This window comes from Streptomyces sp. P6-2-1 (genome assembly GCF_050613165.1).
Lineage (GTDB): Bacteria > Actinomycetota > Actinomycetes > Streptomycetales > Streptomycetaceae > Streptomyces.
The window spans coordinates 3846227-3903057 of record NZ_CP192513.1 but is presented as its reverse complement, the minus strand read 5'-3'; the positions used below and the strand labels follow the sequence as shown (position 1 = coordinate 3903057).

General features: G+C 70.9%; 50 protein-coding genes and 1 tRNA gene (1 of these 51 cut by a window edge). 23 read left to right on the top strand and 28 right to left on the bottom strand.

Features of this window, described 5'->3' with window-relative positions; translation table 11 throughout:
• Positions 1-238: 238 nt before the first annotated feature.
• The 3 genes from ACQYWQ_RS16835 to nth all read right to left on the bottom strand — a co-directional run bounded on the left by ACQYWQ_RS16835 (position 239) and on the right by nth (position 3743).
• Positions 239-1438, bottom strand: a complete 1200-nt coding sequence (locus ACQYWQ_RS16835; protein WP_431035560.1) for a MarP family serine protease — start codon at positions 1436-1438, stop codon at positions 239-241.
• Between the two features lie 12 nt (positions 1439-1450).
• On the bottom strand, positions 1451-2110 hold the full coding sequence (locus tag ACQYWQ_RS16830; RefSeq protein ID WP_431039221.1) for an NUDIX hydrolase: 660 nt from the start codon (positions 2108-2110) through the stop codon (positions 1451-1453).
• Positions 2111-2690: 580 nt separating this feature from the next.
• Positions 2691-3743, bottom strand: a complete 1053-nt coding sequence (nth, locus tag ACQYWQ_RS16825) for an endonuclease III (protein ID WP_431035559.1) — start codon at positions 3741-3743, stop codon at positions 2691-2693.
• A 382-nt stretch (positions 3744-4125) separates the two neighbouring features.
• Here nth and ACQYWQ_RS16820 point away from each other — a divergent pair, with 382 nt between their 5' ends.
• Positions 4126-4800 carry a Crp/Fnr family transcriptional regulator gene (locus ACQYWQ_RS16820; protein ID WP_007823925.1) on the top strand — a complete coding sequence of 225 codons (675 nt, stop codon included), beginning with the start codon at positions 4126-4128 and terminating at the stop codon, positions 4798-4800.
• 611 nt (positions 4801-5411) lie between these two features.
• On the opposite strand, the gene ACQYWQ_RS16815 is transcribed toward ACQYWQ_RS16820, so the two are convergent.
• The 4 genes from ACQYWQ_RS16815 to ACQYWQ_RS16800 all read right to left on the bottom strand — a co-directional run bounded on the left by ACQYWQ_RS16815 (position 5412) and on the right by ACQYWQ_RS16800 (position 8113).
• On the bottom strand, positions 5412-6242 hold the full coding sequence (locus ACQYWQ_RS16815; RefSeq protein ID WP_431035558.1) for an MBL fold metallo-hydrolase: 831 nt from the start codon (positions 6240-6242) through the stop codon (positions 5412-5414).
• On the bottom strand, positions 6239-7297 hold the full coding sequence (locus tag ACQYWQ_RS16810) for an NUDIX hydrolase (protein ID WP_431035557.1): 1059 nt from the start codon (positions 7295-7297) through the stop codon (positions 6239-6241). Before ACQYWQ_RS16810 ends, ACQYWQ_RS16815 begins: the two co-directional genes overlap by 4 nt.
• A gap of 193 nt (positions 7298-7490) precedes the next feature.
• Complete coding sequence (locus ACQYWQ_RS16805) at positions 7491-7955, bottom strand: RidA family protein (protein WP_431035556.1); 465 nt, start codon at positions 7953-7955, stop codon at positions 7491-7493.
• Entirely contained in the window at positions 7952-8113 is a 162-nt protein-coding gene (locus tag ACQYWQ_RS16800) for a hypothetical protein (RefSeq protein WP_431035554.1), read from the bottom strand. Before ACQYWQ_RS16800 ends, ACQYWQ_RS16805 begins: the two co-directional genes overlap by 4 nt.
• A 306-nt stretch (positions 8114-8419) precedes the next feature.
• Here ACQYWQ_RS16800 and ACQYWQ_RS16795 point away from each other — a divergent pair, with 306 nt between their 5' ends.
• Positions 8420-9502 carry an ArsA-related P-loop ATPase gene (locus ACQYWQ_RS16795; protein ID WP_431035552.1) on the top strand — a complete coding sequence of 361 codons (1083 nt, stop codon included), beginning with the start codon at positions 8420-8422 and terminating at the stop codon, positions 9500-9502.
• On the top strand, positions 9499-10815 hold the full coding sequence (locus ACQYWQ_RS16790; protein ID WP_431035551.1) for an ArsA family ATPase: 1317 nt from the start codon (positions 9499-9501) through the stop codon (positions 10813-10815). The genes ACQYWQ_RS16795 and ACQYWQ_RS16790 overlap by 4 nt, the downstream gene beginning before the upstream one ends.
• 508 nt (positions 10816-11323) lie before the next feature.
• Here ACQYWQ_RS16790 and ACQYWQ_RS16785 read toward each other — a convergent pair.
• Entirely contained in the window at positions 11324-11716 is a 393-nt protein-coding gene (locus ACQYWQ_RS16785) for a WhiB family transcriptional regulator (protein ID WP_431035550.1), read from the bottom strand.
• 388 nt (positions 11717-12104) lie between these two features.
• Here ACQYWQ_RS16785 and ACQYWQ_RS16780 point away from each other — a divergent pair, with 388 nt between their 5' ends.
• Positions 12105-14381, top strand: a complete 2277-nt coding sequence (locus tag ACQYWQ_RS16780; RefSeq protein ID WP_431035549.1) for a transglycosylase domain-containing protein — start codon at positions 12105-12107, stop codon at positions 14379-14381.
• A 226-nt stretch (positions 14382-14607) separates the two neighbouring features.
• Here the strand turns inward: ACQYWQ_RS16780 and ACQYWQ_RS16775 are convergent, their stop codons facing one another.
• A complete protein-coding gene (locus ACQYWQ_RS16775) occupies positions 14608-15075 on the bottom strand; it encodes a GatB/YqeY domain-containing protein (RefSeq protein WP_431035548.1) in 468 nt (155 codons plus the stop codon).
• A 75-nt stretch (positions 15076-15150) separates the two neighbouring features.
• On the opposite strand from ACQYWQ_RS16775, the gene ACQYWQ_RS16770 reads away from it, so the two are divergent.
• The 4 genes from ACQYWQ_RS16770 (at position 15151) to ACQYWQ_RS16755 (ending at position 18111) form a co-directional block, all read left to right on the top strand.
• Positions 15151-16089: a metallophosphoesterase gene (locus tag ACQYWQ_RS16770; RefSeq protein WP_431035546.1), complete on the top strand. Its 939-nt coding sequence runs from the start codon at positions 15151-15153 to the stop codon at positions 16087-16089.
• 91 nt (positions 16090-16180) lie between these two features.
• A tRNA-Pro gene (locus ACQYWQ_RS16765) sits at positions 16181-16254 on the top strand.
• A 245-nt stretch (positions 16255-16499) separates the two neighbouring features.
• Positions 16500-17189: a DUF488 family protein, N3 subclade gene (locus tag ACQYWQ_RS16760; protein ID WP_431035544.1), complete on the top strand. Its 690-nt coding sequence runs from the start codon at positions 16500-16502 to the stop codon at positions 17187-17189.
• A gap of 88 nt (positions 17190-17277) precedes the next feature.
• Entirely contained in the window at positions 17278-18111 is an 834-nt protein-coding gene (locus tag ACQYWQ_RS16755; RefSeq protein ID WP_431035543.1) for a hypothetical protein, read from the top strand.
• 22 nt (positions 18112-18133) lie between these two features.
• On the opposite strand, the gene ACQYWQ_RS16750 is transcribed toward ACQYWQ_RS16755, so the two are convergent.
• The 4 genes from ACQYWQ_RS16750 to ACQYWQ_RS16735 all read right to left on the bottom strand — a co-directional run bounded on the left by ACQYWQ_RS16750 (position 18134) and on the right by ACQYWQ_RS16735 (position 21983).
• Positions 18134-19249 (bottom strand): DUF3644 domain-containing protein, encoded by a 1116-nt coding sequence (locus tag ACQYWQ_RS16750; RefSeq protein WP_431035541.1) that lies wholly within the window; start codon positions 19247-19249, stop codon positions 18134-18136.
• A 167-nt stretch (positions 19250-19416) separates the two neighbouring features.
• Complete coding sequence (locus ACQYWQ_RS16745) at positions 19417-20934, bottom strand: LacI family DNA-binding transcriptional regulator (protein WP_431035540.1); 1518 nt, start codon at positions 20932-20934, stop codon at positions 19417-19419.
• Positions 20935-20966: 32 nt separating this feature from the next.
• A complete protein-coding gene (locus ACQYWQ_RS16740) occupies positions 20967-21344 on the bottom strand; it encodes a DNA-binding protein (protein ID WP_431035539.1) in 378 nt (125 codons plus the stop codon).
• A 126-nt stretch (positions 21345-21470) separates the two neighbouring features.
• A complete protein-coding gene (locus ACQYWQ_RS16735; protein ID WP_431035538.1) occupies positions 21471-21983 on the bottom strand; it encodes a helix-turn-helix domain-containing protein in 513 nt (170 codons plus the stop codon).
• 293 nt (positions 21984-22276) lie between these two features.
• Here ACQYWQ_RS16735 and ACQYWQ_RS16730 point away from each other — a divergent pair, with 293 nt between their 5' ends.
• From ACQYWQ_RS16730 to ACQYWQ_RS16715, 4 genes are all read left to right on the top strand, one after another.
• Positions 22277-23554 carry a DUF3631 domain-containing protein gene (locus tag ACQYWQ_RS16730; RefSeq protein ID WP_431035536.1) on the top strand — a complete coding sequence of 426 codons (1278 nt, stop codon included), beginning with the start codon at positions 22277-22279 and terminating at the stop codon, positions 23552-23554.
• Positions 23555-23766: 212 nt separating this feature from the next.
• Positions 23767-24837, top strand: a complete 1071-nt coding sequence (locus tag ACQYWQ_RS16725) for a DUF2637 domain-containing protein (protein ID WP_431035535.1) — start codon at positions 23767-23769, stop codon at positions 24835-24837.
• Positions 24838-24937: 100 nt separating this feature from the next.
• The gene (mobC, locus tag ACQYWQ_RS16720) at positions 24938-25603 is read left to right on the top strand and encodes a plasmid mobilization relaxosome protein MobC (RefSeq protein ID WP_431035533.1); all 666 of its coding nucleotides are present in this window, start codon (positions 24938-24940) and stop codon (positions 25601-25603) included.
• Positions 25600-27288: a relaxase/mobilization nuclease domain-containing protein gene (locus ACQYWQ_RS16715; RefSeq protein WP_431035531.1), complete on the top strand. Its 1689-nt coding sequence runs from the start codon at positions 25600-25602 to the stop codon at positions 27286-27288. The genes mobC and ACQYWQ_RS16715 overlap by 4 nt, the downstream gene beginning before the upstream one ends.
• 30 nt (positions 27289-27318) lie before the next feature.
• Here ACQYWQ_RS16715 and ACQYWQ_RS16710 read toward each other — a convergent pair whose 3' ends face one another.
• From ACQYWQ_RS16710 to ACQYWQ_RS16700, 3 genes are read right to left on the bottom strand one after another with little or no spacing between them, the layout of a single operon-like run.
• Positions 27319-28008: a WbqC family protein gene (locus ACQYWQ_RS16710; protein ID WP_431035530.1), complete on the bottom strand. Its 690-nt coding sequence runs from the start codon at positions 28006-28008 to the stop codon at positions 27319-27321.
• A gap of 46 nt (positions 28009-28054) precedes the next feature.
• The gene (locus ACQYWQ_RS16705; protein WP_043255186.1) at positions 28055-28723 is read right to left on the bottom strand and encodes a YdcF family protein; all 669 of its coding nucleotides are present in this window, start codon (positions 28721-28723) and stop codon (positions 28055-28057) included.
• Entirely contained in the window at positions 28720-29844 is a 1125-nt protein-coding gene (locus tag ACQYWQ_RS16700; protein ID WP_043255187.1) for a helix-turn-helix domain-containing protein, read from the bottom strand. Before ACQYWQ_RS16700 ends, ACQYWQ_RS16705 begins: the two co-directional genes overlap by 4 nt.
• Positions 29845-29998: 154 nt before the next feature.
• Here ACQYWQ_RS16700 and ACQYWQ_RS16695 point away from each other — a divergent pair, with 154 nt between their 5' ends.
• The 5 genes from ACQYWQ_RS16695 to ACQYWQ_RS16675 all read left to right on the top strand — a co-directional run bounded on the left by ACQYWQ_RS16695 (position 29999) and on the right by ACQYWQ_RS16675 (position 33169).
• Complete coding sequence (locus ACQYWQ_RS16695; protein WP_007823984.1) at positions 29999-30427, top strand: hypothetical protein; 429 nt, start codon at positions 29999-30001, stop codon at positions 30425-30427.
• 8 nt (positions 30428-30435) lie between these two features.
• Complete coding sequence (locus tag ACQYWQ_RS16690) at positions 30436-30888, top strand: ATP-binding protein (protein WP_244451820.1); 453 nt, start codon at positions 30436-30438, stop codon at positions 30886-30888.
• A 53-nt stretch (positions 30889-30941) separates the two neighbouring features.
• A complete protein-coding gene (locus tag ACQYWQ_RS16685) occupies positions 30942-32045 on the top strand; it encodes a radical SAM protein (protein ID WP_431039220.1) in 1104 nt (367 codons plus the stop codon).
• On the top strand, positions 32042-32254 hold the full coding sequence (locus tag ACQYWQ_RS16680) for a hypothetical protein (RefSeq protein WP_244451822.1): 213 nt from the start codon (positions 32042-32044) through the stop codon (positions 32252-32254). Before ACQYWQ_RS16685 ends, ACQYWQ_RS16680 begins: the two co-directional genes overlap by 4 nt.
• Positions 32255-32374: 120 nt before the next feature.
• Complete coding sequence (locus tag ACQYWQ_RS16675) at positions 32375-33169, top strand: hypothetical protein (protein WP_007823991.1); 795 nt, start codon at positions 32375-32377, stop codon at positions 33167-33169.
• Between the two features lie 424 nt (positions 33170-33593).
• Here the strand turns inward: ACQYWQ_RS16675 and ACQYWQ_RS16670 are convergent, their stop codons facing one another.
• The 5 genes from ACQYWQ_RS16670 to ACQYWQ_RS16650 all read right to left on the bottom strand — a co-directional run bounded on the left by ACQYWQ_RS16670 (position 33594) and on the right by ACQYWQ_RS16650 (position 38757).
• On the bottom strand, positions 33594-34826 hold the full coding sequence (locus ACQYWQ_RS16670) for a hypothetical protein (protein ID WP_431035528.1): 1233 nt from the start codon (positions 34824-34826) through the stop codon (positions 33594-33596).
• A gap of 148 nt (positions 34827-34974) precedes the next feature.
• A complete protein-coding gene (locus ACQYWQ_RS16665; RefSeq protein ID WP_007823995.1) occupies positions 34975-35376 on the bottom strand; it encodes a hypothetical protein in 402 nt (133 codons plus the stop codon).
• A gap of 11 nt (positions 35377-35387) precedes the next feature.
• The gene (locus ACQYWQ_RS16660; RefSeq protein ID WP_431035526.1) at positions 35388-36515 is read right to left on the bottom strand and encodes a hypothetical protein; all 1128 of its coding nucleotides are present in this window, start codon (positions 36513-36515) and stop codon (positions 35388-35390) included.
• Positions 36516-37518: 1003 nt separating this feature from the next.
• Positions 37519-37857 carry a helix-turn-helix domain-containing protein gene (locus ACQYWQ_RS16655; protein ID WP_431035524.1) on the bottom strand — a complete coding sequence of 113 codons (339 nt, stop codon included), beginning with the start codon at positions 37855-37857 and terminating at the stop codon, positions 37519-37521.
• A 123-nt stretch (positions 37858-37980) separates the two neighbouring features.
• The gene (locus ACQYWQ_RS16650) at positions 37981-38757 is read right to left on the bottom strand and encodes a hypothetical protein (protein ID WP_158678793.1); all 777 of its coding nucleotides are present in this window, start codon (positions 38755-38757) and stop codon (positions 37981-37983) included.
• A 1687-nt stretch (positions 38758-40444) separates the two neighbouring features.
• On the opposite strand from ACQYWQ_RS16650, the gene ACQYWQ_RS16645 reads away from it, so the two are divergent.
• The 5 genes from ACQYWQ_RS16645 (at position 40445) to ACQYWQ_RS16625 (ending at position 46202) form a co-directional block, all read left to right on the top strand.
• On the top strand, positions 40445-43201 hold the full coding sequence (locus ACQYWQ_RS16645; RefSeq protein ID WP_431035523.1) for an AAA family ATPase: 2757 nt from the start codon (positions 40445-40447) through the stop codon (positions 43199-43201).
• 60 nt (positions 43202-43261) lie between these two features.
• Positions 43262-43651, top strand: coding sequence for a 6-pyruvoyl trahydropterin synthase family protein (locus ACQYWQ_RS16640; RefSeq protein WP_431039219.1), 390 nt, complete (start codon positions 43262-43264; stop codon positions 43649-43651).
• 222 nt (positions 43652-43873) lie between these two features.
• Positions 43874-44584, top strand: coding sequence for a class I SAM-dependent methyltransferase (locus ACQYWQ_RS16635; protein ID WP_431035522.1), 711 nt, complete (start codon positions 43874-43876; stop codon positions 44582-44584).
• 17 nt (positions 44585-44601) lie between these two features.
• Complete coding sequence (locus ACQYWQ_RS16630) at positions 44602-45138, top strand: O-acetyl-ADP-ribose deacetylase (protein WP_431035520.1); 537 nt, start codon at positions 44602-44604, stop codon at positions 45136-45138.
• 98 nt (positions 45139-45236) lie between these two features.
• Positions 45237-46202 (top strand): ChbG/HpnK family deacetylase, encoded by a 966-nt coding sequence (locus ACQYWQ_RS16625; RefSeq protein ID WP_431035519.1) that lies wholly within the window; start codon positions 45237-45239, stop codon positions 46200-46202.
• Here the strand turns inward: ACQYWQ_RS16625 and ACQYWQ_RS16620 are convergent.
• From ACQYWQ_RS16620 to ACQYWQ_RS16595, 6 genes are all read right to left on the bottom strand, one after another.
• On the bottom strand, positions 46186-48165 hold the full coding sequence (locus ACQYWQ_RS16620) for a HelD family protein (RefSeq protein ID WP_431035517.1): 1980 nt from the start codon (positions 48163-48165) through the stop codon (positions 46186-46188). The genes ACQYWQ_RS16625 and ACQYWQ_RS16620 overlap by 17 nt on opposite strands.
• Positions 48166-49096: 931 nt before the next feature.
• Positions 49097-49855: a TetR family transcriptional regulator gene (locus tag ACQYWQ_RS16615; RefSeq protein ID WP_431035515.1), complete on the bottom strand. Its 759-nt coding sequence runs from the start codon at positions 49853-49855 to the stop codon at positions 49097-49099.
• An 80-nt stretch (positions 49856-49935) separates the two neighbouring features.
• Complete coding sequence (locus ACQYWQ_RS16610; RefSeq protein WP_431035514.1) at positions 49936-51333, bottom strand: aminoglycoside phosphotransferase family protein; 1398 nt, start codon at positions 51331-51333, stop codon at positions 49936-49938.
• Between the two features lie 651 nt (positions 51334-51984).
• Positions 51985-52908, bottom strand: a complete 924-nt coding sequence (locus tag ACQYWQ_RS16605) for an HAD family hydrolase (RefSeq protein WP_431035513.1) — start codon at positions 52906-52908, stop codon at positions 51985-51987.
• Complete coding sequence (locus ACQYWQ_RS16600; protein WP_431035511.1) at positions 52905-53957, bottom strand: GntR family transcriptional regulator; 1053 nt, start codon at positions 53955-53957, stop codon at positions 52905-52907. The genes ACQYWQ_RS16605 and ACQYWQ_RS16600 overlap by 4 nt, the downstream gene beginning before the upstream one ends.
• A gap of 277 nt (positions 53958-54234) precedes the next feature.
• Positions 54235-55137, bottom strand: coding sequence for a winged helix-turn-helix domain-containing protein (locus ACQYWQ_RS16595; RefSeq protein ID WP_431039218.1), 903 nt, complete (start codon positions 55135-55137; stop codon positions 54235-54237).
• Between the two features lie 443 nt (positions 55138-55580).
• Here ACQYWQ_RS16595 and mshD point away from each other — a divergent pair, with 443 nt between their 5' ends.
• Complete coding sequence (mshD, locus tag ACQYWQ_RS16590) at positions 55581-56549, top strand: mycothiol synthase (protein ID WP_431035509.1); 969 nt, start codon at positions 55581-55583, stop codon at positions 56547-56549.
• A gap of 210 nt (positions 56550-56759) precedes the next feature.
• On the opposite strand, the gene ACQYWQ_RS16585 is transcribed toward mshD, so the two are convergent.
• Positions 56760-56831, bottom strand: partial view of a zinc-binding dehydrogenase gene (locus ACQYWQ_RS16585; RefSeq protein WP_431035508.1) — the 3' portion only. The gene runs 978 nt beyond the window's last position; 72 of the gene's 1050 nt are visible here — the last part of the coding sequence; its start codon lies beyond the right edge, outside the window — the gene reads right to left on this strand; its stop codon occupies positions 56760-56762.

The following is a 56831-nucleotide window of genomic DNA, read 5'->3' as shown; positions in this document are numbered from 1 at the left end:
GTGTGGGCCTGGCGGCGAGGTCGGCTTGCGGTACGCGCCCGGCTGCCGCCTCCTGCCGGGTGGTGCTGTTCTGCCGCGCTGCCGTTCCACTGCCGACTTACTGCCACCTCGCTGCCACCGGGCACTGCCGCCTCGCTGCCGCCTCGCTGCCGACTTACTGACGACGTACTGCCATGCGGAACCTCTGCGCTCGCCGGGACGACGCTCGCCGGGGCCTGTGCGTGCCGCCTCGGCGTGGTCAGAGCGCGCAGCTCTCCGTGTCGACGCGCTGGGTCGCGGTGCGGCCCTGGTCGATGTCGTCGCGGACCTCGTCGGCGGTGAGGGCGTAGCCGGTGTCGGGGTCGTCGAGTGATTTGGCGAAGACCACGCCGTACACACGTCCGTCCGTGGTGAGGAGCGGGCCGCCCGAGTTGCCCTGGCGGACGGTGGCGTAGAGCGAGTAGACGTCACGGCTCACCGTGCCCCGGTGGTAGATGTCGGGGCCCGTCGGGGTGATGCGGCTGCGGACCCTGGCGGGGCGGACGTCGTAGTCGCCGTTCTCGGGGAAGCCCGCGACGATCGCGCCGTCGCCCGGCTTCGCGTCGCCGTCCGTGAAGCGCAGCGAGGGCGCGGGCAGGCCGGGGACGTCCAGGACCGCGATGTCGCGCCTCCAGTCGTAGAGCACGACCGTGCCGTCGTAGCGCCTGCCCTGGCCGCCGATCTGCACGGTCGGTTCGCCGACGCCGCCGACGACGTGCGCGTTGGTCATGACGCGGTCCTTGGCGAAGACGAAACCGGAGCCCTCAAGGACCTTGCCGCAGCCCGACGCGGTGCCGACGACCTTGACGATCGACTGCTTCGCCGTCCGCGCGACCTGACTGTTCGCCAGCGCGGGGTCGGGTGGGTCGACCGGCTTGATCGGCTCGTTGGAGAAGGGGCTGAAGACCTGCGGGAAGCCGTTCTGCGCGAGGACCGAGCGGAAGTCGGAGAACCAGTTGTCGGCCTCCTGCGGCATGGCCTGCGAGACGCCGAGAAGCACCTTGGAGGTGCGGACCTGCTTGCTGACCGTGGGCAGCGTCGTCTGCGCGAGCAAGGAGCCGAGCAGCCAGGCGACGAGGAGCATCGCGAGGACGTTGACGACGGCCCCGCCTGTCGCGTCGAGCGCGCGTGCCGGGCTCCACGTGATGTGGGTGCGCAGTTTGTTGCCGAGGTGCGTGGTGAACGCCTGACCCGTCGAGGCGCACACGATGACGATGATCACCCCGACCACGACGGCGGTCGTGCTCGCCTCCGAGTTGTCGGTCAGCGCGTCCCAGAGCACGGGCAGCACCCACACGGCGAGGAGCCCCCCACCGAGGAAGCCGATCACTGACAGGATGCCGACGACGAAACCCTGGCGGTAGCCCACGATCGCGAACCACACGGCGGCGGCCAGCAAGAAGAAGTCCAGCGCGTTCACCGGGACACCCTGTCATGCGTGCTGGTCGAGTGAGACCCGCTTCTCCCTGTCCCACGGTCGCTCCCAGCCCGCGAAGTGCAGCATCCGGTCGATGACTCCGGCGGTGAAACCCCAGACCAGAGCGCCGCGAACGAGAAAAGCGGGGCCTTCGTGGCCGCGTGGATGGACCGCGACGGCCCGGTGCGCGGGGTCAGTGAGTTCGCTCACCGGCACCGAGAAGACGCGCGCGGTCTCGCCGGGATCGACGGCCCGTACGGGGCTCGGCTCGCGCCACCAGCCGAGCACGGGCGTCACGACGAAGCGGGTCAGCGGGATGTAGAGGCGGGGCAGGACCCCGAAGAGCTGGACGCCCGCAGGGTCGAGCCCGGTCTCCTCCTCGGCCTCGCGGAGCGCCGCGCGCAGTGGCCCGGTGGTGAGCGGATCGCCGTCGGCGGGGTCGAGGGAACCGCCGGGGAAGGAGGGCTGGCCCGCGTGGGCGCGCAGCGAGGAGGAGCGCTCGGTGAGCAGCAGCTCGGGGCCTTCCTCGCCCTCACCGAGCAGGATGAGCACCGCCGACTGCCTGCCGCCGCCGTCCGCCGGTGGCAGGAAGGCGCTGAGCTGCTCGCCCCGTACCGTCCGCACCGCCCCGACGACCGGGTCCAGCCAGCCGGGCAGGCCCTCGGTGCTGAGGATGGGGGCCGGGGGCGCGGGTGGGCCGTGGAGGGGGGCGGGAGGGGGCTCCGGGAGGGGCGCGGGGGGACCGACGCGGTCCGGGCGCAGGGTGTCGTCCGGGCGGTCCGGGCGGTCCGGGCGCGGGGCGGCACGTGGGGGGAGGGCGCCATGCGGAGGGAGGACGCCTTCCGGACCGTCCTGGGGGAGGGCGCCTTCCTGGGGGCGGGCGGGCGCGGGGTGCGTACCGTTCGCGGCGCCGTCCTCGTACATGCCGCGCCCGGCCTCGTACGGACCACCGTCGCGTCCGGCCTCGTACGTGCCGCGTCCGGCCTCGTACGTGCCGGCGCTGTTGCCGGGGCCCGGGTTGTCGGTGCGGAACTCGCTCTCGGTGCTCAGGGTCGATTCACCACCAGGTTCTCCTTCCGGCAGGGCCGGTCGTCGTCTCGTCGTCTTCTCCTGCTCCAACGTCTGTGCGAAGCCGCAGTGTTCCGCGAACGGGGAGACGCGGGTGCACGGGGCGCGCGGGGGCGCGTGCGGCCCCCTAGGGGGCGCCCCTGAGACGTATCAGGGGCGCGCCCGGGTCAGGGGCGTTCGGGCTCCGTCAGGCGCCCAGGGGCGGCGCGGGGGGTCCGGGAAAGTCGGCGGGCGGCTTCAGGCGCTGCCCCGGCATGCCGCCCTTCTCGTACTTGAGGAGCTTCTTCGCCTTTTCCGGGTCGGTCTCGCCCTCGCCGTACGAGGGGCAGAGCGGGGCCACGGGGCAGGCGCCGCAGGCGGGGCGGCGGGAGTGGCAGATGCGGCGGCCGTGGAAGATCACGCGGTGCGAGAGCATCGTCCACTCACTGGGCTCGAAGATCGCGGCGACATCGGCCTCGACCTTCACCGGGTCCTCCGACGTCGTCCATTTCCAGCGGCGTGCGAGACGCCCGAAGTGGGTGTCGACGGTGATCCCCGGGACACCGAACGCGTTGCCGAGCACGACGAAAGCCGTTTTCCTCCCCACTCCGGGCAACTTCACGAGCGCGTCGAGAGTGGCGGGGACCTCGCCGTCGAAGTCGTCGCGGAGCGCCGCCGAGAGCCCGAGCAGCGAACGCGCCTTCGCCCGGAAGAAGCCGGTGGGCCGGATCAGCTCCTCCAGCTCCTCGGGGACCGCCGCCGCCATGTCCTCGGGGTTCGGGTACTTCGCGAAGAGCGCGGGGGTCGTCTGGTTCACCCGCAGGTCGGTGGTCTGCGCGGAGAGGACGGTGGCGACGAGGAGCTGGAAGGGGTCCTCGAAGTCCAGCTCGGGATGGGCGTAGGGGTAGGTCTCGGCGAGCACCTCGTTGATGGCGTGGGCGCGCTTGACCATGTCGGCGCGGGATTCGCGCTTGGCGAAGCCGGGAGGCTTGGGGGCGGTCTTCTTGGCGGAGGTCTTCTTGGGGGGAGCCTTCTTGACGGGGGCCTTCTTGACGGCGGCGGTTCTGGCGGAAGCGGTCTTCTTGGCTGAGGTCGCCTTCTTCGTGACCGCCTTTGTGACTGCCGTCTTCTTGGCAGGGGCTGCCTTGGCAGGGGCTGCCTTGCGTGCCGTTTTCTTGGCAGGCGCTGCCTTCTTCGCTGGCTTCTTCTCCGCCAGCTGTTCTGCCGTCGCGTTCTCGGCTGCCGTCTTCTTCGTCGTCACCCGGCTGACCTCCGTGCCCTCCGCCGACGCCGCGCGCCTGCTCGCGGCGGTCGCTCGTCCCGTTCCGTACCGGCCCGATCGTGCTCGTAGCCCTCTGACGGCCCTATCCCCGCCGCGTTCGCTCACAGCGGAACACGCTGGTCGGAGCCGTATCGCAGGTGCCTCAGCCTGCCCCGCACCGCCGGGCGTCGCGGACACCCGCTCAGCCTACGGCCGGGTACGGACATCTGCCGCCGAGCACGGGGTACGCCACTCCCACGGACCCCCTGGCGCACAGGACCGAGCGTCTGTGCGGCACACTTGTGACTGATCACACTGTTTGGCACGTCCGGCACAATGGGAGATGACCAGTCCCCCTGAGCAGCCGACAAGGAGAGAACTCGTGGATGACGTTCTGCGGCGCGCACCGCTGTTCGCGGCGCTCGATGACGAACAGGCGGCGGAGCTCCGCGCCTCCATGAGTGAGGTGACGCTTGCCCGCGGGGAGTCCCTCTTCCACGAGGGCGAGCCGGGCGACCGCCTCTACGTCGTGACGGAGGGCAAGGTCAAGCTGCACCGCACCTCGCCCGACGGCCGCGAGAACATGCTCGCGGTGCTCGGCCCCGGCGAGCTGATCGGTGAGCTGTCGCTCTTCGACCCGGGCCCGCGCACGGCGACCGCGTCCGCGCTCACCGAGGTCAAGCTTCTCGGCCTGGGGCACAACGATCTCCAGCCGTGGCTCAGCGGGCGCCCCGAGGTCGCCGCGGCGCTGCTGCGCGCGGTGGCGCGTCGACTGCGCAAGACCAACGACCAGATGTCGGACCTGGTTTTCTCCGATGTGCCGGGCCGTGTCGCCCGCGCGCTGCTCGACCTGTCGCGCCGCTTCGGCGTGCAGTCCGAGGAGGGCATTCACGTCGTCCACGACCTGACGCAGGAAGAACTCGCGCAGCTCGTCGGCGCCTCGCGCGAGACGGTCAACAAGGCGCTCGCGGACTTCGCCGGGCGTGGCTGGCTGCGGCTGGAGGCGCGCGCGGTGATCCTGCTGGACGTGGAGCGGCTGGCGAAGCGTTCGCGCTGAGGCGGTGGCCAGCGCGGTGAGGCCGTGGCCGAGGCTGGTGTGAGGACTTTCCGTACGGGGCCTGTTCCCGTGCACGGCCGTACGGACGAGAGGCGGCCGTCCCCCGGGTGGGGACGGCCGCCTTTTAGTGCGGGGTTTATCTGCCGGGGGGCGTCCGGCGGACGGGGCGGGCCTTCGGTGGGTGCGGCGGCCGACAGGGGGTGTCCGGCGGACGGGCCTTCCGGTGAGGGGGCTCCCGGTGAAGGGCTCTCCTGTGAGGGGGCTCCCGGTGAGGGGCTCCCTCCGGGACGTCTGCCCGGCGGGCGTACGTACGGATGATCAGGCTGGTCGGGGCGATGATCGGGCCGACCGTGGTGATCTTCTGTCCGGTCTTTCGGCGTTCGTATGACTGCGACTGTGGACAGCCACGGCGGAATCGCGACGCTGCTCACTCGCACGAGTGAGGCGGTGTGCGGGTTTCCCTGAGTTGTCCACAGATGCGGGCGGAGTGGTGGGGGCGGGGGTGCGGGCTACGGAAGAATTGATGTCGGGGAGCCCCCCCTTTGGGTGGGTGGGGGCTGTCTTTTGGTGGGTTGCGGGCCGCCTCCCCACCCCCACCCCACCCCCCCACCTCACCCCACCCCCCGCCCCCGCAAATACTCCAGCTGCGCCCCCACCGACCACTCCGCCGCCGGCCACAACGACCGGTCCACGTCCGCGTACACCCGTGCCACCACCTCCGGCGCCGTCGTCAGCCCCGCCCTGACCGCCTCCTCGACCTGCGCGAGGCGTGCCGCGCGGTGCGCGAGGTAGTACTCGATCGCGCCGCGCGCGTCGTCCAGGACCGGCCCGTGCCCCGGCAGCACGATGTCGACGCCGTCGTCGGTCGCCAGTGTCCGCAGCCGCCGCAGCGTGTCGAGGTAGTCCCCGAGCCGCCCGTCCGGGTGCGCCACCACCGTCGTCCCGCGCCCGAGCACCGTGTCCCCCGTGAGGACGGCACGGTCCGCGGGGAGGTGGAAGGAGAGCGAGTCCCCCGTATGCCCCGGGGTCGGCACGACCCGCAGTTCGAGGCCGCCCGTCGTGACGACGTCGCCCGCGGCGAGGCCCTCATCGCCGAGCCGCAGCGCCGGGTCGAGGGCGCGCACCGGGCTCCCGGTCAGCTCGGCGAAGCGCGCCGCGCCCTCCGCGTGGTCGGCGTGACCGTGCGTGAGCAGCGTCAGCGCGACGCGCTGCCCGGCGCGTTCGGCCGTGGCGACGACGTTCGCCAAGTGGCCCTCGTCGAGCGGCCCCGGGTCGATGACCACCGCGAGGTCCGAGCCGGGCTCGGCCACGATCCACGTGTTGGTGCCGTCGAGCGTCATCGCCGAGGGGTTCGGCGCGAGGACGTTGACCGCGCGCGCCGTCGCCGGGCCACTCGTCACGGCCCCGCGCGGGCTCCCCGGCAGCGGGGGTATCGCGCTCATGCCCCCTCACCCCCGCCGACCGAGCCCTCACCAGGCGCACCTTCGCCGGGCGCACCTTCGCCTGGCGCACCGCCACCCTGCAAGCCCCCGCCCGGCGAACCCTCACCGGACGACCCCCCGCCCGGCGACCCCCCGCCCGGCGAACCGCCCGACAGCCCCCCTGGCCCTCCACCCGGCACCCGGCGCGTGAACTCCTCGTGCCCCGGCCACGTCAGTACGACCTCGTCGCCGTCGAGCCGCGCCTCCGCCAGAACGGGCTTGAGCGCACGCCCCTCCAGGTCGGCCATGACCCCCGGCACGGACCCGTACGGGACGAGGTCGCGCAGGGTCGCGACGGTGGGCGGCATCATCTGGAGCGCCCCCTCCGCGTACCGGTGCAGGGCGTCCACCGGGCGCACCCACTCGGTGCGGTCGGCCTCCGTGGAGACCTCGCGCGTGCGCTGGCCCTCGGGGAGCGCGGCGACGAAGAACCACGTGTCGTAGCGCCGCGCCTCGAACTCCGGGGTGATCCAGCGGGCCCAGCCGCCGAGCAGGTCGCTGCGCAGCACCAGCGCGTGCCGGTTGAGGAACGCGGCGAACGAGGTCTCGTGCGCGACGAGCGCCGCGCGCTCCGCCTCCCACTCCGGCCCCGAGACGTCCGCGACGACCGTCTCCGCGTCCGGGCCCGCGAGCAGCACGCCGCACTCCTCGAAGGTCTCGCGCACCGCCGCGCACACGACGGCCCGCGCCGCGCCCTCTTCGTCGAGGCCGAGCCGCTCCGCCCACGCGGCGGGCGACGGTCCGGCCCAGCGCACGGCCGTCTCGCTGTCGCGCGGGTCCACGCCGCCGCCCGGGTACGCGTACGCGCCGGCCGCGAAGGCCATCGAGGCGCGCCGCCGCAGCATGTGCACGAGGAGCCCGCCGGGACCGTCGGGCGCCTCGCGCAGCAGCAGTACGGTCGCGGCGCGACGCGGCGGTACGGGGACGAGGTCACCGCGCGCGTGGGCACGGATGCGGTCCGGCCAGTCGGCGGGGAACCACTGTGCGCCGGTGCTCTTGCCTGCACGTTCGCTCATGCTCCGGAGGCTAACGCCTCTCGCGCGGGAGTTCGAAGGATCAGCCACCGCACGTACCCACCCGCCGCGGTCAGCGACCCCGACCGCCCCCCGGACACGCCCCCGGCCGACGCCGTCCGGCCCCGTCCCCCGTCCCCCGTCCCCCGTCCCCCGTCCCCCGTCCCCCGTCCCCCGTCCCCCGTCCCCCGAAGAGCTACGCCTCCAGCTCCACGATCAGCTCGATCTCCACCGGCGCGTCCAGCGGGAGGACGGCGACGCCCACGGCGCTGCGGGCGTGCACGCCCTTCTCGCCCAGGACCTCGCCGAGCAGTTCGCTCGCCCCGTTCACGACCCCCGGCTGTCCCGTGAAGTCGGTCGCCGAGGCGACGAAGCCGGTGACCTTCACCACGCGCGCGACGCGGTCCAGGTCGCCCGCCACCGAGCGCACCGCGGCGAGCGCGTTGAGCGCGCTGATCCGCGCGAGCGCCTTCGCCTCATCGGCGGTGACCTCGGCGCCGACCTTCCCGGTCGTCGGCAGCGTGCCCTCGACCATCGGCAGCTGCCCGGCGGTGTACACGTACACGCCGCTGCGCACGGCCGGCTGGTACGCGGCGAGCGGGGCCGCGACCTCCGGCAGCGTCAGGCCCAGCTCGGCGATGCGCGCCTCGACCGCGCTCACGCCTGCTTCTCGCGCTTCAGGTAGGCGACAGGGTTCTCCCAGCCGTTGGGCCCCGGAATCACGGTGACCAGCTCCCAGCCGTCCTGGCCCCAGTTGTCGAGGATGGCCTTCGTGTTGTGCGAGAGGAGTGGCACGGTGACGTATTCCCAAGTCTTCATGCGGCGACTTTAACGGGCGGTACGTGAGCGGCGGAAACCCACGCGGCGGGCGACGGCCCCGGCCCGTACGGCCACACCCCCGTCCCGTCACACCGCCACGCTCCCGGCCCGTACGGCAACGCCCCCCGGCCCGTCGTACCGCCACACCCCCGAGCCCGTACCGCCACACCCCCAGCCCGTACGGCCACACCCGCGCCCCCTCCGGCCGCGCCCCCACCCCCTCACCCCCACCCCCGCGCTCCCCCTTCGCGCCCCCACTTCGCGCCCGCCCGCCCGCCGCGCCCCGCGACGTTCTAGGCTCGCGCTGTGAGCAGGCTCCAAGTCGTCAGCGGGAAGGGCGGGACCGGCAAGACGACGGTCGCCGCCGCGCTCGCGCTCGCCCTCGCCACCGAGGGCAGGCGCACGCTCCTCGTCGAGGTCGAGGGCAGACAGGGCATCGCGCAGGTCTTCGACACGGAGCCGCTGCCGTACGGGGAGCACAAGATCGCCGTCGCGCCCGGGGGCGGCGAGGTCTTCGCGCTCGCGATCGATCCCGAGCTGGCCCTCCTCGACTACCTCCAGATGTTCTACCGGCTCGGCAGCGCGGGCCGCGCCCTGAAGAAGATGGGCGCGATCGACTTCGCGACCACCGTCGCCCCCGGCGTCCGCGACGTGCTCCTGACCGGCAAGGCCGCCGAGGCCGTCCGCCGCAAGGACAAGCAGGGGCGGCACGTGTACGACCACGTCGTGATGGATGCCCCGCCGACCGGCCGCATCACCCGTTTCCTCGGCGTCAACGACGAGGTCGCCGGGCTCGCCCGTATCGGGCCCGTGCACCACCAGGCGCAGTCCGTCATGCACCTGCTCAAGTCCTCGCGGACCGCCGTGCACCTCGTCACGCTCCTGGAGGAGATGCCGGTGCAGGAGACGGCGGACGGGATCGCCGAACTGCGCGCCGCGGGGCTGCCCGTGGGCCGGGTCCTCGTCAACATGGTCCGCCCCGCGCCGCTCGCCCCCGGCGCCCTCGCCGGGGACGTCCCGCGCGCCGCGCTCGAAGCGGCCCTCACCGCCGCCGGGCTGCCGCGCGCAGGGACGCTCGCCGGGCCGCTGCTTGCGCTCGGCGAGGAGTACGGGGAGCGCCACGCCCTGGAGGCGGCGCAGCGTGCCAGGCTCGCCGCGCTCGGCCGCCCCGTCCTCGAACTGCCGCTCGCCCCCGAGGGCATGGACCTCGCCGCCGTGTACCGCATGGCGAAGGACCTGCGCGGCCAGGGAGTCGCCGAGGAGCCACCCAGCCGCTCCGGCACGACGACCGGCCCAGGCACCACGACCGGCCCAGGCACGGTCGACCCCGGCACCCCCGACCCAGGCACCCCCGATCCCGGAACCCCCGACCCCGGGAGGACCCCGTGAGCCTCGACCCCGCTCCGGCCCTGGAGATCGACCCGCTCATCGACGACCCCGCGACCCGCATCGTCGTGTGCTGCGGCTCCGGCGGCGTCGGCAAGACGACGACGGCCGCTGCGCTCGGGCTGCGAGCCGCCGAGCGCGGCCGCAAGGCCGTCGTGCTCACGATCGACCCCGCCCGCCGCCTCGCCCAGTCGATGGGCATCGACGCGCTCGACAACACCCCGCGCCGCGTCCCCGGCACGCGGGGCGAGGGCGAACTCCACGCCATGATGCTCGACATGAAGCGCACCTTCGACGAGATCGTCGAGGCGCACGCCGATCCCGCGCGGGCCCGCGCGATCCTGGAGAACCCCTTCTACCAGTCGCTCTCTGCCGGTTTCGCCGGTACGCAGGAGTACATGGCGATGGAGAAGCTCGGCCAGCTCCGGGCCGGTGAGGAGTGGGACCTCATCGTCGTCGACACCCCGCCGTCCCGCTCCGCGCTCGACTTCCTCGACGCCCCGAAGAACCTCGGCTCCTTCCTCGACGGGAAGTTCCTGCGCGTCCTCATGGCCCCGGCGAAGGCGGGCGGGCGTGCGGGCATGAAGTTCCTCAACGCAGGGATGTCGCTCATGACCGGCACGCTCGGCAAGCTGCTCGGCGGTCAGTTCCTCGCCGACGTGCAGACCTTCGTCGCCGCGATGGACACGATGTTCGGCGGTTTCCGCGCCCGCGCCGACGCCACCTACCAGCTCCTCCAGGCCCCCGGCACCGCCTTCCTCGTCGTCGCCGCCCCCGAGCGCGACGCGCTGCGTGAGGCCGCCTACTTCGTCCGCAGGCTCGCCGACGACGGCATGCCGCTCGCCGGTCTCGTCCTCAACCGCGTCCACGGCGGCGGCCCGGCTTCCCTCACCGCCGAGCGCGCGCTGAGCGCCGCGGAAAATCTTGAGGACGGCGGCATTGTGGATCAGTGGGACGGGAAAGCTGGACTGCGTAGCACCCGGGACATCACCGGTGACACCCTCAACTCCCCCGAGGACCGAGCCGGTTCACCCGCCACAACCGAAGACCCGAGCGACGCGCCCGAAGCCGCGAGCCACGCGCCCGAAGCCGCGGTCACACCCGAAGCCGCGGCCCTCGCCGCCGGACTGTTGCGCCTGCACGCCGAGCGCGCCCGCCAGCGCGCCCGCGAGGCACGCACCCGCGACCGCTTCACCGCGCTCCACCCCGAGGTCCCGGTCGCCGAGGTCCCCGCGCTCGCGGGCGACGTCCACGACCTCACGGGCCTGCGCACAGTCGCCCGGCGCCTCGCGGGCGAGGACCGCGACTCCGGCTGAGGCTCCGGCCGTACGCCGGGAACGCGCCCACGGGCCGCACCCTCCACGCCGCTCGCGCCGGGGCCCGTACGCGGCACGGGCCAGGGCTCGGCGCGTACGGGGCGACGTGCCCGTACCGGAAAAGTCCCCGTGCCACCCGCACCCGTGCCACCCACCCGTGCCACCGGCCGGGACCGGCCCACGACCCGCACCCGGACCCGGACCCGATCCGCCCCGGACCCACCCGTACGCGGCCACCCGTACGCGGCCCGCCCGTACGCGGCCCGCCCCGGCCCAGTCTTCGCGGCCGCCCGGGCCCAGTCCTCCTGGACCGCGCCCGCGCCCGTACGCACAGCCCCCCGCGACCTGTACGCGTCCGCGCGCGCCCACCGGCAGCGCGTCAGCAGCACGTCAGCGCCCCGGCCCGGACACCCGCCCGGCCCGGCCCCACCGACCGCAGCACCCCGGCCCGACCGACCGCACCGCAGCACCCCGGCCCGACCGACCGACCGCACCGCACCGCCCCGGTCTAGCCGACCGCCGCGTACCGCCTGTTCCCCGGGCCCGCCGCGATGCCCCCGGCGTCACCGGTCTCCATCTCCTCGAAGTCCAGCTCGTCAGCGCCCGTACCGAGCGGCCCGCAGGACCTCTCGTACTCGCTGCGCGCCGTCTCCAACAGGCGGCGCCAGGAGGTGACGAGGGGGCGCCTGCGCAGCAGCGCACGCCTTTCCCGCTCCGTCATCCCTCCCCAGACGCCGAACTCGACGCGATTGTCGAGCGCGTCGGCCAGGCACTCCGTGCGCACCGGGCATCCCGTGCACACCGCCTTGGCCCTGTTCTGCGCTGCCCCTTGTACGAACAGTTCATCCGGATCAGTAGTGCGGCAGGCTGCCTGCGCACTCCAGTCGGTAACCCAGCCCATGCCGGCGCCGTCCTCTCCCGAATCGAGGCTCCCCCACGGCGGCAGCGGCATATTCACCGCCGCCAGTGCAGGACGTTACGGAAGGTGGGCACAGCGCAACACCCCCTTCGGGCCCAATCTTGGATGGCCCGAACGGACTATGCGCATGCGGCAGATCACCCAACGGAGTGAGCGAACGACATACGTCCCTTTAGGTACCTACGGGACAGTTCGCTCCCCTCGGAAGGGGCAGGAGAGGACGTACGGGGCGAAAACCGGCAGGGCGTACGGCAGTGCGGCGAGCGCACCCCGTCCACTCGGCCAGGAGAAGGGGCCGTCGTGACAGTCGGGAAGATCTTAGGCCAAGGGATGTGCCGTTGTCCGGGGAATCAGAACGTAGGGTGCCCTCATGGCAAAGAAGCGCGCGGGCGGTGGGCTCTCCCCGGTTCAGCTGGCCGCCAGGTTCCTCGGAGTCAGTGTTCTCGCGGGCGGAGTGCTCGCGGGCATCGCCCTGCCGGGCGTGGGGGCGCTCGGGCTCGCCACCAAGGGGACGGTGAAGGAGTTCGACGAGATCCCCGCCGATCTCAAGCGTCCGCCGCTCACCCAGCGCAGCAAGATCCTCGACGCCAAGGGCGGTGAGATCGCCACCGTCTACTACCGCGACCGCACCGTCGTCGACCGCAAGGACATGTCGCCGTACGTGCAGAAGGCGCTCGTCGCCATCGAGGACTCGCGGTTCTACGAGCACGGCGCGATCGACCTCAAGGGCGTGCTGCGCGCCGTCAACCAGAACGCGCAGAGCGGGGGCGTCGCGCAGGGCGCGTCGACCCTGACCCAGCAGTACGTCAAGAACGTCTTCATCGAGGAGGCGGGCGACGACCCCGACAAGGTCGCCCAGGCCACGCAGCAGACGATGGGCCGCAAGATCCAGGAACTGAAGTACGCGATCCAGATCGAGAAGGAACTGGGCAAGAAGAAGATCCTGGAGAACTACCTCAACATCACCTTCTTCGGCCAGGGCGCCTACGGGGTCGAGGCCGCGTCCCAGCGCTACTTCTCCCAGCACGCCAAGGACCTGACGGTCGACCAGGCCGCGCTCCTCGCGGGCATCGTGCAGTCCCCGACCCGCTACGACCCGATCAACGACCCGCAGGAAGCGACCAAGCGCCGCAACACCGTGCTGCGCCGCATGGCAGAGACGCACGCGATCACCGCCGCCGAGTCCAAGGCGGCGCAGGCCAAGCCGCTCGGCCTCAAGGTCACCCCGCAGCGCTCGGGCTGCATCACCGCCTCGCGCGGCGCCGCCTTCTTCTGCAACTACGTCGAACAGGTCTTCCTCAGCGACCCCGCCTTCGGCAAGACGAAGGACGACCGGCTCGCGCTGTGGAAGCGCGGCGGCCTCACGATCCAGACCACGCTGGACCCACAGGCGCAGGACTCGCTCCAGCAGTCCCTGAGCAAGCACGTCTACAAGACGGACCCGGTCACCGCCGCGGGCACCCTCGTCGAGCCCGGCACGGGCAAGATCCTCGCGATGGGCCAGGCGACCCCGTACGGCACCGGCAAGAACCAGACGACGATCAACTACAGCGTCGACCACGACATGGGCGGCTCGAACTACGGCTTCCAGACCGGTTCGACCTTCAAGCCCTTCGTCGCCGCGGCCGCCATCGAGAAGGGCATGCCGCCGACGAAGGAGTACCCCTCTCCGTACGAGATGGACTACCCGAGCCCGGTGACGACGTGCGAGGGCACGTACACCAACAACGACGGGGCCACGGTCCACAACGAGAACGAGTCCGAGAAGGGCCCGTACGTGATGAAGGAGGCGATGGCGAAGTCCATCAACACCTACTTCGTCTCGCTCATCTCCGAGATCGGCATCTGCCCCGTGACGCAGATGACGGACAAGCTGCACGTCGTCATGGGCAACGGCCAGAAGCTGCCGCAGCAGCCCTCCATCTCGCTGGGTTCCTCGACGCTCTCGCCGCTCACCCTCTCCGCCGCCTACGCGGCCTTCGCCTCGCGCGGCACCTACTGCACCCCGGTCGCGATCAACTCCGTGACCGGCATGGACGGCAAGCCGGTCCCGGTGCCGAAGTCGCAGTGCCAGCGCGCGATGTCCGAGAAGACGGCCGACTCGATCACGACGCTCCTCAACGGCGTGATCGACTCCGGTACGGGTAAGGAAGCCGGGCTCGGCGACCGCCCGAGCGCCGGTAAGACCGGTACGACGGACAAGCGGAAGAACGCCTGGTTCGCCGGCTACACGCCGAACCTCGCCGCCGCCGTCTGGGTCGGCAGCGCCTCGCAGGAGGTGGAGATGCACAACGTCACGATCGGCGGCGTCTTCCAGGAGTACGTGTACGGCGGCCAGGTCCCCGGACCCATCTGGCGTGACGCGATGACGGGCGCGCTCGCGGGCAAGCCGACGCAGAACTTCCACCTCATCGACATCCCCGACCCGAAGAAGAAGGACAAGAAGAAGCCCGGCGACCGCGACAAGCACGACGACAACGGCGACGACCAGGGCGACGACAAGCCGGACAACGGCGGCTTCGTCTTCGGCAACGGCGGCGACCAGGCCGGTGGCCAGCCCTCGAACCCGGGCCAGGGGAACGGGAACCGCGGCGGGAACGGCAACGGCGGCGGCAACGGCGGCGGACAGGGGGGCTGGTTCGGGTGACGGGTGCGGGTGACCCGCGCCGGTGACCGCGCCGGTACGGGTCCGGTACGCGTGACCGTGCCGGTACGGGTCCGGTACGCGTGACCGCTCCGGTACGGGGTGCCGGTACGCGTGACCGCGCCGTGCCCTGAGGGGCGCCTCCGCTCCGTACCCGGGCCGCCCTCGCGCGGCACGACGAAGGCCCCGCCCGGAGCACCCGGGCGGGGCCTTTCGGTGTCCGTACCGCTCAGCCCGCGGCGAGCGCCTTCTTCACCGCGGCCGCCACGCGACCGCCCTCGGCGAGGCCCTTCACCTTCGGGCCCACGAGCTTCATGACCTGCCCCATCGCCTTGGGACCCTCGGCCCCCGCGGCGCGCGCCTCGGCGACGGCCCCGGCGACGACCTGGTCCAGCTCGGCGTCGTCGAGCTGCTTGGGCAGGTAGTGCGCGAGCACCTCGCCCTCGGCCTGCTCGCGCTCGGCCTGCTCGGTGCGGCCCGCCTGCGCGAAGGCGTCGGCGGCCTCGCGGCGCTTCTTCGCCTCCTTGGCGAGCACCTGGAGCACCTCCTCGTCGGACAGCTCACGGGCCTTCGTACCGGAGACCTCTTCCTTGCTGATCGCGCTGAGCGTCAGCCGGAGCGTCGCGGAACGCAGCTCGTCGCGCGCCTTGATGGCGGTCTGGAGGTCGTCGCGCAGAGTGGACTTGAGGGTGGTCATGCGCCCAGTGTCTCAGGTGGCGTACGGGAAAGCCCTCCGGATTCTCACCCGCCCCGCGTCTGACACGATGAGGCCATGCGCGCGCGATTCAAGGTACCCCTGGGCATCACGGCGGGAATCGGGGCGACGGCGGCGGCCGGCCTCGTCTACGCGGCGGGTTTCGAGGTGAGGTCGTTCCGGCTGCGCCGGGTCACGATCCCCTGCCTGCCCGAGGGGATGCGCCCGCTGCGCGTCCTCCAGGTCTCCGACATCCACATGGTGTGCGGCCAGAAGAAGAAGCGCCGCTGGCTCCAGTCCCTCGCCGGGCTGCGCCCCGACTTCGTGATCAACACGGGCGACAACCTCTCGGACACGGAGGGTGTCCCCGAGGTCCTGGACGCGCTCGGGCCGCTCATGGAGTTCCCCGGCGCGTACGTGTTCGGCTCGAACGACTACTACGGGCCACGGCTGCGCAACCCGGGCCGCTACCTCCTGGAGAAGGCGCGCGGCGCCCACGGCCTCAACGGCAACGCGCCCGCCGAGAACGTGGTCCACAACCCGTGGGAGGAGCTGCGGGACGGCTTCGACGCGGCGGGCTGGCTCAACCTGACCAACACGCGCGACACCCTGAAGATCGACGGCTGCCGCATCGGCCTGACGGGCATCGACGACCCGCACATCAAGCGGGACCGCTACGCGGAGGTCGCCGGTGGCCCCGACCCGGACGCGGACGTCTCCTTCGGCATCGTGCACGCCCCGTATCTGCGCGCCCTCGACGCCTTCACGGCCGACGGCTACCCGCTGATCCTCGCCGGTCACACCCACGGCGGCCAGCTGTGCGTCCCCTTCTACGGGGCCCTCGTCACCAACTGCGACCTGGACACGGACCGCGTCAAGGGCCTCTCCACCCACACGACGGCCGGCCACACCGCCCACCTGCACGTCTCCGCGGGCTGCGGCACCAACCGCTACACCCCCGTCCGCTTCGCCTGCCCCCCCGAGGCCACCCTCCTCACCCTGACCCCGGCGGCCTGAGAACCGGATTTCGCCCTGAGCCCCGAGTCCGCTAAAGTATCGGTTGTCGCCACGACAAAATCACCAGCGAGTGACCAGTCGAAGCCGACACCGGGGTGTGGCGCAGCTTGGCAGCGCGCTTCGTTCGGGACGAAGAGGTCGTGGGTTCAAATCCCGCCACCCCGACAGCCGTAGTACCAGGTCAGGGGCCTGATCCGCAGTGCGGGTCAGGCCCCTGATTGGTTCCTGGAGATTGCTTGGGAGAAATCTGGGAGAAGATCTTGATCGGCCCCTCCCAGGAGCAGTCTCCAGTGCCGCAGGCTGAGCTAGCGCTCAAGCGCCCTCGGACCTGCGCGTTCGCGAATCCAGGGCTCGTAGCTGACCAGGAACACCGCGGCGGGCCGCCCCAACGGTCGTTAGGAACAACGCACATGGCAGGTCATCGCTCAGCGCCTCCCCACGACCATGCCCGTACGCTCGCCCGGCGGGTCCGGGCGTTGCGGGAGGAGCGCGGGTGGACGCGTGAACGGCTGGCCAAGGAGGCAGGCATCGCCGTCGGGACGCTGGGCCGTCTGGAGAGCGAGGGAGCGATCCAGCCGGGTTTCTTCACCGTCGGCGCGGTGGCCAAAGCTCTCTCGGTCTCCCTCGATGATCTCTTCCAGGCAGCCCAAGCCCCGCCCGTCCCGCCCGGTCTCTGGTCAGCCGGATACGAAGGGCGGGACATCGACTCGTTCGTCGCGTCGCTCGTCGACTGCCGCATCAGCGTCGTGGCGGACGTACGGCTCACCCCGATCAGCCGCAAGAAGGGCTTCAGCAAGACCCGTCTCGGGGCGGCTCTTGCCGAAGCCGGCATCGAGTACACGCACCTGCGTGGCCTGGGCAATCCAAAGGACAATCGCGAGCCCTTCTGGGACGGCCGCGTCGAAGTGGGTCGGGCGCGCTTCCGTGGCCTCCTGCGGTCCGAGGAAGCTCAGGCCGACCTTGGGAGACTCGCAGAGCGTGCCCGAGCGTCACGGGTAGCGGTGCTGTGCTTCGAGAAGGACGAAAGCCGCTGTCACCGGCAGGTCGTCTTGGAGACGGTCCGCAGCCGGATCCAGGTGCCAGTGAATCCCTTGGCCTAACTTCGTCACCGGTTTTCGCACGCACCCTTGCCAGCAGCGCATGCCTCTCGTCCAATCAGATCGGGGAGATCGATGGAGGGGGCATACCATGGCGTCGGCGACATTCGGGAAGCGGCAGCGCGCACGGATCATGATCACGGTCAAGACGTATCCGGAGCTGTCCAGTAAGTACCGCGAGACCAGCTGCGTGGCTGGCATACGCCTCGACCAAGGCAAGCCGCAGCACGTACGGCTCTTCCCTGTGCCTTTTCGGCTCCTGAGCGAGGAGGCCCAGTTCTCCAAGTACTCGATCATCGAAGTCGATGTCGAGCCACACCGCCTTGAGCGAGACTCCCGCCCAGAGAGTCTCCGGCCCTATCTCGACACGTTGGAGATAGTGGGTGAGGTACCGCCCGACGGCGGCTGGCAGAAGCGCTATCGGCACGTAGAGCCGCTGGTCGCCTCGTCCCTCTGCGCCATCAAGCGGGATCAGGAGAAACGAGGAACGTCCCTCGGCGTCTTCCGCCCCGCCGAGATCACCCGCTTCCGGCTGGAGGCCGCCGAGCCCTGGTCTGTCTCCAAAGCCGCGCTGGCCGACCAACTCGACTTGTTCGAGCAGGAGCTGAACCCGCTGGAGTGGGTGCCGCTCGACCTCCGCTACAGCTTTCGCTGCGCCGAAGCAGACTGCCCGACCCACGACATGGGGCTGAAGGATTGGGAGGCAGGACAGTCGTACCGCAAGTTCCTGCGCAAGTACGGTGAGCACGGGGTCCGTGATGCGCTCCGCGAGCGCTGGTACACGCGGATGTGCGCCCCAAGCCGGGCCGTCCACTTCTTCGTCGGCAACATCGCGGCCCATCCCAAGACGTTCATGCTGCTGGCCGTCTTCTACCCGGAGCGGAAGGTCGTCGAGTACATGCAGGACAGCCTGTTCGGCGAGTGAGTGAAACGCTCCTGCCAAAGACTCAGGCAGACTTGCTGTGCTGCTGCGCGTCGCTCGCTTCGGACGCTCCGAACTGCTTTGGAAACGGGGTGACCGTCTTCATGCGGGGCTCCCTACCAAAGAACGACCGGTACTTCTCAACGGTGCCGATCTCCCTGACGACCTTCTTCACCCAGGCGCGCGTATAGACGTACGCGCCGAACGCCTCGCTGTAGATGCAATACTTCGCGTTCGTGGCGTGCGGATCGGAAGCGCCAGTGGCAGGTCTGACCCCGAGCCGTCGCCACATCTTGGCGTGCTCGTTGTGGACGCTGAATTCGAAGGGCACCTGATCTTCTACGAGGCGAGCCACTCGTCCAGGGAGCAGTTTGTCCTTGTCTGCCACTTCGACGTGCTTGACCTTCTCGATCACCGTGCCGAGACGACCGGCCTCGACCATGGTCCTGCGCTCGCTCTCGCTCAGTTCGTCGAGCTTGACGAAATTGATCGCTAGGTCGGCGTCCGTCTTCGACCCGATAATGGGCACGAGCCGTACGCGGTAGTCGTATCGGAGGTCGTCGAGCAGTGCAGGATCGATGGCGGCCTCAAACTTCGCCACCAGGTCACGGGTGTGCTTCGGCAGCTTCTTGGCCGCTGCCTGGAGCTGCTCCCGCCCCTCAGCGGTGAGGGCCTGAAGCGAGATCGGGAATCGGAGCCGATCGGCAAGGCTGCACTCGGGGCCGAAGTGGGCGACCATTTCCTGCTCGTAGTTCACTACGAGCGCCTGGGCCCTGCCACCTGTGACGATCTTCAGGTTGTGCTCGTAGCGGTGCTCCACCTTGTTGCGAAGCGCCACAAAGAGTTCCCCATTCAAGCGCACGGGATCTTTGTTGTCGGGGAACCGCTCCCTCAAGCAGCGGTCCAGATCCCAAGCCTTGGGTTCACCGTCGATCAGCTGGTGATGACCAGTCTTGGGATCGCTGTAGTGGTAGTCGATCTTCGCCTTGTGGAACTCCGCATGGAGCAGGTAGTGCCACGCCTTGTGCATGTGCGTGAGGAAATCGCTGTAGTTACCAGTCGTGCAATTCCACTCATCCACCGCTTTGAGGGCGTGCCGCTGCGACTCCATGAGGATGTGGCGCCAGCGCGCGTATGCCATCTCGTACGTCCTTCTCGTCCACAAGAAGGGTCACACCAACGGCCGCATCAGCACAAGCACGATTCTCACAACCAGTCAGGAAGAGCAGTCGTTCACAACTTCACCGTACGGATACCGTCCCACCCCGCCTGATGCCCCACAACAGTGTTGTGGGGCATCAAATAGGGCTACCGAGGGGCTGCCATACGTGTGCGCAGGAGGTCGTCCAGCACGCGTACAGGGGAAGTTGGGCACATGACCAGGCGAGTGCAAAGAGCCGCCTCCCACTGCTCGGTCAGGCCGAGCATAAGGCGGGAGCGCATGCCACGGGTGACGTGCGCGTAGCGCGCCGAGACAGAACCGTCGATGTGGCCCATGCGTTCGTCCATGAGGACCTTCTCCGTACCGAGGTCCTCCATCATCGTGCGGTGGGTGTGGCGAAGGCCGTGGGGTGTGAGGCCCGTGGCGATCGGGAGCCAGCAGGCGTCCGCCCGAGCAGCAGCGCCCCGGCCTCGGGCCGGGACGCCGGGCCACGGTTCACCCAGGATCGGCACGGGGCGAGCCTCCTGCGGAGCCTTCTTGGGGTACCAGCCTGATGCTGCCGGGGTGAACAGCCAGGTGGCGAAGCCGTTTCGGCGCCAGTGAGCTGCGTGCTCCGACGTGGCGCCACCGCGTACGAACCTGAGCTCAGCGATGGCGAGTTCGACGCGTACGCGGGTGTCCTCGCTTACGCGGTCGGGGTGGTTGAGGACGTTCGAGACCGTGCCCGTGGAGACTTCGGCACGGCGGGCGACATCGACGAGCTTCGCGCCCTGGTGGCCTCCTGTGCGCGCCGCGCCTTGGCCTCGGAAGACGTACGTCCTGCCGTGACAAGGGCAGGGCGTCGGCTTCGTACGGGCGATGTGGTTGAAGACCAGGGCGGACAGCCAGTCCATCGAGTCGATGGTGCGGTAACTATCGTCCTTGGGCGGACAGCGCACCAGCTCGCCGGTGTCCAGCTCGTACAGCTGCCATTCGACGCGAAAAGCGGCAGGTCGGACGAACCCCGTTTCCAGGCCGACGATTTCGCCCCACCGCTTGCCGGTGTAGCCCTTGAGGACCGTGGCGACGAACTCGTCGTCGCGCCCGGAGAGCAGGGCCGCCCGCTCGGCAGTCAGCAGGATGCCGAGCGCGTCGGTGACGACCTTCTCCGGGCCGCGGTCGCGAGAGCGACCGGCGCGCTTGCCTCGTCCGCGCCGCCGGGCGGCCGGGTTGGACGTGAGCAGGCCCTCGTCGATCGCGTCCTCGAAGATCAGGTGGAGCGTGGAGCGCCAGGTCTTGACGCTCGATGCCGCGTAGGCCGCGCGCTCCTTCTTCTCCCACAGCTCGACGTCCGTGCGCAGGATGCTGGCGAGCGCCTTGTCCTCGAAGTCAGGGAGCAGGTGCTCCTCGATGTGGCGCTTGTAGTTCTGCATGGTCGAGGCAGCCAGGTCCTGGGAGGCGTACCAGCGGCTCGCGTACTCGCCGAAGGTTTCCTGGCCGAGGCCCGGATCGCGCCACTGGCCACGACGAACGGCCACCTCTTCGGCGTCTGCGGCCTGCTTGGCCTCGCGCTTGGTGGCGAACTTGACCACGGCGCCCGTGGAATCGGCGACGGTGCCGTACTTGCCGTCCTCGATCTTGTAACGGCCACGCCAGTAGCCACTGCGCTTCTCTGCGTACCCCACAGATCTCCCTCCCTTCTGTCGTATGGGGTGCGTTAAGCAGCTGCTTCGTACTGGGACTTGGTCATCCGTCGCGGTGGCCGGGCCTGGAGCCGGACGGTGGGTACAGCCACATCGGGCCGGTGCCGAGCGGGAGGCTTGCGCGTCGGCGCAGGAGCGCCGCCGGTGCGCTGCGCATTCACGGCCGGGCGCTCTTCGTGCATGCGGATGATCCCCGCGAGGTGCTCGTCCGAGAAGCGGTAAGCACGGCCGACGCGGGTGAACGGGATGAGCCGGCGGCGGGCACGGTCCTTGACCCACCAGGCGGAGCAGCCGAGGACGGCTGCGACTTCCTCGGGGACGTAGAGACGCGGCAGGCCGGCCTCGGCGGGCGAAGTCGGTGCCGAGGCAGGGGTTATCGCGGGTTGGCGCAAGGGGTGGGTCCTCTTCTGGCGGACATGGGGCGCGGCAACGCCGACCCGCCGGTCGATCGCTAGGGATGTGGGTGAGCTGCCCGGCCTGGGGGTTTGCGGCTCCAGGCCGGGAGGGGGTGCCGGAGGCTATGCCTCGCCGGTGGAGTGACCGTCACGGCCACCGGGCGGAGGGCCATGCATCTTCAGCATGTTCTTGCTGGCCTCCTCCGCGATGGCGCTCTGGACCATGAGGTCGGCTTCCTCGCGGATATCGGAGTGCTCGGTCAAATAGGCGTCGAGCGCGTCGCGCGCCTCGGTGAAGGCCATGTTGGCTCTCTGGGTGGCGCGGAACGCGTCCACGACCTCGTCGATGAGTTCCATGGCGCGGGCCTTGGCAGCCAGCTGCGGTGGCCCGACGAGGTTGCGCAGGTCGATGCCGAAGACTTCGGCGAAGCCGATGGCGTCGTCGAGGTTGATGCGGCGCTTGCCGTTTTCGATCCGCCAGACTGCGGACGGGTTCATCTCAAAGCCGGCCTCGTTGAGCCGGTCCGACAGGGCGTTGGTGCTCCAGCCGCGCGCCTCACGCTCCACCCTGATGCGAGTGGCAACGTTCGCCTCGCCGCTGAGCAGGACCCCCTCGGGCGGTTCTTCCTCCGCCACGGCACCCCCTTCCGTTCGTAGCGATGCACTGCGGTTTGCAGCACAGCCTAAACAGTAGCATCGCTACTGCGAGATGCAAAGCACTTATGCGATCTGCAATTCGTGTGGCATAGTGATGGCATCCCACCTCACTGCCCTCAGGAGTCCGCACGCCCGCAAGTCACATGAAAGAAGCCCCCGGCGATGCCGGGGGCTCAAGCGCAAACCTCTTAACCGCCATCCCTAGCGATCAACCTGCGAAGTCCGGGATTGCCGTCCCATATGGCCCGCAAGCAGAGCAGCTGATGCTCAGTATGACCGATGCCCAGCCGAATACGCCATCCCTTCCCGACGGCTCCGGTACGCCGTGGCCCCCAGTCGCCGTCCCTGGCCAGCCGTCCGGCGCTGGCGCGCCTCTAACAGAAGAGGACCCCGACGACACCGCCTCGCCTACGCCGCTGTCTCAGGGGGCGCAGATCCTGGACGACCTTCGGGCACAGCTGAAGCGGTACGTGGCGATGCCGAGCGAGGAGGCCGTGACGGCGGTGGCCTTGTGGGTCGCGGCGACGCATCTGCAGCGTGCGTGGCAGCACGCGCCGCGCCTGGCGATCGTCGCGCCGGAGAAGCGGTGCGGTAAGTCCCGCCTGCTGGACGTAGTGACCGAGACAGTGCACAACCGGCTGATCACGGTCAACGCCAGCGCGGCGGCGATCTTCCGGTCGATCGACGGGGAGGACCCGCCGACACTGCTGGTCGACGAGGCCGACACCATGTTCAGCTCCACCAAGGCCGCAGAGAAGAACGAGGAGGTCCGCGGACTCATCAACGCCGGACACCAGCGTGGCCGGCCGACTCTGCGAGTGTCCGGGCCGGAGCACCAGGTGCAGGAGTTCCCCACCTTCGCCATGGCAGCACTGGCTGGGATCGGCGACCTGCCGGACACGATCATGGACCGTGCGGTGGTCATCCGAATGCGCCGCCGAGCAGCGGGCGAGAAGGTAGCGTCCTTCCGCACTGGCCGGGACACACCCGCCCTGAACGCGATCCGCGATCGCCTCCGCGCGTGGCTCCAGCCCCTCTATGAGCTGGCCATGGAGATGGAGCCACCGATGCCGGTCGAGGACCGCGCGGCGGACACCTGGGAGCCGCTGATCATCGTCGCCGATCTCGCCGGTGGCGACTGGCCCGCGCTCGCTCGTACCGCTTGCCGCACCATGACCGACTACGAGGCCGGCCAGGACGAGGAGGGCGGCCTGCGCACCCGCCTCCTGACCGGCATCCGCCGCGCCTTCGCCGCCGTCGGCGACCCTGCCGTGCTGAGCACGAAGCACCTGCTGGAATCCCTGAACGCAGACAGGGAAGCACCGTGGGCGGAGTACGGCGCAAACGGCCTGACCCCGCGCGGCCTGCAACTGCTGCTCAAGCCGTACGGCATCGGCTCGGCCAACCGCCGCTTTCCCGACGGCACTCAGGCCAAGGGCTTCGCGCGCAACCAATTCCTCGACACCTGGGCGCGCTACTGCCCCGAGCCGAAGGCGACAGACGCGCCCGCCTCTTCAGCCGACGGACCGGCGCCCGGCACCGCAGCCTGACTCGACGCCACTCGCATCACTCGTCCCCGCGCAGGTCAGTGCGGGGACGAGTGAAGTACCCGCAACGAGTCGTCTCGACATCGCCACGCCACTCGTACCTGTGCTGACCAGGCACGCGACGAGTGGTACGAGTCCCCGCACCTCACGGCGGCCACGCCCTGCCCGCCTCTGCGCCGAGACCACCACCCCAAGCCCACCTGGAGCACCCCCGCTTGCTTGCACGCATCACCGCCCTGCTCAGCCGAACTGATTCGCATCAGCATCGCCCCGCTGCCGATCCTGGAAGTGGCCGCCGGGCGGGCGCACGCGCCACCCTCGTTCTCGGCCTGATTGCCGTCGTCCTCATGGCCTTCCGGGTCTCGTGGAACGCGCTGTCCGACGTAGCCCGCGCCATCGGCGCCGATCCCACCGCCGCCCTGCTCTACCCGATCGTGGTCGACGGGCTCATGGCCCTCGCACTCATCGCCACGCTTGTGCTGACCGGCTCCGACCGGGAGTTCGCGCTACGGGTACTGGCGACCTACACGATCGCCAGCCTCCTGCTGAACTACGTCCACGGGCTCATACCGACCCTGCGCACCGAGTCGACCCGGCTGGGTCGACTCACCAGCTGGGAGCCTGCGAACTGGGCCCTCGTACTGCTGGCCACATCACTCCCAGTCGGGTCGATCTACTTCGGCTCGGACCTCGTGGCAAAGGTGCTGCACCACAAGCACGAGGCGGCCGACTCGGCCCAGTCGGTCAGCCGGCAACGAGAAGAATCCGCTGGCCAGCGCGCCAGGGAGCAGGCCGCACCGTCGGTGACCGACCGAGCCGAATCGGTTCCCGAGGAGCCGTCCGAGTCGATTTCCACGAAGGTCGACGAGGCACACATGACGGGATCGACCGGAGCCGACGAGTCGGCCCTCACTGCCCGACCGCCCCGGTCGACCACCACGGCGAAGTCGACCAAAGCCGCCCCGCACGAGACGACCGGTCCGCGTCTCACCAACGCCGAGTCGACCACCGACCGCCACCGCACCGACGCCGAAGTGCTCGCTGAAGGCCGTCGCCTGACCGCCGACTGGAGCGACGACCTGTTGACCGCCAAGCGACTGCGCAGCGAACTGCGGATCGCCCAGACGCGCGCCCGCACCGTGCGCGACCAGCTGAGGGCCGAGCGCGCCAGTCGCCCCGAGCCTGTCGCGGACGATGGCTTCGGGGGCCAGCGTCTCGGCACGTACGACGACGCCAAGTTCCAGCAGCAAAGGGAAGCCGCCGCAGTCCCCTCCGCCACCGCCTGATCCAGCGCACGCCCTGGCCGCCCCCTCTATGCCGACAAGCACGAGGGGGCACCCACATACAGCTAACACTCGCCCCCAGCACTCCACGGAGAACCAGCCCATGCACGACCCGCACCACGAACTCGCCATCCCGCAGCAGGAGATGGCCACCGGCCTGAACAGCGCAGCAAGGTATCCCGCTGGACCGTCCAAGGGCCGGCCTCACGGGGAAGCCTCCGCCCCGGGGGTGGCGGAGGCACTCGGGCACCAGGGGGTGCCCGAGCAGGAACAGCCCACCGCCGTCGCCGACAGCACTGCTGCCGTCGAGATGCCATTGCCGCGTGCCGCAGAAGAAGCCGCCTTGCGCCGCGTCGCCCAACGTCGCAAGCCCGACCCCAACGGCCGTCGCGAGGGACGAGTCGACGTCCGCTACAGCGAAAAGGAAGAGGCCGACATACGCGCCAAGGCAGCGTCGCTGAACCTCAGCGGCGCCCACTACGTTGCCGCAGCCACTCTGGCCCACGTCCACGGCGACCTCACCCTGGTCGGCCAGCGCACCCAGCTCGACGACTACATCGACGAGATCAATGCCCTGCGCGAGCAGGTCACCGCCATCGGCCGCAACGTCAACCAGATCGCCAAGAAGCTCAACTCCGGCGGCCATCCACACCCTGGGGACAGCGCCCTCCTCGCCCAGACCGACCGGAGCCTGAACGCCGTGGGTGAGGCCGTGCGCCGCATCGCCACCGCCGCGAACCAGGCCGTCAGCCATAAGGCGGCCCGATGATCGCGAAGATCACTGGAGGCAAGGACACCGCCAACCTGATCCGCTACCTCTACGACACGAAGAAGAAGGGCCACACCAACCCGCACCTGGTCGCCTCCTGGGACGGCTTCGCCCCCGACCCTGGCCGCACCCCCGATTTCGACGCCACGAAGCGAGCTCTCGTCGCCGACCTCGACCTGCACGTCAAACAGGCCGCGCGGCTCGGCCGGGCACCCGAGAAGCACGTGTGGCACTGCTCGATCCGCGCCACCAAGACCGACCGCCACCTCAGCGACGAGGAATGGGGCGACATCGCCCGCCGGATCGTCGCCGCAACCGGCATCGCACCCGACGGCGATCCGGACGGCTGCCGCTGGGTCGCCGTCCGCCACGCCCCCGACCACATCCACATCGCCGCCAGCACAGTTCGCGCCGACCTGCGCACCGCCCGGCACTGGAACGACTACCTCACTGCCGACCGCGAACTCGCAGCCGTCGAAAAGGAGTACGGTCTCTTCCAGGTCATACGCGGGGATCGCACAGCCGCGAAACGGCCCACCCGTGCCGAGCAGGAGAAGGCCAAGCGCGCCGGCCAAGCCCGCACCGCCCGCGAACACCTGCGCACCACCGTGCGCACCGCCGTGGCCGCCGCCACCAGCACCGAGGAGTTCGTCCACCTGCTGGAGCGCACCGACGGCATCCTCGTGGACATCAAGCACTTCCCGTCCGGTGATGTACGCGGCTACACCGTCGCCCTCGACGGCGACGTCAACGCCCAGCAGAAGCTGATCTGGTACTCCGGCTCCGAACTCTCCCCCGACCTGTCCCTCCCCAAGATCCGCAAGCGTCTAGAAGCCACCGCCCCCCAGCACAGCCCCCGTCGGGTGAACCCGTGGCACCAGGCAACCGCCGCCGCGGAACGCATCCCCCACCACCTCGACGGCGATGACGATGCAGCCGCTCAGGCCCACCTGGCCGCCTTCGGTGAAGCCCTCGACGCCCTGCCGATGCGCGCACCCCAGGAGATTCGTCCCCAGCTATGGCAGGCAGCCGAGGCGTTCGAGCGCGCCACCCGCTCCCGCGTCCAGGCCGAGCACCACCACGCCCGCGCCCTGCGTATCGCCGTACGAGCCATGGTCCGCGAGCCCGCCCCCAAGGACGGCGCGCTGCTGGCGATGTTCCTCGACGCAGCGATCCTCGCCGTCATCGCCGCCGCCCGCTGGCACCAGCTCCGCCACCACGACCAACAGGTGGCCGCAGCCCACCAGACCCTGATCCACCTGCAAGCCGCCTACGAGCAGACAGCCACCGCACCCCTGACCGCCCTCGCCCAGCGCCGGCCACCCCAGCAGATCGTGGAACGGCACATCCTCCTCATCCGACAGGCCATGCCTGCCCACGCCGAGCAGGTGGTCGAGGACTTGGCCTTCGACGCCCTCACTGCCGCCCTCGCGACCGCCGAGAAGGCCGGGCATGATCCGAAGCAGCTACTGCAGCAGGCCACCGACGAACGGGCGCTCAACGACGCCCGCAGCCCTGCACGGGTACTGACCTGGCGCATCGAGCGGCTCAGCACCAGGCCGGTTCCGAGCGACCGTGCACGAGTGGCACGGATGCGGAGCGCGGCACGGCGGCAAGGCACATCGGTCAGCCCGGCAGCGGTCGCGGCCTCGCAGCCACAGCCGCCCCAGGCACGTCGACGCTGATCACACCCGTCTCCGTACCCGAAGCGGGTGTCAGGCCGCGCACCCCAGCGCATCGTGGGCGAACGCGAGAGCCCGGAACCGGGCGCCCACAGCGTCGGGGCCACGGAAGGCCAGCGCCCGCAGAGCACTGACCTGTCGCCCCGAGGCCCACAGACCAGTGGCCGGCGAGAGAAACGGGACGACGGCTACGCCCAGCTCGGTGAAGGGGGCATGGTCCAGGTAGGTCATGCCCCCGGTACCGCACAGATACGCCCGTGCGCCAGTGGCGTCGGCCAGGTCGGCCAGCCGCTCGGACCGACCTGTGCGTGCAGGCAGGGCGCTGCTGGTGAAGATCTGTCCCCGCCAGCCGAGCAGTTCGAGCAGGGCGCGGGTCGAGGCAGTGGCGACCGGCGCGACTCTTCCTGTGTCGAAGGCGTCCCAGACCGGCTGGAGGGCGCGGTCAAGCGCGGGCCAGTGTGGGCTGATCCCGTACTGCTGGCGCAGGATCGATAAGGCTCTGCGTCGGGCCGCGGCAGGGTCGGCGATCAGGGTGTCTCTGATGAGGGTGGCGCCCCCGGAGGGGCGGTGAGTGGGGATGGTCAGCCACCGGTTCGGGCCAAGGCCGTCGAGTGTGGCGATGCGAGCGCGATGCTGGTAGTCGCGGCGGGCGAACTGCACGTCGTCCAGGACGATCCAGTGGTCCGACGCGAACAGCTTGGCCAGCGTGGTCAGTCGGGGCATGAAGTTGGGCTGGTGGATGGCGCACAGGCTGCCCGGGAAGGTGAGTTCAGGAAGCGATGAGGCGGCTGGTGAAGCCGGCGTGGATGAGGGATTCGTACGCGGCATGCACGTCCTCCGGGACCTCCTGCTCGATGGCGAACCCGAGCTTCGGATACTCGATCACCCGCTGGAGGTCGCCGACGAGCATGTCCACCACGAGCTTCTCGTCGCCGATGGACTTGAGGTAGTCGTCGAACTCCAGGGTTTCCGAGGCGCACACCATCTCGGCCTCGGGCCACAGCTTGCGGGCGGTGGCGTACGACCGCCGTTCCATGTAGGGCTTGGAGACCAGCAGCACCTTCTCCGGGGTGATGCCGGCGTCGGCCAGGACCTCGCGGGCGAGGGTGATGTTCTGCCCGGTGTTCGCGGCGTGGGGCTCCAGCAGGATCGCTGAGGCTGGGACGTCGAGGTCGATGGCGTGCTCGCGGAAGTGGACCGCTTCGCCGCGAGGGAAGACCTTGGCGGTGGTCGGGCTGTTGCCACCGGTGAAGACCAGCGTGGGGAAGAGACCCGCGTGATACAGCTCGGCGGCGCGCGTGGCCACTCCCAGGTCGTGGCTGCCCAGGCCGATCGCCACGTCCACGGGGCGGGCCTGGTGGTGCATCTGGTGAAAGTCCCAGATCGCCTTGGCCTGGTGCCACTGGTCTTCGGCGATGCCCTGCTGGTTGTCACTCACGCGTTCGTCTCCCTGATCACCGTCGGCGAGGCCCCGGGCGGCCCCTCACTGCTGGCCTTGACGCTCTCGATACTGCGCAGTTGGTGCACGAGGCCGTACTGCGCGGCCGTCCGAGCGGCCTGGCCGAGAACGCGTAGCCCATCATCGCGGGTCGCCGTGTCGGAGAGCAGGATGTGGCCGTGAGCGGTGTCCAGTCGTACGCGTTGCATCGGTGAGTCGGTGCTCCCGCTGCTTCGGGCGATGTCGATGAAGTGCATGGCCTGGGTGAGGTCTCCGACGCCCCGGCGGGCCAGGGCTAGCTTCTGATGGGCCACCGACCAGTCGTCGGGTTCGGTGAGGTCTTCGAACTCACGGGTCGCGGCCTGCATCACGCGGGTCGCGTAGTCGTGGTTGCCGTCCTTGCTGAGTGCCGTGCCCACCCACAGGCGGGCTCTGGCCCGGTCACGGCGAGAGAGCCGGTCGTCGACAGCGAGCGTCTCGTACGTACGGGCCGACGCCTCCAGGTCACCGGACATCTCCGAGACGACCGCGAGGGACAGATCGAGCTGGGCGACGCGGCGGGGGATGTCGAGCTGGGTGAAGATCGAGCGCGCGCCCGCGTAGGAGTGGCGGGCGGACAGCGGTCCGAGCACGGCGCCCCGATCACGCTTGAGGTCTCCGAGTAACGCGGTGGAACGGGCGTAGAGGTACAGGCCCTTGTCGTCGAGTTCGGCGGCCGTGAAACGGTTGAGCCATCGGCCCAGCAGGCTGTCCGCGAAGGTGAAGTTCTGTCGGGACAAGGCGACAACGGCACGATCCAGGTCGTCGGTCCACGACTCGTACTCCCAGGCTCTGGGCCCGGCAGCCGTCACCCGGCGTCCGGCTGCCACCTGCCCGGGGCCGGCCATCTCCGACAGGAGCGTTTCGAAGCGCAGGTGCACGGAGGCATCGGCGCGGCCGAGCGCGGTGTCGAGAATGGCCTGCGTGTCAGGGCGGGGCTCGGTCGCGGACCGGAGCTTTTCCCACTTGGAGATGGTCGCGACGGCGAGACCGAGTCGCTCGGCGAAAGCCCGCACACTCAGGCGGAGGGCGAGCCGTAAGGCTCTGGCCTCCAGGCCGGTCCAATGGTGCACGGTCGCCACGCGTCGCTCCCTTCCACCAGCCATGGAAGCAGAAGCGTGCGGCCGGTGGGGCGGAAGTAGAGCGCAAGTGGAACAGCGGGCGATTCCCTGCGCGTTGGGGTACGGCGACGCTCAAGGGGTCACTCTTTCGCCGAGTCCCTGGACGGTCACCAGCATGGAACTCCTTACCGAGCACCGTCCGGTCAACGGGCCCGTCGTCTACGGCTTCCTGCGGCTGGTCGGCGTCTCCGTAGCCCGTCAAACGGCGTTACAGGCGTCACTGACGGAGTACTGCCGGATCCATGAGCTGCAGCTCTCCGGCGTCTTCAAGGACAGGCGCGCGACGACCGATCCGACCTCCACCGCCTTCACCGGTCTGCTGGACGCGCTGGCCCTTCCCGATGTCTACGGCGTCATCGTCCCCGCCCTGTCCCACCTGGGACCGAAGCACCTCGCCACCGAACGCACGCGCCGTATCGAGGCCACCGGCGCCCGCCTGCTGCTGGCCCGCCGTCCCCGCATCGGACCCGTCCACGTACCTCGCCACCCGATCGCCCACCGCCGCTTCCCCGCACCACTTCGCCCCCTGAGCACGGAGTCATGAGGCACCCCATGCCCGAGTCGCTTCAGCAGTTCTTCGACGCTCGACACCAGTCCGTCCGCAGGGCAAGGGAGTTCGCCACCCGGGCGCTGGACGGCTGGGGCCTGACGAGCCGCACCGAGGACATCCGCCTGTGCGTCTCCGAACTCGCCACGAACGCCGTCGTCCACGGCACCGCCCGCGGGCACGGCTTCCTCGTCCGGCTCGACATCGACGACAACTGCGTACGCCTGGAAGTGCACGACAGCCGTCGCCAGCAGCCCGTCGTACGCGAGCCGGCCGTCACAGACATCTCCGGGAGGGGCCTGATGTTGGTGGCCGCGCTCTCCGACGAGTGGGGAGTGAAGGACCGTACCCCGCTCGGAAAGGTCATCTGGTCCTGCTTCAAGACCGCGGGTGACGACGCAAACCCGATCAGCCCTCCCGGCTCAGACCGCGACGACCGCCCTTTGGAGGTCCGATGACCGCAACCGGCACACCGGATCGGGCTGCGCCTGCCGCATCAAGCACGCGTCTCGTGGCCAGCCCGTTCCTCGCCCAGCACCTCCTTCTTCAGCCAGGCCATGCGGTCGGTGTGCGCATTCCTGGGATCCGCTACGAGGAGCTGCGCGCCGCGAGCCACGAGGGAGACCCCCTGCCGGCCTGGCTTGCCGATGCCGCACGGCAGGCGTGGGGCATCGAACTGCCCGACGGGCCGGTCGGCGATTTCGTCCTCGTCCGTGAGCGTTCGCCGTACGGGTACGCGAAGGCATCCTGGGAGATCAACCTCGGCTGTGACTACGACTGCGAGTTCTGCTACCTCGGCGAGAAGCGCTTCGAGGGCCTGGACTGGGCGGGCAAGCAGCAGCTCCTGCGGACGATGCGCGACGCGGGCGTGCTCTGGCTGCAGATCACGGGTGGCGAGGCACTGATCGACCGCGAATTCGGCGCGGCCTACGAGTACGCCCACCAGCTCGGGATGATGGTGCAGGTCTCTTCGAACGGCTCGTCCCTGCGCAAGCCGCCGATCCGCGGGCTGTTCGCACGCCGTCGCCCCTACCGGCTTACCCTCAGCGTCTACGGCGCGACCGCGGGTACGTACGACAAGGTCACCCGCAACCGCGGCGCGTTCGACCGGTTCATCCAGGGCCTGGACGCCGCCCACCAGGACCGGCTGCCGGTCCGGCTGAACGTGATCGTGTCGGACGACAACGCTCACGAAGTCGACGCGATGGTGGCTCTGTGCGCGCGCTACGCCTTCCCGCACCAGGTCTTCACGAACATGTCGCCGACGATCGACGGCGAGGCGAACCCGCTGGCGACGCAGGCCGAGGGCCACATCAAGGCCCGGAGCGTCTTCACCGGCTGCAACGCGGGCCGGACCTTCTTCCACGTGAACCCGCACGGGATCGCGTCCGTCTGCAAGGTCGGCCGCGACCCGAGCGTGAACCTCGTGACCGAGGGCGTCGCCGCCCTCCCCCGGCTCGGCGCCATCGCCGAGTCCCTACAGCTCCGCACCGGTGGATGCTCCGGCTGCACGAAGGTCGGCACCTGCCGTACCTGCCGGCCGCTGGCCAAGCTCTACCAGGAGGCGGGGGACCGTCGAGAGCTCTACTGCCAACACGGAGGCTACGGATCATGACCCCACCCACCACAACCCTCACCCCGCCACGCGAACCGGTGCTGCTCACCATCGGACGGCGCCCCACCGATGGTGCAACCGGCGCCCTGGCCGTGCCACTTCCGGCCGCAGCCATCCGTGACGACGAGGTCCAGATCATCGCCGACCTGGACGAGGCCGCCGAAGGCGCCGAGTGCAGCTGCTCGGCCGGCGACGACCAGCCGTACTAGACACACCGCAGGCGGGCGCCGCACCGCTCGCGTACGCGCCCCATGAGTGCCGCCCCGGTCATACCCTGTCTGGGGCGGCACTCCCTTGTCTCCGAGCCCCATGAGGAACCGCGCGTGTCCATGTCTCGCATTCCCTTCGAGCAGCTCCCCGCCGACGTCCGCCAAGCTGTCACCGACAAGACCGGCCCCGTGCATCAGGCGGTGACCATGACCGGCGGCATGAACTCCGGCGTCGCCTCCGTCCTGGAGACCGAGAGCGGCAGCGTTTTCGTGAAGGGCATCGCGAGTGATCATCCGCAGGTCGCAGCACAGCGGCGCGAGGCGGAGATCGCCCCCCACCTGCCAACGTCCTGTCCCCGCCTTTACTGGCACCTGGAAGTCGGTGGATGGAGTCTCCTCGGATACGAGGTCCTCAGCGGTCGCCATGCCGACTACAGCCCCGGCTCGGCCGACTTGGTGCTCGTAGAAGCCGCGCTCACCGACCTGCAACGGATCACAGCTCCGGCCGACATCGAGATCAAGGACGCGGTGGACCGCTGGGCGGATTACGCTCCGCCCGGAACGCTCCAGCACTTCAGCGGCAACACCCTGCTGCACACCGACTTCGCACCACACAACGTCCTGATCGCCGACGGGCGTGCTCGCCTCATCGACTGGGCGTGGCCAACGCGCGGTGCGGCGTGGATCGATCCAGGCGCCTTGGCGCTGAGGCTCATGGACGCCGGCCACCCGGCGGAGGACGCGATCATGTTCGCAGGCCGCTTCCCGTCGTGGCGGAACACCGATCCGGAGGCACTCACGGCATTCGGTTCCGCATCTGCGGCGCTGTGGCGGGAGATCGCCCAGGAGGATCCAACGCCCTGGAAGCAGCGGATGGCCAAGCGAGCCGCTGCGTTCAGGCTCGTACTCCTCTAAGAGTCCATGCCCGCCATCGGATCTACCTCGTCATGAACTCGATCTTTCCGGTACTCATACGGAAGTTCCCACTCGAGTACAGCGTGGGTCGGGCCTCAACGTGGTTGCCGCTGTACTTCTCCACATGCCGGATCTCCACCCCGCCTGGAACATCGAAGTCGATCAAGGCAAGAGCGACGCAGTAGGACAGGTCTCGCCCGCCTCATCCGTCGCGAGATCGACCACCTCGATGGGGTGCTCTACACGGCCCGCATGAAGACCGGGGTCTTCCCGATCCCCGTCGAGGAGTACCGCCAGACCGGTCAGGCGTGGAACTACGAGCGATCCTGAGGTCCTACAACGACGCGGGCTTCTACCAGTTCAGCAGAGGCGGAACATGCGAACCGTGGCGCTGAGAGAACGCCGGGCGCAGGAGCGTCCAGCGCTACTGCGCGGGGTCGACAGGGACGGATGTTGCCAGGGCCATTTCGATGGCCGCTACGGCGTCAGTAAGCCTGCGGTAGATGGGCGTCGAACGCCCCATGCGCCTCAGGCCGTGCTGCAACGGATCGCGCATGTGCTTCTCGCAGACGACAAAGTCCGCGTATCCGGCCGCGCAGGAAAGGTAGATCATGTCAGTCAGGTCATTAGGGCGCCACCTCGTGCCCTTGTTGAGATGCCGACTCTGAAGCATCTCCCGGAAGAGGCCGACAGCAGGAGACTCGCCAATGGCCCGCACCCAGCCTTTGAAGCCCCAGCGCCGGAACAGTTCCTTCGAAACGTCTGCCGCAGCTGCCTCCTCGGCCAGTTCCCGCTGCAGATCCGTCACGAGATGGATGTCAATGGCCCTGCGCTTCTGTTGTGAGTCCTGGTCAAGCTCGTCCAGCCAGTCACTGAACCGCTGGCTTGCCGCGGTCCACCCGGTGTCCCGCCCCTCCCCAACCCTCTGGGTGTCGAGCATGGCATCGATGGAGCCGGAGGCAGCGACTAGCGCCTCGGGCTGGAAAACAAAGTGGTTCTGGAACGTAGACGGCATCTCAGCACCAGCCTCGGCCCGGCGGGTAGGGGAGTGAAGAGCATCCGGGTCGAGAGTGAAAACCGGGGCATTACGCACGTTGCCGGGTTGATCTAGTCGGTGGCAAAAGGCATCGTAAATCTCGTTTCGTCGGACCTGCAGCGGATCGCGCATCTGCCAGCCTCGGCTGTACTGAAGGATCGTCAACCCGAGGTCGTAGCGCTTATCCGTGCTGAACCGTTTGCCGGTCTCGTAGTAATGGCCGGCAGAAACAGGCAAGACGATCCGGCGTTGGTCCACCCATTCTTTGAGTCTCAGGGCAGCGGCTCGATCTGCCTCGCTGCTCGTCGGCGCACCGTGGGATGCGTTGCTCAGCAAGCTCCACTGGTTCTGGTCGAGGTACACGACGAGCCGTCCTGCCAACTGATCAGGGGCCCCCGCCAGTGGCATTTCGAAGAGGACCTGATCACCGCTCAGGGTGGTAGCGAGGAGGGCTGCCAAGGCTGGACTGAAGTCCAGTCTGGCTATGACGCTCGTGTCCTCGAACGGGGAGGGGTCCAGGGGGAACCGGGCCTCCTTCCCATCCGAGCGGGTGAAGATGGTGCACGATGCCGCGCGATCCATCGTGACGAGCTTGATGGAGAGGGTGCTTTCGTCTTCCACAGCACCTATCTTGCGGTGCTTCTCCCGAGAACGTGAAGGGGCTTAATTCCGCATACGCGGACCCCTGCGTTGTTTCCAGGGCCACTTTGGGCGCCAAGTGCGGAACACAGCTCCCCATAAGCTTCGAGCAGGCGCCCCCCCGGGGGGTTCAGCTCAGCAGCCCATTCACGGCATGCGCGAGAGCCTCTCCGCTCTGCTGGACAACCGTCCCGAGAACGAGTGCCGGCAGCGCCTGCGCGACCCCCCTCAACGTGGTCGCGCTCTCGGCCGGGGCCGTGAGCGAGCCGTCTACCGTGCCCGCCATGGCCCTCAGCGCCTCTACGTGCTGTAGACCAGCCGCGTTGCGGTCCAGATCCTCGCGGAACGTGATGAGGAGATCCCGAACGGCCTCGACGTCGGTGGTCCCGTCTGCCGATGCAGCTTGGTACACGCGTGAGATGTTCTGCCCGACGACATTCTGGAGTGGGGCGATGTTGTTGCCGCCGATACTGATGCCCGACCCGTGTCCCGGTTCGGATGTGGGGTCCGGTCGGCGTCGTCCGATGGCCATTTCTTTCCTCCCTATTTAGCGGGGCCTTGTCCAACGTTGCTGTTGCCGTTGCCGACGACGTTCTGGATGGGCGCGTTGTTGTCGCCATAGATCTGGATGTTGTTGGTCACGGCGGCTACCTGCTGGTCGTATGCGGTGGTGTCGATGCCCCGGTCGCGCAGGTAGGAGGCAACCGTGCGGAAGACGCAGGTCTCTATGAGGACGACGTGGCGCTTGGCATCGTCGCTCTGGTGCATATCAGTGACTTCCTCGGTCGAGTAACGGTCTCTGATGCTTACCGGGCCCTCTTCCTCGACGTGACTCTCGATGCTCTCGCCGAGACCGATACGGGCCACCCTTCGCCACAGAGTGAGTGGACCGACAACTGCATCCAGGAGAGCCTGGACCGTTACCCATCTCCACAGCCGTATGCCGTGCTGCCCGGCAGAGGCAGCCGTCACTTTCAGCTCGTTGTAGAGCGGGGTCATCACGTGCGGTCGCACGGTCAGCCTCAACTCACCCGCTTCCAAAGCAGCGTGCACGAAAACGCTGACCACGACCTGGCCGTTCCAGGTGATGCACTGCGCGCGCAGGTATAGGCGTTCCGGCTCACTGGAAGGCGACTTACGGCCCCTGCCCGCCAGGTCTGGGGCTTCCCCGTTTCCCTCCCGAGTCCGCTGTAGCCAGAGGTGGGACGGTAGCCCGAGCACCCGCTCCATGGAAAACCCTGGCAGCGGGTCCGTGATCTCCCTTACGCCACGGCCCAATTCGTCAAGTGCGGCACCTACACGCCGCAGTAGTTCGGCTTCACCGAAGGACTTGACCGGCTCCTCGGGGTCTTTAGGCTTTAGAGGGATGTTGATGTGGGCGGCTCCCCAATGATCACGGCCGGCACCGATGAAGTGCTGCGAAGCGTCGTAGGGCAGGAGACGCCCCTCCTGCTCCTCTCCGAGCACGGATACCCTCCGAGAGGCCCTCGGCGTCGCCCACGGCAATGCATCGCGGGAGACCTTCTCGCGGCTCAACACGGACAGCGCGGATCTCGCAAGGAGCCGGTCCCCGGCATACACCACCACCATCCCGGCGAGAAGGCCGAACGGCACTACGGCTAGGCCAAGACGAGTCGCCGACACCACGTCCCCACCCGAGTGGTAGGGCACCAGCGCAAGCAGCCATGGGATGACGAGAGGTAGGTATGCCAGACGTGGGCGACGGGCCAATCGACTGTTGCGCCTCTGTTTGCGCTGGGCTCGAAACGCTGCCCACCTCATGGTGAGGGCGATCGTGATTGCCCCCAGCCAGATCGCTGTCGCCCAAGGAGTGACGTACCCGACTCCTGCCAGAAGCAGCAGGAAGCACAGACGCCGTAGGCGTTTACCTCGGTGCGCACGCACACTGTGCCTCACCACAGGGACAAGATCGAACCCATAGGACGGCACGGGAGCCGGCGGGCCATTCAGTACGTGGTCGACAACCCACTGAGCCGTCGGTTCACCCAGCGGAGGGCAGTCGTCGCTGCCCTCCAGGTAGATGGGCCGACGCGTGCTACGACGCGGCCTCTTCGCGGGGGCGTTTTTGCCCCGGAACATGCGCCACCATGCCTTGATTTGCTTCGCTCGGTCCGGCCGCGCGTACACCGCTTGACACAGAAGCCTCGTCACCTCGGTGGCCGTCGGTTCCACCTCAGCAGGCCGAGGGGTATCAGCTAGGTGCGGTGCCCGCTGCGTGGGGACACCCGGCCATTGGCCGGGTCCTGACTCCCCGTGCCTCTTCCTCCCCCGGGCCTTGGTGCCCCAGGCAGCTCCCATACATTCCCCCGTTCTCACTTACGGCGGGCATTTTCACGGCGAATGACGGAGACCGCCAGACCACAAAAGCGACATTGTGCACAACAGGCCGCAGCGCGCGTAGGAATGGCCGAAATATGTTCAGCTTCGGCAGACCGAAGTCCTGCGAAGATCCACCAGTGAAGGAGGGGGAATGGAAGCGCAGCTCAGCCCACCGAACGGATCTCGCGGAAGGTCTGCATCCACTTACCCAGGAGATTGGGCTCTGCCAACAGATCGATTTCGAGGCACGACCTGAAGGTTTCCCCTGTCTAGCTGAACCGCTGGCGTCCGTCGCCGACCACCAGCGCGCAGCTGGCCACGGAGCAGACCGCGCTCACGAACTGGGGCTCACCTTGGGGCGCGCTCGTGAGCTGGGCTTCAGCTCCGCGATTGGATGACGCGTTGTCGGCCGCGCCGACCGCACATCCGGCTCGCAATGGAACATCTCATCGATACGTTCGAGATCATTTTCGGTAAAGTACACAAACTTGCCGATCTTCCCATGCGGCAGCTCCATGATGTGGGCCCGCAGCCAGTTCTCACTGACGCGCAATTCTCGGGCCGCCTCGGGGTATGTCATCCGCCCTTTGCGCTTAGGGTCGCAAGGCATCTTTTTTGAACGGCCGCCGATCAGGCAGCGACTGTAGGCCACCTTGGGTCCCTCAGAACTCATGCTTGCACCGCGCAATCTCAGAGCAGGCGGAGCCAATGCCGACGGGCTCAGCTCTCACCCGCCCAGTGTGACACCAGTTAGGCCGTCGCTAGGCAGCACCGTTCCGTCGAACCATCAACCTCGTCAGACAGGCAGAAGCTCGATGATGCGCGCAACGCGACCCCAGCCCGCTACCAGAGTCGCAGCGAGGACACTCGCTCCCAGAGTTAGCCACGGGCGCAGATCGTCGCCCACACCGATGACCGGCAGTACGCGTGCCGTGAGCACCGCCGCAACCATGGCTGCGACGATTGCCAGCGCGATATGAGCGGACTCGAGCCAGGTGTTGCGCAAGCGGGACACAGGCCGTACCTCCTGTAGCCGCTCGCTAGACAGAAGGGCTGCCTGCTGACCACACAAGTGATTCTCAGCGATGGCCAACTGCAGACGCGCAAGCTCGGTGAGCGCACGCGCCGGAGCCACATCCACTTGATGCAGCGCGACCCGTTGCGCACCGGCGACGAGCGCGGCATGCCGCTTGATCGGTCGAAGTCTGGAAGAACGCCGCGGGACCGAACGCGCGATGGTGTGCACCTGAAAGAGGCGCTGCTCGACAAGTCTGCAGCTTCGGTCTACATTCCGGAGCGCTTTGGCCTTCGCCCTTCCCCGAGGCGCTGCGCTTGCCTCGGCGCCAGCGATGACAGCATCGATCACCGCTCGAACCAATCGATATTGCGCAGTCGAACTCCACCGCATCGCATGCAATACAGGCACGAAAATCACCCCGAACATGATCACCAGAATGACCATCCAGTCACCAAAGCCCATGGCCACTTGGTTCTCCGGTTTACCCATCCACCGGTAGTGCTCCACTGCCTTGATGCCCCATGCCCAGTGCAGCCACGCAACTCCAGATTCCACTAGCGCGAGTGAGACTCGGACGGCTGCCCATACGGCGAACCAACCGCATATGACGGCCAGCGCACAAGCTCCATAACGAGGGCGCCAGGATCCGAGAACGCCGTGTACTCCCGGTGCCTCAGCAACCGGAATGCCCAACGACTCCATGGCCGCATCCAGCTCGCTCCTCCGAGTCCCGGCCCAGCCCCATCTCTGGCTGGATCTCCTCTGCCAGAGCCTGTGGCGAGCCCAGAGCCGGATGGCCCAATGCTCCAGTCGTAAGTCCCACGCCGCCATAGAAGTCCCCCAGCCCAGTCCGCTTTACATGGTGTGGAGCCGCATTATGGGGCATCCGATGCCCCCGCCACTGCGAGTTTCTACAGCACGGTCGAGCGCGCGCTTGGTTGCATCTCGGGTTGCGTTCACCGACGTACGACGCCGTTCGCGGACCACACCAGTCACGGTCGTACCGCAGGTCAGGACGCTCCCGCACACCCCAGAACCCCTAAACGGACATTTTGGAAAGCGCGCTGGGCCCCCACGAGGAGCCAGTGCATGCCGGACGTAACGTGCGCGAGATCAGGGCGGTGGGGCGCGAGTTCCGGTGGAACGGGACGACGACGCACTCCCGGCGCGCCCGCCGCAAGAGGCTCACCCGACACGCAAACTTGCTGCTGCAACCACAACGGTCCGCGCCGATCCTGCAGGTGGCCGCTCCCCATTGGGAGAAATCCGGGAGATGATCTTCCAGCCGAGGCCCACCGAGCCCACGCGAGGCCACTCCGCACCATGCGTCTGACCAGCACAGATACCTATCACTACCGGTCGTGATCCTGCCCGAACCTCATTCGGGACGAAGAGGTCGTGGGTTCAAATCCCGCCACCCCGACAGCCGTAGTAGTAGGTCAGAGGGCCTGGTCCGTTCAGCGGACCGGGCCCTTTGCGTGTGTGCGGTGATCTTCTGCGCGAAGCCCGGGAGTGGATTTACGGCAGGGCCCCCCAGCACCCGCGACCGCGCGCGGGGAGCCTCCCGTGCCCGCGAGCGGTACGGGGCCGACGCCGTTCCGTGGTGTGCCGCGGCCCGGTCCGCCATCGGTCGCCCGGCCGGACAGGCTCAGCGCTCGCGTGTCCCCGCGGCATGGTCCGGGAAGGGGGAGAGAGCAGCCGCCTCCCGGCCGAGTCGTGCGCCCATCGCGGCCCGGGCCCGTACCCGTACCCGTAACTCCGCAGGAACCGGAACCGCATGAGCGACTCCGCGCGCGCATCGGGAGATTCCGCTCACCGCGGGGACGGGGACGGGGACCGGTCCTTCGGGCGGCGGAGCGCATGACCCACCATCTGCCGGGAGTACCGAGCGTGGTGGAGTTCCGCTCCGAGCTGTGGACGCGGTCTCCTCTCCTCGCCCGAGTCCTCGGCAGCTTCGACCGGGGCGTCGTGGTGGGGCCCGTCCGCTCGCCGCCGGACGTTCCCGGCCGCCGGCTCAGCGTGGTCGACCCCGTTCCGGAGCGGCCGCGGCCTGATCCCGGTCGGGGCGGCGCACGGACAGGCGATGGCCGGGAAAAAAGGTGAGGTCCTCGGACCCATCGGCGCGAACCCGCCCTCGTCGCCGCCCCCGATCTTGCTCTAGTGTGGTCGTCCGCGTGCACCGGGTGACGCAGGTGGTGGTGGCCCGGCGGCGGGCAGGGTGAGAGAAGGGGCGGGGGCTGACGTGGATACGGAGTTCGTCGACCGGGTCGAGCCGATGCGGGAGCTTCGTTCGCTCGTGCGCGCCCTGAGCGAGGGGCACGGCGGGGCGTTGCTCGTCGAGGGCGTCTCCGGGATGGGGAAGACCTCGCTGCTCGGGAACTTCGTCCGGCAGGCGGCCGAGGACGCCGACGCCGCCGGGCGGTGCCGGCTCGTCCTCGCGCGCTGCCACCCGGGGATCGGTCCGGGGATGCGGTACGGGCCCGTGATCGACATCCTGAACGAGTTGTACACGCCCCCGCCGCCCCCGGGCCGCCTGCGGCGGATATTCGGTGGCGCGGCGCGCGGGGCGGACCTCTCGGTCCCCGAGCTGCTCTCCTCGCTCGTGCCGGGGGGCGGCGCCGTGTACACGATCGCCCGCGAGGCCGTCGTCTCGGCGATCAACTCCGGGACCATGCCCTCCGATTCACTGCTGCCCTTTCAGCAGGGTCTGGCCGCGCAACTCGTCGACGCGCTCCTCGGTCTGGCCGCGTCGGGGCCGCCCGTCGTCCTCGTCATCGACGACGTGCAGCACATCGACCCGAGCAGCCTCCTCGTCCTCGACCGGCTCCTTCGCCTGTTGCCCGGGGCCCCGATAAGCCTCGTGCTCAGCCACGCGACGGACGAGGCGCAGGACGCGGCCGGGGACAGCACGGAGGAGTTGCTGCGGCGGTGGGAGAGCGAGTCGCTCATCCGCTCGCACTCCCTCGACGGGCTCCCCGAGGACGCCGTCGCCGAACTCGTCCGCGGCCGCTACCCCGACGCGCCCTCGGGGCTCCCGGCGGCGCTGAGCAGGCTGACGGCCGGCTACCCGGTCTTCGTACAGCTGTGCCTGGACGAGTGGCTGCCGGACAACGGCGAGCGTCTCGCACTGCCCGAGAGCGTCGAGCGGGTCGTCGAGCACCGGATGCGGCGGCTCGGCGCCGAGGACCAGACGCTGCTGGAGGCGGCGGCCACGCAGGGGGCGGTGTTCCTGTCCCGTCCCGCGGCCGAGACCATCGGCGCTTCGCACGAGGAGGTCACCGAACGGCTGCGGCGCATAGAGAAGGACCACCGGCTCCTCGTGCGCGCGGAGTCCCCCGACTGGGCGGCGCGCGAGCCCTCCGACTGCTACGCCTTCCCGCACCAGGCCCTGTGGCAGGTGCTCTACCGGCGCCAGACACCGCAGCAGCGCCGGACACGGCACGCGCGGATCGCTCGTTCGCTCGCGGCGGGGAACGGTGCGGCGGGCAGCGGGAGCGAGCTGGGACGGCGTTTGGAGATCGCCAGGCACTTGGAGGAGGGCGGGCCCGAGTGCCTCGCCGATGCGGCGGAAGCGCACTACGCGCTGGCCCGCTCGGCGGCGATCGACGGCCTGTCGTTCGCGGAGGCGGAGCGGCACTGCGAGAAGGCGATCCAGGCCGTGCGCGGACTGGCCGAGGACACGCCCGGCCGCGACCTGCTCCTCGTACAGGCGATCGAGCTGTTGCTGTCGCTGACCGAGGTGCGGTGGCGCGGACTGCACGAGTCGGGAGACGGTCCGGGGATCGACGCGCTCGCCGCCGAGGCCGAACGGGCCGCCGCACGGCTCGGCGAGCCGCACCTTCTCGCACGTACGACGCTCCTGCGCGGCAAGACGCTGATGGCGACCCAGGGGCTCGTCCCCGGGCTCGGCAAACTGCGGTCCGCCGTCGAGATCGCCGGTCAGCAGGACGATCCTGTCGCGCTGTTCGTCGCGAAGGTCGAGTACGGACGGCAGGCGTCCAAGCGCGAGCTGGCCGAGGGGATCACCCAGCTCCGGGAGGCGGAGGAGCTGTACGCCTCGGAGCCACGCCTCGGCGGCGGCCACGACCCCGTGCTCCAGCACGCCCGCAACCTCAACGAGATGCAGCTCGGCATCGGTCTCTACGACAGCGGCAGGCTCGGTCCCGCCCTGACCCGCCTCCTGCGCTGCACCGAACGACTCCGCTCGGAACATCTCAACGCCGAACTGCCCATAGCGCTCAACTACTTGGCACAGGTGCGCATCGGCATCGGGCAGTACGAGGAGGCCGCGGCGGACCTCGCCGAGGCGCGTGCGCACGAGGCGGCCCGCGGTGGCGAGAGCGGCTGGCACGCCTACAACACCGCGCTGCTCGCCCTGTTGGCGGCCCGCGACCCCGAGCGGCGGAGCGAGGCGCTCACGCTCGCGGAGGACGCGTGGCTGGAGACGGAGGCGACGTGGCTCATCAACCTCGTGCCGATCGTGCGGAATCTGTACGCGGAGGTGCTGCTGGAGACCGTTTCCGGTGGCACGGCGAGGCATTCCGGCGGTGGCCCGGAGGCGCGCGGGGCGGCGGAGGCTCTGGAGAGGGCGCTGCGGCTCGCGACGGACACCGTGGTGGAGACGCGGCGCACCGGGATGGTGCGCAGCGAGATCGCCGCGCTCTCGCTGAGCGCGCGGATTCGTCTCGTACGGGGCGAGAGCGCGCGGGCGGCCGACCTCGCACGGCAGTCCGTGGAACTCCTGCGCCGTACGGGCGACATGCCCGCGCTGCGCACCGAGGAAGTGCTCCTGCACGCGGCGCGCGTCCTGCACGCGGCCGGAGCGGGGGACGAACCGGGGAGGGACGTCGCGGACGAGATCGCGGAGCTGCTCCGACAGGCACGGGCCAAGGTCATGGAGAAAGCCGACAGCCTTGAGGACCCCACGCTCCGGCACACCTTCCTCACCGGGGTCCCACTCAACCGAGCCGTCGTCCACGGCCGACTGGAGGATGACTGACGCGTCATGGACCACGCCACCGGAACACCACCAGGAAGGCCCGGGCCGGGCAGGGCCGGGATGCTCACGATCACCAAGGAGTTCCACTTCTCGGCGAGTCACGTCCTCGACAAGCTGCCCTCCTGGCACAAGTGCGCCCGGCATCACGGCCACAACTACGTGATCGTGCTGGAGCTTTCGGCCCGCCCCGACGAGCTGACGGAGGCCGGATTCGTACGGGACTACGCGGACCTCGACGCCTTCAAGACGTGGCTCGACGAAACCCTCGACCACCGGCACCTCAACGACGCCATGAGCGTCTCGCCGTCCGCGGAGAACTTGGCGCTGTGGGTCTTCAGCCGCTGGACCGAGCGGTACCCCGAGCTGGTGGCGGTCTGGGTCTCGGAGACGCCGAAGACCTGGGCCATCTATCGGGGAGAGCCGCGAGACAGGCGGACGGAGGGCTTGTAGAGGCCCTCTTTCCCCGGCGCGGGGCCCTTTGCCCGGCACGCGGCTCCTTTCCCCGGCGTGGGGCCCCTGTGCCGCGGGCTGCGTACGGGCCGGGCTGCGTACGGGGGCAGGATCGCGTACGGGCCGGGCTCGCGTACGGGCCGGGCTCGCGTACGGGGGCAGGCTCGCGTACGGGGGCAGGCTCGCGTACGGGCGGGTGGCAGGCTCCCGTACTCTCCGGCCATGAGCTTCCCGCCGCCCCGTGACCTCGCCCCCGCCGAGAAGACCATCGCCTCCAGGCGGCCGCCCGAGGGCGGCGCGGCCGTGCGGGGCTCGTACGACACCGTGGCGGAGAGCTACGCGGAGTTGATCGGGCGGGGGATGGAGCCCGAAGCCGTCTGGGAGCGCGGGGTGTTGGGGGTCTTCGCCGAGTCGCTCGCGCCCGGCGGGACCGTCGGGGACCTGGGGTGCGGCACCGGGCGCGTGGCGGGGTATCTACGGGGGCTCGGGGTGTCCGTGGTCGGCGTGGACCTCTCGCCGGGGATGCTGCGGGTCGCGGCGCGCGACCACCGCGAAGTGGCTTTCGCCGCAGGGGACATGACGCGGCTGCCGCTGGCGTCCGGTGTGCTCGCGGGGGCGCTCGCCTGGTACTCGACCGTGCACTCGTCCGATGATGACGTCGCGGCAATGGCCGGGGAGTTCGCGAGAGTACTGACCCCTGGAGGGGTGTTGTGCGTCGCGTTCAAGGTGGGACCGGACGGCTCGAAGCCGGCGGCCTGGCTCCAGCACGCGTACGGTCACACCGTCCGACTACCGGTCTACCGGCGGCCGGTGGACGACCTGTGCGCCCTCCTCGCCCGCCACGGTCTCGCGGAGACGGCGCGTGTCGTACGGCAGCCGGAGGACCGTGAGCCGACGCCGCAGGGTTTCCTCCTCCTCCGCAGAGCTGCCTGAATGGCAGGATTGGCCCCATGAGCGAGACGGAACGGAAGCGGCCGAACCTGACAGTGGTGCGCGGGGACCTCACCCGCCAGGACGTGGACGCGCTGGTGAACGCCGCGAACTCCTCCCTCCAGGGCGGCGGGGGCGTGGACGGCGCCCTCCACCGCGCCGCAGGCCCCGAACTCGCCCTCGCCGGGCGGGACCTCGCGCCGTGCCGCCCCGGGGACGCCAAGGCGACCCCGGCCTTCCGGCTGTCGCCGCCGGTCCGGCACGTGATCCACACCGTGGGTCCCGTCTGGCGCGGTGGCGACCACGGCGAACGCGAGACACTCGCCTCCTGCTACCGCCGCTGCCTGGAGGTCGCCGACGCGCTCGGCGACGTCACGAGCATCGCCTTCCCCGCCATCTCGACCGGCATCTACGGCTTCCCCGCCGCCGAGGCCGCCACGATCGCCGTCCGCACGCTGCGCGCCACCCCGACGCAGGTCACCGAGATCCGCCTGGTGGGCTTCGACGAGCAGGGGTACGAGGTGCTGCGCGAGGCGGTGGCGGGGGCGGGGGACTGAGCACGGAGGCGGGGGCGGAGCGGCTGGGGCAGAGCGTGGGGCTGAGGCGGGGACGGCGGCGCTGAGCTGGGGCGGGTCGGCGGAGGGGTGTTCCTTGGGTGAACAGGCTTCTTCGCAAGGCGAGTGGGCGGGCGCGCTCGTCGGCTTCGCTCCCACGGAACGTGTCCTGGTCGTCAACTGCGACGGCTTCGTCATGCTCCCCGTCATCCACGCGGCCGTCGTCGAGGCCCTCGCGTCGGGCGCCGCCCGGCGCCGGGCGGGAACGGGCCCGTTCGCTGACCGACGGCGACGGGCGGTTCCTCGCCGCGAGCCCGGAGGGGCGGCCCCGGAGGGACGGGCCAGGAGGGGCGGCCCGGGAAGGACGGGCCGCTCTGCTCGGACGCGCGCGACCGGAGGAGGTGGCGGTCGAGTTCCGGGCGCAGATCGAGGCGGTGCTCGCGGCCGGGCTCGTAACGACGCACTTGGAATTCCGCTTCCTCGTGGACGGCGGGCGAGCGGACCTGCTCGATGTGACGAAGGCGCTCGCCGCCGAATACGGGCTCGCGGTGCGGGTGTGGCTCGCGGAGGGGTGCGGGAAGGCGCGGACGCGGCAAGGCACGAGCCCGGCAAGGCGCGAGCGCGGCAAGGCACGAGCGCGGCAAGGCACGAGCGCGGCAAGGCACGAGCGCCGGAGGGCGCGAGCGCGGCAAGGCACGAGCGCCGGAGGGCGCGAGCGCGGCAAGGCACGAGCGCGGGTGGGCGCGAGCGCGGCAAGGCGCGAGCGCGGGGGGGGGCCGGTCGTCGATCACCCGTTCCTCGACAGTTTCTCGCTGCCGGTCGAGGGGCGCGAGGAGCGGTGCGCGGAGTTCCTGGCGGGGTTGCCCCCGGGGCCGAGCGAGTGGCCGTGCACCCGGGGCGCGGGGACGCCGCCCCGCGGGCCGTGGACGGAGGGTCGCGGATGCGGCCCGGGGACCTCGCCTTCCTCACCTCGGCGCGCGCGGCGGCGCTGGCGCGCGAGCACGGGGTGCGGCTCATCGAGCACCGGGGGGCGCGACGTGTGGCGACGGGTCACCTCGTACGCGTAGCGGTCTCGTCCAGGGGCGAGGTGCCCCGGTGCAGTACGTGGAGGCTCGTGACGGCGCGGGTCAGGGCGACATAGAGGAGCTGCTCGCCGCGCGGGGCGCTCGCGCGGATGGCGGCGGGGTCGAGGAGGACGACGTGGTCGAACTCCAGGCCCTTGGCGAGGTGCGCCGGGACGACGGTGAGGCGGTCGGTGGGCGCCGGGCCGTGCACGTCGAGCACGGCCCGTACGGGAGCCTCCTCCGCGCACAGCACCGCGACCGTTCCCGGTCTTTCGAGCGCGGCGTGAACCGCTTCGGTGAGAACCGCTACGTACGGGGTGTCGTCCGCGATGCGCGTCGTGGTCAGGGCGGTGGGCTCGGCGCGCAGGGAGCGGGGCGGGAGCAGCGTGGGAGCGATACGAGGAAGGAGCTGGTTCGCGAGCGCGAGGACGGAGCCGGGGACGCGGTATCCCGTGGCGAGTTCGGTGTACTCGGTGCCGGGGCGGCCGAGGTGGGCGAGGTGCGTGGGCCAGTCGCGGGCGGCCCACGGGGTCGTGCCCTGGGCGAGGTCGCCGAGGACGGTGAGGGAGCCTGCCGCGCCCAGGCGGCGGGCGATGGCACGGCACTCCATCGGGGAGAGGTCCTGGGCCTCGTCGACGACGATGTGCCCGAAGGCGGGCGGGTGCGCGAGCAGCCCGGCCACCTCGTCGAGCAGCACGAGGTCGGCGGCGGTACAGGCCCGGCTCGTGGCGGGGCGGCGCAGCGCCTCGCACTCGTCGGCGTCCAACACCCCTTCCGCGTACGCGGCCGGTGCGGCGAGGACCGCGCGCAGGACGTCCTCCGGGCGGGCCCGGGGCCACAGCGTGTCGAGGAGCGTGCGTACGGGGCGGCCGTGCGCGACGCGCCGCTCCCACGCGGCGGTACGGGGCCCGGCGCGGCGCTCGGCGCGGGCGCGGACGAGCGCGAGGAGGCGGGCGCGGAAGCGTTCGCGGCCCGCCCCGTAGGGGAGCGCGCCGGAACGGACGGCGGTGCGGACCGGGGCGAGCGCTTCGCGTACGGCTTCGGCGTCCACGCGCCAGAGCGCGGAGCCGTCGGGGACCGTGAGGGAGGCGTCGGCCTCGTCGGGAGAGGACGTGAGGGCGTGCAGGGCACGGTGCAGGACGGTGGCGAGGCGGGGGTCGTGCTTGAGGCGGGCGGCGTGCTCGGAGTCCGTGGTACGGGCGGGCCCGTGGTCGATGAGGGCGGTGAGGGTGGACTGGCGAACGCCTGATTCACCGAGAGCGGGGAGGACTTCGGCGATGTGGCGCAGGAAGGAGGGGTTGGGGCCGAGGACGAGGACGCCCGCGCGGCTCAGGCGGCGGGGGTGGGCGTAGAGGAGGTACGCGACGCGGTGCAGGCCGACGGCGGTCTTGCCCGTGCCCGGGGCGCCCTGCACACAGACCGAAACGTCGAGCGGAGCCCGTACGAGCGTGTCCTGCTCGGGCTGGAGCGTCGCGGCGATGTCGCGGAGCGGGCCGCTGCGGGGACGCTCGATCTCGGCGAGGAGGAGGGGGCTGGTGGGGGCGGGGGCGGAGGCGGAGGCAGTCGGGCCGGGGTCGGAGGCGGTGGGGCCGGGGTCGGCTGCGGCGAGGCCGGGGCCGGTGGCCGATGGGCCGGCTTCGGGGAACTCGTCTTCGTACGCGGTGAGTTGATCCTCCGCTCCGTCCGCTCCTGCGGCCCAGCCGAAACGGCGGCGGCGGGCGAGGCCGTAGGGCTCGGCGGGGCTCGCCCGGTAGAAGGCGCGGGCGACGGGGGCGCGCCAGTCGACGACGAGCGGGGGCACCGTGGGGTCCTCGGAGACGCGGCGGCGGCCGAGGTGGTAGCGCTGCCCGGCATGGTCCCCGGCGTGGGCGGACTCGGGAGCGAAGTCGATACGGGCGAAGAAGAGAGGGCCCGGGGGAAGCGCGTCCAGGTCTCGCGCGTGACCGCGCAGGGCACGGCCGAGCACTTCGGCGTCGGCACCCGACGCCGAAACGGTGGCGGCGGTGACGACGTGCTCACGGGCGGCCGCGCGTTCTGCCTCGACGGCGGCACGGCAACGGGCGTGGTGGGCGCGGGCGGCGTCGAGCGGGGCGGCGGGGACTTCTCGCCCGTCAGGGGGCGGGGAGGCGGGCGAGGGAGGTGGAGAGGAAGCGGCGGGCGGAGCAGGAGAGGCGGGCGAGGCAGGCGGCGCGGCTGGCGGGGCGGGCGCGGCAGGCGGCGGGGCTGGCGGGGCGGGCGTGGCAGGCGGCGGGGCGGGCGAGGCAGGCACGGCAGACGAGGCAGACGAGGCAGACGAGGCAGACGAGGCAGGCGAGGCGGACGGCGTGGCAGGCGCGGCAGGCGGCGAGGCGGGAGCGGCAGGCGGCGTGGCGGGCGCGGCAGGCACGGCGGGCACGGCGGGCACGGCGGGCGAGGCAGGCACAGCAGACGAGGCAGACGAGGCAGGCGAGACGGGCGGCGCGGCAGGCGGCGCGGCAGGCACGGCGGGCGCGGCAGGCGAAGCGGGCGGCGTGGCAGGCACGGCAGGCGGCGAGGCAGGAGCGCCAGGCACGGCGGGCACGGCGGGCACGGCGGGCGGCGTGGCGGGCGCGGCAGACGAGGCAGGCGTGGCGGGAGCGGCAGGCACTGCGGGCGAAGCGGGCGGCGCGGCAGGCACTGCGGGCGGCGTGGCAGGCGCGGCAGGCGGCGCGGCTGGCGGGGCGGGCGCGGCAGGCGGCGCGGCTGGCGGGGCGGGCGCGGCAGGCGAGGCAGGAGCGGCAGGCACGGCAGGCACGGCGGGAGCGGCAGGCGGGGCGTCGTTGGGGGGAGGCTTCGGTGTCATGACTCCGAAGCTTAAAGCAACTCAGTTAAATTTATTACTCGGTCACAAAAACTGCCCGGGCTCGCTCCGTGTTCGTTCAGCGTTCGCCCAGCGCCGCGGCGAGTCCGGCGAAGCCTTCCTCCGCCTCGCGGGCGGCCGCCGGGTAGAGGGCGTCGGCCGTCGCTCCGTCCGCGATGCGGCGCCAGTTCTCCGTGGCGAGGACACGCTGGACGGCGAGGATCTGGGCGGCGGCGAGGCGGTGCGCGAGGGGCGGGAGGTCAGCGCCGGGCGCGGGGGCCGGGTCCAGGGCTGGGGCCGGGTGCGGGGCTGGGGCGGGAGCAGGGGTTCCGGCGAGGGCGCGGGCGAGGGCGGTTTCGGCGCGGTGGGTGTAGGCGTGGAGACGGGCGAGGAGCGAGGGGGTGCCGTAGAGGAGTCGGTGATAGGCGAGGACGGCGGGCACGTCGTTGAGGCCGGTGACGGGATCGCGGTGGTCGAGGCCCGTACGGAAGTGCGCGGCGAGGGCGGCGACCGGGGGCCGGTGCTCGGCGCGGGCCCCGGTCACGACGCGGGCGGCTTCGTCCTCGTGGTCGGCGAAGCGGTGGAGGACGAGGTCCTCCTTGGTGGGGAAGTACCGGAAGAGGGTCGGCTTCGAGACACCGGCGGCGGCGGCGACCTCGGTGACGGGCACGGCGTCGAAACCGCGCGCGAGGAAGAGGGCGATAGCCGTCTCGGAGACGTGCCGGTAGGTGTGCAGCCGCTTGCGCTCACGAAGGCCGGGCTGCCGGACCGGGTCCGCGCCGTCCCGGACCGCGGGGGCGCCCCCGCCCCCCGTACGGCCGTCGCCACGACTCTCCATGCGCGCCCCTCACCCTTCACCACGAGCCGTCGATGCGCCGCGTTCCCGCCGGGCCGGGGCCGGGACGGGCCGGGTTCATCCTAGGCGGAGGGAGCGGGGGCGACGGGGGGCCGGGGGGCCGCGAGCGCGTGGGGCGCGGGTGCCACGTACGGCGCCGGGGCCCCCGGGCCTTCGGCCAGCGCCGCGAGCGAGGCGTGGGCGGCGGCCAGGGTGCGGCCGTAGCGGCGGACCGCGCGGGCGACATTGGGGGCGTCGAGGGCGGACCCCGTGACGATGCGGTCGAGGTCGAGGTAGGCGCTGCGGAGGCGTTCGATGTGGGCGTAGACGGGGGCGTCGCGCTTCCAGCCCGCCGTGCGGTCAGGGGGCAGGGCGCGGCTCCAGCGCTCCAGCATGCGCTTGCGCAGGGAGGGGCGGGCCGGGGCGAGGTGGAGGTGGCGGACGAGTTCGTGGAGCGGGTCGCCCGTGAGCGCCAGCTCCCAGTCGATCAGGGCGAGATCGTCGCCGGGGAGCCGGACGAGGTTCCACGGGTTGAGGTCGCCGTGGAGCAGTCCTGGCGTGCGGTGTGTGACGGTGAGCGGGGCGAGCAGCGCTTCGAGCCCGGCCGGGCCGGGCAGTCCGCTCGCGGTCGCGCGGGCGAGGACGGGGGCGGGCAGCGAGGCGACGAGGCGGACGAGTTCGGCACGCAACCAGGCGAAGAACTCCGGTCGCCCTGCGGCCGGTTCGAGATGGGCGCAGTCCACGCGGGTGAGGGCGGCGAGCTGGTCGACGAGGGCATCCGCTTCCCGGACGCGCAGCCCGTTGACGGGGTGACGGGGGGTGAGCCGCTCCGGCGTAACGCGCGCGGGGGCGGGCAGTGGGCCCTCGTAGGTGTGGAGCGAGAAGGAGCCGAGCGCGTCGCGGCCGAGGGCGAGGACGCGGGGGACGCGCGGGGCGTCGGGCGCCCCGTCCTCGTACGTGGTGCGGATCGCCTCCAGGACGCTGTGCTCACTGTAGAAGCCGCGCTCCCTGCGGACGGCGACCGCAGGAGCGAACCGCCGTACGACGACGGCACGTTGCCAGGCAGGGAGCCAGACGACGGCGTTGCGGTGCGCGGTACCGCTCAGGACGCGGACCCGCGCCGGGTCGGCGGTACGGGCAGCGGCGAGCGCCTCGGTGACGGCGGCGGCCGGGAACTCCGGCGCGAGCGGCACGCGTTCGTCGGGCGTCCAGCCGAACCGGCTCGTGGGCGTCGGCGGTACGGGGCGATGGCGCCCGGGGCCCGCGACGTGGGCGCCCGCCGCCTGCGCCCCGGCGGCGTGAGCGACCCCGCAGGCGATGGCGTGCAGGCGCGGAGCGGTGCCGTGGTGTGCGGCACGGAGGCCGTGCGGCTCGTAACTCCCGTGTGACGCACCGTGCGTGCCGCCGTGCGCGCCCTCACGTCCGCCGCCCTCGCCGCCACCCGGCTCCTTGCCCTGCCAACCGGACCTCACGGTGCGCACGTGCCACTCCCGAACCGGCCCCGCCCTCCGGGGCTCTGCTCGCTCACCGTAACGGGGCGGCAGAGGTTCCTCCGCTCGCGGGGCCGCGAAGAAACGATTCAGCGGACGGCAGTACGAGTCCCCGCACGGCGCGCCTCATTCCGCCACCCGCCCGCCACCCCCGCACGCAAGCCCGCGCCACCCATTGCGCCAGGTCAGGGGTGGGAGTGGAGGGTGGCTGGACGGGGGCGGGCGGACGGGGCGAATCGGGTTCCGGACAGGGGCGGTTCACGGGTGCGGGAGGGGTGGCAGGGCAGTGGCTGTGTTCGCACGGGACGTTGCGCGACGGCGACAGGACGTGACCGGGGCCGGTGCGGGGAACCGGGAGAGGCCGCGCGGGGGCGTGGGGACGGGAGCGAGCGGGGCGGGCGGGCAAGAAGGCGGGCGAGGGCGGGTGGGGTGGGGTGGCGGCGGGCTCGTTCGTCACAGGGGGCGACGGGTGTACCCGGCAGGCACCGCCTGCACCGGGTGCGTCCCGCTGTCGCAGCGGGCAGGCACTGCCGGCCTTCGGCTACGCCTCGCCGCACCCCCGGCCGCCCCCTCACTGCCCGACCGACGGGACGCGTCCGAGCGGCCCCGGCCAACCGTCCCTCCGCTCCCCTCCCCCTCCCCCTACAACACCTCCGCGTACGACGCCACCACGTGCTTCGCTCCCGCCGCACACAACTCCGCTCGCCGGGACGGGCGTTCGGCGTAGCCGAGGAAGGGGATTCCGGCGGCCCGGGCGGCCTTCGCGTCGCCCGGTTCGTCGCCGATCATCAGGGTCGCGCGGGGGTCGGCTTCGAGGGACTTCACCGCCTCGGTGAGGCAGTAGGGGTCGGGCTTGAGACGGAGGGGGAGGCCCCGGCCGTGGTAGTGGTCGGCGAAGTAGGCGTCCAGGCCGTGGAGTTCGAGGTAACGGCGGGCCGCGAGGGGGGAATTGTTGGTCGTCACGGCGAAGCGGCGGCCCGATGCGTACCAGGCGTGCAGGAGTTCGGCGAGGTACGGGGTCGGGCGGGCGCTCTCGATCGCCGTCAGCTCCTCGCCCGTCAGGAGGGCTTCGAGGGCGCGTACGGTGCCGCCCTCCGTGTCCCGCGTGTCCACGGCGCGGAGCAGGGCCTGCGGGTTCTTGCTGAGCGCCGCGCCCGCGGCGAGTGCGCGGCCGCCCGGGCGGGCGTCGAGCCAGCTCGCCATGCGGCGGGCGATGCCGCGCGCGGGATACCCGGCGAAGAGGCGGCATACGGGTCCGTCGAAGTCGAAGAGTATCCAGCGGGTGCGGTGGAGGAGTTCGGCGAGCGGCTCGGCGGGGGGCTCGTCACGGGCGGCCGCTCCGGACGGCCCGCGCCGCGCTCCCCCCGGCCCCCGCTCCGCTCCGGCGGCCGCCCCCGCGGCGGTACGGGCTTCCGCCTCCGGCCCGGGCCCCGCCCCCGGCCGCGAATCCGTACCCGGCCCCGCCCCCGTACCCGGCCCCGCTCCCGGTCGTGGACTCGACTCCGACTCCGACTCCGGTGCGGGATAAGCGTGTTCCGTTTCCGTGTGCGTCCTGGTTGTCGTCACCCGTCGAGTTTCAGCTCCTCGCTGATGGTCTGCCAGAGGCCCTCGAACCAGCGCGCCGACTGCGCGACGAAGACCTCGTCGCGCGGGCCGTGCGTGACGTCGTACGGAAAGAGCTGAGCGCGGGGTCCCCACGTGTCGATCATCTCGGGGACGTCCTCGCCGTTCTCGTCGGTCCGTCTCACGAGGTAGTACGCGAAGAGGGCTTCGCTGCCGTTGAGGACGTACAGCTTCACCGGCGGGGTGAAGGGGACCGTACGGAAGGCGACGGACACCTTCGTCCCGTGGGACTGGCGCAGCCCGGTGAGCGTCCGGCTCAGGACCCGTACCTGCGAATCGCGCATCTCCAGCCAGCGGCGGTGCACGGCCGCCGCCTCGACCGGTTCGCCCGATGCCGCGACGGGGAAGGCGAGGTCGATGCTGCGGCTGGGCAGCAGGATGCGCACATCGACGGATTCGGGCCGCAGGTTCCCGCTGTGGACCCCGATGACGGCCTCACTGACGGCCGGGATGAGCGATTCGGCGGTGAGGCAGAGCGCGTCGACACGTACCTCGGTCGCGGCGAAGGCCCGTACGAGACGGGGGCCGAGCGCGACGAGCGTGGGGCGCGGTTCGGGGGTGCCGCCCGCGCGCTCGCCGTCGTGGCCCGGCTGCGCGACGCGCGGCGGGACGCCCTTCGTGGAGTGGCTGAGCAGGCCCTCGGCGCGCAGCGCCTGGAGCGCCTGGCGCACCCGGCCGCGCTCGACACCGAACTCCTGCGACAACTCCGCCTGCGTGGGGATGCGGTCGCCCGCCTTGAGCACACCGCGCGCGATGCGGTCCCGCAGGGCCGCGGCGATGGCGGCGGGGGTGGGCGGGAGCGGGTGCGACGGGGAAGGCGGGGAAGGTACGGGCGGGTCGGGGGGGACTGCCGCGTCGGGCGGTACCGGCAGGTGGGGCGGTACGGGTACGGGCGCGGCCGAGGCGCCCTCGGCGGTCCGGCCGGGGCTCGGGGCAGGGCCCGGGGGCGCGACGGGGTTCTCCTCGCTCACCTCATCACCGTACAACTTCATGCCAGCTCACGGGAGTTGTCGGCAGATGAGCGGAAAGTACGGGCCAACCCGGCACAACCGGGCCACAACCAGCGCCTTCTTCCCGCCAACTACGACCCGCACGCTCTGCCCTGGGAGCCGCGCCCGGTGCCCCGTGCCCCCGCACCCCATGCCCCCGCGCCCCCGTGCCTCGCGCCCCGTGCATCGCGCCTTGCGCGGTCCGTCTCTCCCCGGACGCCGAGAAGCCCCGTCCGCCGAGAAGACCCATACGCCGAGAAGACCCCGGACTTCCTGTCCCTCACGTGAGCCGCAGCGGCGCGCTGATCGTGTTCCACAGCCCCTCGAACCAGGCGGCGGACTGCGTGACGAAGGCGGCGTCGCGCGGGCCGCCGTCCTGGCCGAAGGCGAAGAGCACCGCCTCCGTGCCCTCGGCGTCGAAGGTCTCGACGTGCGCGGGCCCGTAATCGGCACCGCGCCGGACCGGCGTGTAGTACGCGAAGAGCGCCTCCTCCGCGTTGAGGAGGTAGAGCTTCACGGGCGGTGTGAAGGGGATGGCACGGTACTCGACGTGGACGTCCATGCCGTGCGAGGAGCGCAGCGCGAGGAGGTTGTGGGCGAGCACCTTGCCCTGGGCGTTGCGCTGCGCGAGCCAGTGGCGGTGCACGACGTCGCGCTCGCGCGCGGCGGTTCCTGCCGGGCCGCCACCGCCCACGCCCCCGCGCACGGCCTCGCCCCCACGCTCGGCCCCGCTCCCGCCCACCGCCGCGGGGAAGGCGAGCCCTATGTCGCGGTCCGGGAGAAGGACCCGCAGGTCGATGCGGTCCGGTTTCAGCTCGCCCGCGTGGATCTGGCGCAGCGGCTCGCCCATCGCGAGGGTGAGCGAGACGGACGTGAGGCACAGGGCGCGGATCTCGACGTGCGGCTGTTCGAAGGCCGCGGCGATACGGGGGCCGAGCGCCGCGGTGGTGGAGCGCGGGACCTCGCCGGGGCCGCCCGGCCCGCGCCCCGCCTGAGCGGCGACGGCGGGGGGCGCGCCCTTGGTCGCGTGCGTGAGAAGGCGCTCCGCGCGCAGGATGCGCAGGGCCTCGCGGACGGTACCGCGCTCGACGCCGAACTCCGAGGCGAGCCGGGCCTGCGTGGGCATCCGGTCGCCGGGGCGCAGCGCCCCGGACCTGATCCGGGCGCGCAGTTCGTCGGCCACCTCACGGTGACTCCGCCGCGGCCGGGGGCTCTCGTGCGGAGCGCTCGCGCCGTGGGCACGGTCCGTACTCACAAGCTCACCCTACAACTTCACGCCAAGTTGAGGGACTTGCTGGTTCGCTGGTCGTTCCGCGCGACCAAGCGGGGACAAGTGGGTGGGCTTGGTCGCCAAGTGGAGGGTTGGTCGGAGAGACGACCGGCCGCCCACACCCGTACACGGGCCCGCCCGTAGCCTTACGCGCGCCTCACCCGCACCGCACCCGCACGCCGGGCCCCACCCGTACCCGCACCCGCACGCCGGGGCCCCACCCCGCACCCACACGCCGGGGCCCCACCCGCACCCACACGCCGGGCCCGACCCGCACCCGTACGCACGGACGACGCCCCGTCCCCCGAAGGCCGCCCCTCCGCCTCCGTCCCGCGGATGACTCGTACGCTCGCAGCATGAGCAGCGAAGCGAACACCCCCGGGCCCGACGACCCCACCGGCGGCCCCGCCGCCCCCGTCCCCGCGCGCCGTATCGAGGTCCTCGACGTCCTCGACGAGGCGCAGGCCGCCGCCGTCGGTGAGCTGATCGCCGCGGGCGCGCGCGAGGACGGGCAGTACGCCGTCTCCGAGCAGGGGCGCCTGCATCTGCGCGGTGGCGAGCGCCCCGGCGTACGGCACGTACTGCTGCGCCTGCCCGACGACACCCTCGCCGGGTACGCGCAGCTCGACGGCTCCGACCCGGTCGAGTCGCCCGCGGCCGAACTCCTCGTCGCGCCGGGCCTGCGCGCGCGGGGCCACGGCCGGGCGCTGGGCCAGGAGCTGTTGCGGCTCACCGGGCGCCGCCTGCGGATCTGGGCGCACGGCGGGCACCCGGCGGCGCGGCACCTCGCGCAGGTGCTCGGGCTGCACCTCTTCCGCGAACTGCGCCAGCTGCGCCGCCCGCTCACGGGGCTCGACCTGCCGGACCCGGTGTGGCCGGAGGGCATCGCGGTGCGGACCTTCGTACCGGGACAGGACGAGCAGGCGTGGCTGGAGCTGAACGCCGCCGCGTTCGCGCACCACCCCGAGCAGGGCGGTATGACGCTCCGCGACCTCGCCGACCGCGAGGCCGAGCCGTGGTTCGAGCCGGAGGGCTTCTTCCTCGCGGTACGGGAGGGAAGCGGCGAACTCGTCGGCTTCCACTGGACGAAGGTGCACGCGGCCGAGGAACTCGGCGAGGTGTACGTGGTCGGGGTCCGCCCGGGCGCGCAGGGCGGCGGTCTCGGCCGCGCCCTCACCACGACCGGCCTGCGCCACCTCGCGGCCCGCGGCCTCCCGACCGGAATGCTCTACGTGGACGCGGACAACGTCCCCGCGGTGACGGTCTACGAGCGCCTCGGCTTCACGACGTACGAGACGGACCTGATGTACCGCACGGAGAACTGAGGCGGGCACCGGCGGGGGTACGGTGCGGGCGCCGGACCGGGTACGGGTGCGGGTGTGCGGGCGGGAGTGCGGGTGCGGGTGCGCCTGCCCGGCCCGACGGGGCGGCGGCCCCGTCCCCGTACCGCCCCCATCCGCGTACCGCCCCCGTCCCCGTGCCGCCCCCGTCCGCGTACCGCCCCCGTCCCCGTACCGCCGCCACGAGGCCGTCGGCTAGGGGCGCAGGACCAGCTTTCCCACGTGTCCCCGCCGCTCCAGCTCCTGCTGTGCGCGTGCCGCGTCCTC

Bases quoted from the DNA above. Each gene is read 5' to 3' on its own strand.
- ACQYWQ_RS16630 (WP_431035520.1), top strand. From the start codon at position 44,602: ATGAGCGAGACGGAACGGAAGCGGCCGAACCTGACAGTGGTGCGCGGG.
- ACQYWQ_RS16770 (WP_431035546.1), top strand. From the start codon at position 15,151: ATGCGCGCGCGATTCAAGGTACCCCTGGGCATCACGGCGGGAATCGGG.
- mshD (WP_431035509.1), top strand. From the start codon at position 55,581: ATGAGCAGCGAAGCGAACACCCCCGGGCCCGACGACCCCACCGGCGGC.
- ACQYWQ_RS16810 (WP_431035557.1), bottom strand. From the start codon at position 7,297: ATGAGCGAACGTGCAGGCAAGAGCACCGGCGCACAGTGGTTCCCCGCC.
- ACQYWQ_RS16775 (WP_431035548.1), bottom strand. From the start codon at position 15,075: ATGACCACCCTCAAGTCCACTCTGCGCGACGACCTCCAGACCGCCATC.
- ACQYWQ_RS16785 (WP_431035550.1), bottom strand. From the start codon at position 11,716: ATGGGCTGGGTTACCGACTGGAGTGCGCAGGCAGCCTGCCGCACTACT.
- ACQYWQ_RS16755 (WP_431035543.1), top strand. From the start codon at position 17,278: ATGGCGTCGGCGACATTCGGGAAGCGGCAGCGCGCACGGATCATGATC.
- ACQYWQ_RS16695 (WP_007823984.1), top strand. From the start codon at position 29,999: ATGGAACTCCTTACCGAGCACCGTCCGGTCAACGGGCCCGTCGTCTAC.
- ACQYWQ_RS16600 (WP_431035511.1), bottom strand. From the start codon at position 53,957: ATGAAGTTGTACGGTGATGAGGTGAGCGAGGAGAACCCCGTCGCGCCC.
- ACQYWQ_RS16750 (WP_431035541.1), bottom strand. From the start codon at position 19,249: ATGGCATACGCGCGCTGGCGCCACATCCTCATGGAGTCGCAGCGGCAC.
- ACQYWQ_RS16815 (WP_431035558.1), bottom strand. From the start codon at position 6,242: ATGAGCGCGATACCCCCGCTGCCGGGGAGCCCGCGCGGGGCCGTGACG.
- ACQYWQ_RS16690 (WP_244451820.1), top strand. From the start codon at position 30,436: ATGCCCGAGTCGCTTCAGCAGTTCTTCGACGCTCGACACCAGTCCGTC.
- ACQYWQ_RS16730 (WP_431035536.1), top strand. From the start codon at position 22,277: ATGACCGATGCCCAGCCGAATACGCCATCCCTTCCCGACGGCTCCGGT.
- ACQYWQ_RS16635 (WP_431035522.1), top strand. From the start codon at position 43,874: ATGAGCTTCCCGCCGCCCCGTGACCTCGCCCCCGCCGAGAAGACCATC.
- mobC (WP_431035533.1), top strand. From the start codon at position 24,938: ATGCACGACCCGCACCACGAACTCGCCATCCCGCAGCAGGAGATGGCC.
- ACQYWQ_RS16800 (WP_431035554.1), bottom strand. From the start codon at position 8,113: ATGAAGACTTGGGAATACGTCACCGTGCCACTCCTCTCGCACAACACG.
- ACQYWQ_RS16655 (WP_431035524.1), bottom strand. From the start codon at position 37,857: ATGAGTTCTGAGGGACCCAAGGTGGCCTACAGTCGCTGCCTGATCGGC.
- ACQYWQ_RS16615 (WP_431035515.1), bottom strand. From the start codon at position 49,855: ATGGAGAGTCGTGGCGACGGCCGTACGGGGGGCGGGGGCGCCCCCGCG.
- ACQYWQ_RS16710 (WP_431035530.1), bottom strand. From the start codon at position 28,008: ATGCCCCGACTGACCACGCTGGCCAAGCTGTTCGCGTCGGACCACTGG.
- ACQYWQ_RS16675 (WP_007823991.1), top strand. From the start codon at position 32,375: ATGTCTCGCATTCCCTTCGAGCAGCTCCCCGCCGACGTCCGCCAAGCT.
- ACQYWQ_RS16780 (WP_431035549.1), top strand. From the start codon at position 12,105: ATGGCAAAGAAGCGCGCGGGCGGTGGGCTCTCCCCGGTTCAGCTGGCC.
- ACQYWQ_RS16760 (WP_431035544.1), top strand. From the start codon at position 16,500: ATGGCAGGTCATCGCTCAGCGCCTCCCCACGACCATGCCCGTACGCTC.
- ACQYWQ_RS16640 (WP_431039219.1), top strand. From the start codon at position 43,262: ATGCTCACGATCACCAAGGAGTTCCACTTCTCGGCGAGTCACGTCCTC.
- ACQYWQ_RS16665 (WP_007823995.1), bottom strand. From the start codon at position 35,376: ATGGCCATCGGACGACGCCGACCGGACCCCACATCCGAACCGGGACAC.
- ACQYWQ_RS16680 (WP_244451822.1), top strand. From the start codon at position 32,042: ATGACCCCACCCACCACAACCCTCACCCCGCCACGCGAACCGGTGCTG.
- ACQYWQ_RS16715 (WP_431035531.1), top strand. From the start codon at position 25,600: ATGATCGCGAAGATCACTGGAGGCAAGGACACCGCCAACCTGATCCGC.